This window comes from Actinoplanes sp. KI2 (genome assembly GCF_025630775.1).
GTDB lineage: Bacteria > Actinomycetota > Actinomycetes > Mycobacteriales > Micromonosporaceae > Actinoplanes.
In genome coordinates, this window is the sequence record NZ_JAOSZE010000003.1 from 169,561 (window position 1) to 224,111 (window position 54,551).

58 protein-coding genes (1 of these 58 running past the window's edge) are annotated in these 54,551 nt (G+C 71.3%); 30 read left to right on the top strand and 28 right to left on the bottom strand.

Annotated features, from left to right (window positions below; all coding sequences use genetic code 11):
• The 4 genes from ODJ79_RS04130 to ODJ79_RS04145 all read left to right on the top strand — a co-directional run.
• A protein-coding gene (locus ODJ79_RS04130) for an Ig-like domain-containing protein (protein ID WP_263021953.1) crosses the window boundary here: on the top strand, positions 1-435 show its final stretch. 810 nt of this gene lie to the left of the window's left edge; the window shows 435 of its 1,245 coding nt (coding positions 811-1,245); its start codon lies off the left edge, out of view; its stop codon occupies positions 433-435.
• Between the two features lie 136 nt (positions 436-571).
• Positions 572-1,804: an Ig-like domain-containing protein gene (locus ODJ79_RS04135; protein ID WP_263021954.1), complete on the top strand. Its 1,233-nt coding sequence runs from the start codon at positions 572-574 to the stop codon at positions 1,802-1,804.
• A 178-nt stretch (positions 1,805-1,982) separates the two neighbouring features.
• Positions 1,983-2,276, top strand: a complete 294-nt coding sequence (locus tag ODJ79_RS04140) for a hypothetical protein (RefSeq protein ID WP_263021955.1) — start codon at positions 1,983-1,985, stop codon at positions 2,274-2,276.
• 180 nt (positions 2,277-2,456) lie between these two features.
• Complete coding sequence (locus tag ODJ79_RS04145) at positions 2,457-3,437, top strand: MHYT domain-containing protein (protein ID WP_263021956.1); 981 nt, start codon at positions 2,457-2,459, stop codon at positions 3,435-3,437.
• 15 nt (positions 3,438-3,452) lie between these two features.
• On the opposite strand, the gene ODJ79_RS04150 is transcribed toward ODJ79_RS04145, so the two are convergent.
• From ODJ79_RS04150 to ODJ79_RS04160, 3 genes are read right to left on the bottom strand one after another with little or no spacing between them, the layout of a single operon-like run.
• The gene (locus ODJ79_RS04150) at positions 3,453-3,803 is read right to left on the bottom strand and encodes a PRC-barrel domain-containing protein (RefSeq protein ID WP_263021957.1); all 351 of its coding nucleotides are present in this window, start codon (positions 3,801-3,803) and stop codon (positions 3,453-3,455) included.
• Between the two features lie 41 nt (positions 3,804-3,844).
• Entirely contained in the window at positions 3,845-4,279 is a 435-nt protein-coding gene (locus tag ODJ79_RS04155) for a response regulator (protein WP_263021958.1), read from the bottom strand.
• A gap of 56 nt (positions 4,280-4,335) precedes the next feature.
• Complete coding sequence (locus tag ODJ79_RS04160; RefSeq protein WP_263021959.1) at positions 4,336-4,728, bottom strand: DUF2750 domain-containing protein; 393 nt, start codon at positions 4,726-4,728, stop codon at positions 4,336-4,338.
• Between the two features lie 263 nt (positions 4,729-4,991).
• Between ODJ79_RS04160 and ODJ79_RS04165 the strand changes: the two genes are divergently transcribed.
• Positions 4,992-5,909 carry a hypothetical protein gene (locus ODJ79_RS04165; protein ID WP_263021960.1) on the top strand — a complete coding sequence of 306 codons (918 nt, stop codon included), beginning with the start codon at positions 4,992-4,994 and terminating at the stop codon, positions 5,907-5,909.
• A gap of 396 nt (positions 5,910-6,305) precedes the next feature.
• On the opposite strand, the gene ODJ79_RS04170 is transcribed toward ODJ79_RS04165, so the two are convergent.
• The 3 genes from ODJ79_RS04170 to ODJ79_RS04180 are packed head-to-tail and all read right to left on the bottom strand — an operon-like array spanning position 6,306 to position 9,186.
• Entirely contained in the window at positions 6,306-7,436 is a 1,131-nt protein-coding gene (locus ODJ79_RS04170) for a magnesium and cobalt transport protein CorA (RefSeq protein ID WP_263021961.1), read from the bottom strand.
• A gap of 48 nt (positions 7,437-7,484) precedes the next feature.
• Complete coding sequence (locus tag ODJ79_RS04175) at positions 7,485-8,222, bottom strand: ABC transporter permease (RefSeq protein ID WP_263021962.1); 738 nt, start codon at positions 8,220-8,222, stop codon at positions 7,485-7,487.
• 1 nt (position 8,223) lies between these two features.
• Positions 8,224-9,186: an ABC transporter ATP-binding protein gene (locus tag ODJ79_RS04180; protein WP_263022098.1), complete on the bottom strand. Its 963-nt coding sequence runs from the start codon at positions 9,184-9,186 to the stop codon at positions 8,224-8,226.
• A gap of 68 nt (positions 9,187-9,254) precedes the next feature.
• Here ODJ79_RS04180 and ODJ79_RS04185 point away from each other — a divergent pair, with 68 nt between their 5' ends.
• The 5 genes from ODJ79_RS04185 to ODJ79_RS04205 all read left to right on the top strand — a co-directional run bounded on the left by ODJ79_RS04185 (position 9,255) and on the right by ODJ79_RS04205 (position 13,701).
• Positions 9,255-10,607, top strand: a complete 1,353-nt coding sequence (locus ODJ79_RS04185; protein WP_263021963.1) for a helix-turn-helix transcriptional regulator — start codon at positions 9,255-9,257, stop codon at positions 10,605-10,607.
• Between the two features lie 352 nt (positions 10,608-10,959).
• Positions 10,960-11,532, top strand: a complete 573-nt coding sequence (locus ODJ79_RS04190) for an NADAR family protein (protein ID WP_263021964.1) — start codon at positions 10,960-10,962, stop codon at positions 11,530-11,532.
• A complete protein-coding gene (locus ODJ79_RS04195; RefSeq protein WP_263021965.1) occupies positions 11,529-12,371 on the top strand; it encodes an LLM class flavin-dependent oxidoreductase in 843 nt (280 codons plus the stop codon). Before ODJ79_RS04190 ends, ODJ79_RS04195 begins: the two co-directional genes overlap by 4 nt.
• A gap of 19 nt (positions 12,372-12,390) precedes the next feature.
• Positions 12,391-12,909, top strand: coding sequence for an NUDIX hydrolase (locus ODJ79_RS04200; protein ID WP_263021966.1), 519 nt, complete (start codon positions 12,391-12,393; stop codon positions 12,907-12,909).
• A 36-nt stretch (positions 12,910-12,945) separates the two neighbouring features.
• Complete coding sequence (locus tag ODJ79_RS04205; protein WP_263021967.1) at positions 12,946-13,701, top strand: SGNH/GDSL hydrolase family protein; 756 nt, start codon at positions 12,946-12,948, stop codon at positions 13,699-13,701.
• A gap of 223 nt (positions 13,702-13,924) precedes the next feature.
• On the opposite strand, the gene ODJ79_RS04210 is transcribed toward ODJ79_RS04205, so the two are convergent.
• Positions 13,925-14,464, bottom strand: coding sequence for a GNAT family N-acetyltransferase (locus tag ODJ79_RS04210; protein ID WP_263021968.1), 540 nt, complete (start codon positions 14,462-14,464; stop codon positions 13,925-13,927).
• Between the two features lie 25 nt (positions 14,465-14,489).
• Between ODJ79_RS04210 and ODJ79_RS04215 the strand changes: the two genes are divergently transcribed.
• The gene (locus tag ODJ79_RS04215) at positions 14,490-16,022 is read left to right on the top strand and encodes a beta-N-acetylhexosaminidase (protein ID WP_263021969.1); all 1,533 of its coding nucleotides are present in this window, start codon (positions 14,490-14,492) and stop codon (positions 16,020-16,022) included.
• On the opposite strand, the gene ODJ79_RS04220 is transcribed toward ODJ79_RS04215, so the two are convergent.
• Positions 16,017-17,231, bottom strand: coding sequence for a cytochrome P450 (locus ODJ79_RS04220; protein ID WP_263021970.1), 1,215 nt, complete (start codon positions 17,229-17,231; stop codon positions 16,017-16,019). The two genes, ODJ79_RS04215 and ODJ79_RS04220, sit on opposite strands and share 6 nt — an antisense overlap.
• 148 nt (positions 17,232-17,379) lie before the next feature.
• Here ODJ79_RS04220 and ODJ79_RS04225 point away from each other — a divergent pair, with 148 nt between their 5' ends.
• Positions 17,380-19,311, top strand: a complete 1,932-nt coding sequence (locus tag ODJ79_RS04225; RefSeq protein WP_263021971.1) for a peptidase — start codon at positions 17,380-17,382, stop codon at positions 19,309-19,311.
• 274 nt (positions 19,312-19,585) lie between these two features.
• Complete coding sequence (locus tag ODJ79_RS04230; protein ID WP_263021972.1) at positions 19,586-20,086, top strand: hypothetical protein; 501 nt, start codon at positions 19,586-19,588, stop codon at positions 20,084-20,086.
• 63 nt (positions 20,087-20,149) lie between these two features.
• Here the strand turns inward: ODJ79_RS04230 and ODJ79_RS04235 are convergent, their stop codons facing one another.
• From ODJ79_RS04235 to ODJ79_RS04245, 3 genes are all read right to left on the bottom strand, one after another.
• The gene (locus ODJ79_RS04235) at positions 20,150-21,148 is read right to left on the bottom strand and encodes a helix-turn-helix transcriptional regulator (RefSeq protein ID WP_263021973.1); all 999 of its coding nucleotides are present in this window, start codon (positions 21,146-21,148) and stop codon (positions 20,150-20,152) included.
• 70 nt (positions 21,149-21,218) lie between these two features.
• Positions 21,219-22,193 (bottom strand): hypothetical protein, encoded by a 975-nt coding sequence (locus ODJ79_RS04240; protein ID WP_263021974.1) that lies wholly within the window; start codon positions 22,191-22,193, stop codon positions 21,219-21,221.
• Between the two features lie 14 nt (positions 22,194-22,207).
• The gene (locus ODJ79_RS04245) at positions 22,208-22,843 is read right to left on the bottom strand and encodes a hypothetical protein (RefSeq protein ID WP_263021975.1); all 636 of its coding nucleotides are present in this window, start codon (positions 22,841-22,843) and stop codon (positions 22,208-22,210) included.
• A 331-nt stretch (positions 22,844-23,174) separates the two neighbouring features.
• Between ODJ79_RS04245 and ODJ79_RS04250 the strand changes: the two genes are divergently transcribed.
• The 4 genes from ODJ79_RS04250 to ODJ79_RS04265 are packed head-to-tail and all read left to right on the top strand — an operon-like array spanning position 23,175 to position 27,141.
• On the top strand, positions 23,175-25,751 hold the full coding sequence (locus ODJ79_RS04250) for a nitrate- and nitrite sensing domain-containing protein (protein ID WP_263021976.1): 2,577 nt from the start codon (positions 23,175-23,177) through the stop codon (positions 25,749-25,751).
• Positions 25,748-26,170 carry a roadblock/LC7 domain-containing protein gene (locus ODJ79_RS04255; protein ID WP_263021977.1) on the top strand — a complete coding sequence of 141 codons (423 nt, stop codon included), beginning with the start codon at positions 25,748-25,750 and terminating at the stop codon, positions 26,168-26,170. The genes ODJ79_RS04250 and ODJ79_RS04255 overlap by 4 nt, the downstream gene beginning before the upstream one ends.
• Positions 26,160-26,561: a DUF742 domain-containing protein gene (locus ODJ79_RS04260; protein ID WP_411267256.1), complete on the top strand. Its 402-nt coding sequence runs from the start codon at positions 26,160-26,162 to the stop codon at positions 26,559-26,561. Before ODJ79_RS04255 ends, ODJ79_RS04260 begins: the two co-directional genes overlap by 11 nt.
• Complete coding sequence (locus ODJ79_RS04265) at positions 26,542-27,141, top strand: GTP-binding protein (RefSeq protein ID WP_263021978.1); 600 nt, start codon at positions 26,542-26,544, stop codon at positions 27,139-27,141. The genes ODJ79_RS04260 and ODJ79_RS04265 overlap by 20 nt, the downstream gene beginning before the upstream one ends.
• Before the next feature lie 84 nt (positions 27,142-27,225).
• On the opposite strand, the gene ODJ79_RS04270 is transcribed toward ODJ79_RS04265, so the two are convergent.
• Positions 27,226-27,486, bottom strand: a complete 261-nt coding sequence (locus ODJ79_RS04270; RefSeq protein WP_263021979.1) for a hypothetical protein — start codon at positions 27,484-27,486, stop codon at positions 27,226-27,228.
• A 16-nt stretch (positions 27,487-27,502) separates the two neighbouring features.
• On the opposite strand from ODJ79_RS04270, the gene ODJ79_RS04275 reads away from it, so the two are divergent.
• The 4 genes from ODJ79_RS04275 (at position 27,503) to ODJ79_RS04290 (ending at position 31,734) form a co-directional block, all read left to right on the top strand.
• On the top strand, positions 27,503-28,060 hold the full coding sequence (locus tag ODJ79_RS04275) for a hypothetical protein (protein ID WP_263021980.1): 558 nt from the start codon (positions 27,503-27,505) through the stop codon (positions 28,058-28,060).
• A 55-nt stretch (positions 28,061-28,115) separates the two neighbouring features.
• Positions 28,116-29,168 carry a lactonase family protein gene (locus ODJ79_RS04280; RefSeq protein WP_263021981.1) on the top strand — a complete coding sequence of 351 codons (1,053 nt, stop codon included), beginning with the start codon at positions 28,116-28,118 and terminating at the stop codon, positions 29,166-29,168.
• Positions 29,169-29,407: 239 nt separating this feature from the next.
• The gene (locus ODJ79_RS04285; RefSeq protein WP_263021982.1) at positions 29,408-31,102 is read left to right on the top strand and encodes a substrate-binding and VWA domain-containing protein; all 1,695 of its coding nucleotides are present in this window, start codon (positions 29,408-29,410) and stop codon (positions 31,100-31,102) included.
• A gap of 158 nt (positions 31,103-31,260) precedes the next feature.
• Positions 31,261-31,734, top strand: coding sequence for a MarR family winged helix-turn-helix transcriptional regulator (locus ODJ79_RS04290; RefSeq protein WP_263021983.1), 474 nt, complete (start codon positions 31,261-31,263; stop codon positions 31,732-31,734).
• A 270-nt stretch (positions 31,735-32,004) separates the two neighbouring features.
• Here the strand turns inward: ODJ79_RS04290 and ODJ79_RS04295 are convergent, their stop codons facing one another.
• Positions 32,005-33,120 (bottom strand): ROK family protein, encoded by a 1,116-nt coding sequence (locus tag ODJ79_RS04295; RefSeq protein ID WP_263021984.1) that lies wholly within the window; start codon positions 33,118-33,120, stop codon positions 32,005-32,007.
• A 74-nt stretch (positions 33,121-33,194) separates the two neighbouring features.
• On the opposite strand from ODJ79_RS04295, the gene xylA reads away from it, so the two are divergent.
• From xylA to ODJ79_RS04310, 3 genes are read left to right on the top strand one after another with little or no spacing between them, the layout of a single operon-like run.
• Positions 33,195-34,382 (top strand): xylose isomerase, encoded by a 1,188-nt coding sequence (gene xylA, locus ODJ79_RS04300; RefSeq protein ID WP_263021985.1) that lies wholly within the window; start codon positions 33,195-33,197, stop codon positions 34,380-34,382.
• A gap of 4 nt (positions 34,383-34,386) precedes the next feature.
• Positions 34,387-35,787: a xylulokinase gene (gene xylB, locus ODJ79_RS04305; RefSeq protein ID WP_263021986.1), complete on the top strand. Its 1,401-nt coding sequence runs from the start codon at positions 34,387-34,389 to the stop codon at positions 35,785-35,787.
• Between the two features lie 9 nt (positions 35,788-35,796).
• Complete coding sequence (locus ODJ79_RS04310; protein WP_263021987.1) at positions 35,797-37,314, top strand: MFS transporter; 1,518 nt, start codon at positions 35,797-35,799, stop codon at positions 37,312-37,314.
• Here ODJ79_RS04310 and ODJ79_RS04315 read toward each other — a convergent pair.
• The 7 genes from ODJ79_RS04315 to ODJ79_RS04345 form a co-directional block, all read right to left on the bottom strand.
• Complete coding sequence (locus tag ODJ79_RS04315) at positions 37,243-38,862, bottom strand: glycoside hydrolase family 13 protein (RefSeq protein ID WP_263021988.1); 1,620 nt, start codon at positions 38,860-38,862, stop codon at positions 37,243-37,245. The genes ODJ79_RS04310 and ODJ79_RS04315 overlap by 72 nt on opposite strands.
• 35 nt (positions 38,863-38,897) lie before the next feature.
• Entirely contained in the window at positions 38,898-39,620 is a 723-nt protein-coding gene (locus ODJ79_RS04320) for an HD domain-containing protein (RefSeq protein WP_263021989.1), read from the bottom strand.
• A 16-nt stretch (positions 39,621-39,636) separates the two neighbouring features.
• Complete coding sequence (locus ODJ79_RS04325; protein ID WP_263021990.1) at positions 39,637-40,518, bottom strand: MHYT domain-containing protein; 882 nt, start codon at positions 40,516-40,518, stop codon at positions 39,637-39,639.
• Positions 40,519-40,634: 116 nt separating this feature from the next.
• Positions 40,635-40,778: a GPGG-motif small membrane protein gene (locus tag ODJ79_RS04330; protein WP_179855124.1), complete on the bottom strand. Its 144-nt coding sequence runs from the start codon at positions 40,776-40,778 to the stop codon at positions 40,635-40,637.
• 39 nt (positions 40,779-40,817) lie between these two features.
• Entirely contained in the window at positions 40,818-41,561 is a 744-nt protein-coding gene (locus ODJ79_RS04335) for a metallophosphoesterase (protein WP_263021991.1), read from the bottom strand.
• Positions 41,558-41,809, bottom strand: coding sequence for a hypothetical protein (locus tag ODJ79_RS04340; protein WP_263021992.1), 252 nt, complete (start codon positions 41,807-41,809; stop codon positions 41,558-41,560). The genes ODJ79_RS04335 and ODJ79_RS04340 overlap by 4 nt, the downstream gene beginning before the upstream one ends.
• A gap of 1 nt (position 41,810) precedes the next feature.
• The gene (locus ODJ79_RS04345; protein ID WP_263021993.1) at positions 41,811-42,392 is read right to left on the bottom strand and encodes a nucleotidyltransferase; all 582 of its coding nucleotides are present in this window, start codon (positions 42,390-42,392) and stop codon (positions 41,811-41,813) included.
• Positions 42,393-42,552: 160 nt separating this feature from the next.
• Between ODJ79_RS04345 and ODJ79_RS04350 the strand changes: the two genes are divergently transcribed.
• On the top strand, positions 42,553-43,263 hold the full coding sequence (locus ODJ79_RS04350; RefSeq protein WP_263021994.1) for a dTMP kinase: 711 nt from the start codon (positions 42,553-42,555) through the stop codon (positions 43,261-43,263).
• A gap of 104 nt (positions 43,264-43,367) precedes the next feature.
• Here ODJ79_RS04350 and ODJ79_RS04355 read toward each other — a convergent pair whose 3' ends face one another.
• Positions 43,368-44,060, bottom strand: coding sequence for an SDR family NAD(P)-dependent oxidoreductase (locus ODJ79_RS04355; protein WP_263021995.1), 693 nt, complete (start codon positions 44,058-44,060; stop codon positions 43,368-43,370).
• Positions 44,061-44,630: 570 nt separating this feature from the next.
• Between ODJ79_RS04355 and ODJ79_RS04360 the strand changes: the two genes are divergently transcribed.
• Positions 44,631-45,635 carry an RNA polymerase sigma factor RpoD/SigA gene (locus ODJ79_RS04360; protein WP_263021996.1) on the top strand — a complete coding sequence of 335 codons (1,005 nt, stop codon included), beginning with the start codon at positions 44,631-44,633 and terminating at the stop codon, positions 45,633-45,635.
• An 85-nt stretch (positions 45,636-45,720) separates the two neighbouring features.
• Here the strand turns inward: ODJ79_RS04360 and ODJ79_RS04365 are convergent, their stop codons facing one another.
• The 3 genes from ODJ79_RS04365 to ODJ79_RS04375 all read right to left on the bottom strand — a co-directional run bounded on the left by ODJ79_RS04365 (position 45,721) and on the right by ODJ79_RS04375 (position 47,806).
• Entirely contained in the window at positions 45,721-46,647 is a 927-nt protein-coding gene (locus ODJ79_RS04365) for a C40 family peptidase (protein ID WP_263021997.1), read from the bottom strand.
• Between the two features lie 414 nt (positions 46,648-47,061).
• Entirely contained in the window at positions 47,062-47,379 is a 318-nt protein-coding gene (locus tag ODJ79_RS04370; RefSeq protein ID WP_263021998.1) for a DUF3817 domain-containing protein, read from the bottom strand.
• A gap of 10 nt (positions 47,380-47,389) precedes the next feature.
• Entirely contained in the window at positions 47,390-47,806 is a 417-nt protein-coding gene (locus ODJ79_RS04375) for a hypothetical protein (RefSeq protein WP_263021999.1), read from the bottom strand.
• 64 nt (positions 47,807-47,870) lie between these two features.
• Here ODJ79_RS04375 and ODJ79_RS04380 point away from each other — a divergent pair, with 64 nt between their 5' ends.
• Both ODJ79_RS04380 and ODJ79_RS04385 read left to right on the top strand, forming a co-directional pair.
• The gene (locus tag ODJ79_RS04380) at positions 47,871-48,119 is read left to right on the top strand and encodes a DUF6158 family protein (protein ID WP_263022000.1); all 249 of its coding nucleotides are present in this window, start codon (positions 47,871-47,873) and stop codon (positions 48,117-48,119) included.
• 339 nt (positions 48,120-48,458) lie between these two features.
• A complete protein-coding gene (locus ODJ79_RS04385) occupies positions 48,459-49,235 on the top strand; it encodes a GAF and ANTAR domain-containing protein (protein ID WP_263022001.1) in 777 nt (258 codons plus the stop codon).
• A gap of 92 nt (positions 49,236-49,327) precedes the next feature.
• On the opposite strand, the gene ODJ79_RS04390 is transcribed toward ODJ79_RS04385, so the two are convergent.
• The 4 genes from ODJ79_RS04390 to ODJ79_RS04405 all read right to left on the bottom strand — a co-directional run bounded on the left by ODJ79_RS04390 (position 49,328) and on the right by ODJ79_RS04405 (position 52,991).
• Positions 49,328-51,076 (bottom strand): MDR family MFS transporter, encoded by a 1,749-nt coding sequence (locus ODJ79_RS04390; RefSeq protein WP_263022002.1) that lies wholly within the window; start codon positions 51,074-51,076, stop codon positions 49,328-49,330.
• Positions 51,073-51,564, bottom strand: a complete 492-nt coding sequence (locus tag ODJ79_RS04395; RefSeq protein ID WP_263022003.1) for a MarR family winged helix-turn-helix transcriptional regulator — start codon at positions 51,562-51,564, stop codon at positions 51,073-51,075. Before ODJ79_RS04395 ends, ODJ79_RS04390 begins: the two co-directional genes overlap by 4 nt.
• 95 nt (positions 51,565-51,659) lie before the next feature.
• Entirely contained in the window at positions 51,660-52,256 is a 597-nt protein-coding gene (locus ODJ79_RS04400) for a class I SAM-dependent methyltransferase (RefSeq protein WP_263022004.1), read from the bottom strand.
• 240 nt (positions 52,257-52,496) lie between these two features.
• Positions 52,497-52,991: a hypothetical protein gene (locus ODJ79_RS04405; RefSeq protein WP_263022005.1), complete on the bottom strand. Its 495-nt coding sequence runs from the start codon at positions 52,989-52,991 to the stop codon at positions 52,497-52,499.
• Between the two features lie 220 nt (positions 52,992-53,211).
• Between ODJ79_RS04405 and ODJ79_RS04410 the strand changes: the two genes are divergently transcribed.
• Positions 53,212-53,868: a response regulator gene (locus ODJ79_RS04410; RefSeq protein ID WP_263022006.1), complete on the top strand. Its 657-nt coding sequence runs from the start codon at positions 53,212-53,214 to the stop codon at positions 53,866-53,868.
• A gap of 217 nt (positions 53,869-54,085) precedes the next feature.
• Positions 54,086-54,322, top strand: a complete 237-nt coding sequence (locus ODJ79_RS04415; RefSeq protein ID WP_263022007.1) for a hypothetical protein — start codon at positions 54,086-54,088, stop codon at positions 54,320-54,322.
• Positions 54,323-54,551 lie beyond the last annotated feature (229 nt).

Below are 54,551 nucleotides of genomic sequence, written 5' to 3' on the forward strand. Positions count from 1 at the left end.
GTCGTGCAGGACGGCAAGGTGGTCAAGACGATGCCGGTCAGCCTCGGCCGGCCGAGCAAGCCCTCGGTGAGCGGCACCATGGTGATCATGGACAAGCAGGCCGAGACCGTCTTCGACACCACCGACACCGCGGGCTCGGCCGGCTACAAGGTCAATATTCAGTACGCGCAGCGCCTGACCTGGAGCGGCCAGTTCGTTCACTCGGCGCCCTGGTCGGTCGGCGCCCAGGGGCACCGGAACGTCTCGCACGGCTGCGTCAACGTCTCCCCGTCCAACGCGGTGTGGCTGTTCAACAAGTCGTTGATCGGCGACCCGGTGGTGGTCAAGAACACCGGCACCAAGCTCGCCTACGGCGACGGCTGGACCCCGTGGAATGTGACCTGGGACGAGTTCGTCAAGGGCAGTGCCCTTCCGGTGCCGACCTCCCTGAAGTGATACCTCCCTAAACAGGCGACTTTGTCGCTATGACCTGGGTGACTTTGCGCTCGCGGCACGAATCCGGGATTGGGTGACCCGGCTTTCGCCCGGCAAGATGGGGCGGCCAGGGATCGAGCGACGCCGTGGGGGGATCATGAACAGCAGTCGAGTTGGGCGCCCGTGGCGCTCCGCCGCGACCGCGCTGATCGCAGGCGTCGTCCTGCTCGGCTCGGGCTGCGGCCGCGGCGACAAGTCGCCCACCTGGCAGGGCGGTAGCGACCGGCAGACCGCCGACGGCAGCAGCGGCACCGCGGCGCCGTCCCCGTCGCCGACCCTCAGCACCGTGGCGGTCGTCTCGCCGGCGGCCAATGCGACCGGCGTGGTGGCCGTCACCGAGGTGAAGTACACCAGCGACGACCCGGAGAACATCTCGGTCACCGTGACGGATGCCGGTGGCGGCGAGGTCAGCGGCACCCTCGACAAGGACAAGCAGACCTGGCGCCCCGACAAGGCCCTCGCCTACGGCGCCAAATACACGGTGACCGTCAACGGCACGGCGGCCGAGGGCAAGGGCGGCTCGGCCACCAGCACGTTCACGACCATGGCCAAGCCCTCGAAGATCATTCGGGTGACCAGCTTCCTCGCCGACAACCAGACCGTGGGCGTGGGCATGCCGCTGATCATCAAGTTCAGCCGCGCGATCCCGGTGAGCTTCCGGGACGACGTCGAGCGCCGGCTGACGGTGACCGCCACCCCGGCGCAGGAGGGCTCCTGGGGCTGGATCAGCCCGACCGAGGTGCACTACCGGCCGAAGGTGTTCTGGCAGGGGAACTCGAAGGTCTTCTACAAGGCGCAGCTGGGCGGCGTCCCGCTCGGCAACGGCTATTACGGCAAGAGCGACCTCACCGTCGACCTGAAGATCGGCCGGTCGTTCGTCATGACGGTCTCCAACAAGGCCAAGCAGATGACCGTCAAGCAGGACGGCAAGGTCATCAAGACGATCCCGGTGAGCCTCGGCAAGCCGAGCACCCCGTCGTCGAGCGGCACGATGATCGTGATGGAGAAGGCGAAGCACACCGTCTTCGACACCACCGACACCGACCCGGTGAACGGCTACAAGACCCCGATCGACTTCGCCCAGCGGATCACCTGGAGCGGCCAGTTCATTCACGCCGCGCCCTGGTCCGAGGGCAAGCAGGGGCACGTCAACGTCTCGCACGGCTGCGTCAACGTCTCGGAGAAGATGGGCGCCTGGCTGTTCGGCCGGACGATGATGGGCGACCCGATCACGGTCAGCGGCACCGAGCAGAAGCTGAAGCAGGGCAACGGCTGGACGGACTTCAACGTGAGCTATGCCGAGTGGAAGAAGCTCAGCTACCTCAAATAGCGCCTAATCTGGGCAAATGAGACTCGCGGTCGGGCTGGCCTGCCTCCTGCTCGCCGGTTGTGGTGGCGGAGGCGGCACCGGCCGGCCGGCCGCGTCGCCACCGGCCCCGGCAGTCTCCGCGTCTGCCCCGGGCCGGTCCGCGCCGGCGCCCGAAACGCCGGGCGAGTCGCTACCGAGCGTGATCGAGGCCAGCGCCGACGACGTACCGGGATCGATTGCCTGTGCCCGGCTCGCCGCGGCGATCGAGGGCGGCTCCTTCATGGTCCCGGGAGTGACCGGCGGGATCGCCGCCGCGGCCGCGACCGCCGACGCCCCGCTCGCCGACGCCGCTCGCCGGCTCGACGACGCTTATCGCGCAGCGCTGGCGGCGAGGAATAAACCAGATGAACCGGACAAGGTTGCGGCGGTTGCTGCGGCCGCTTCGGATATGTCCGGCGTTTGCGCGGCGAGCGGCCTCGAAACCGTCGGATGAATTCAGTGAAAGGCATCGATGCCGTGGATGACCTGCGGGTTTGCCGCCAAGGTGCGCTTCGCGCGTTGTTTCGACATCTGTAGCCGGACCGTCACCCGACCTGCGTAACAGTCCTTCCCAAGTTCGCGATCAAGCAGGCAGTATGCAGCGCGGACCAGGGGCGGAAGAGGGAGAGCGGCGATGGCGCAGATCCATCACTTCGACCACGGGTGGATCACTCCCACGGTCAGTTACCTACTGTCCGTGCTGGGATCGCTGCTCGGCCTCACGCTGGCGGCCCGGTTCCGGTCGGCCCGCTCGAACGGCGAGCGCATCTGGTGGACCATCCTCGCGTCGGTCGCCATCGGCGGCACCGCGATCTGGAGCATGCACTTCGTCGCGATGATGGGCTTCAGCGTCTCCGGCACGCCGATCCGGTACGACGTCGGCCTCACCGCGGCCAGCGCCATCCTGGCCGTCGTTGCGGTCGCCCTCGGCCTGGTGATAGCCCTGTTCGGCCAGAAGGCGCAGAACTTCCGGATCCTGGCCGGCGGCGTCATCTCCGGACTCGGTGTCGCCGCGATGCACTACACCGGCATGGCGGCGCTGCACCTGAACGGGGAGATCTCCTACTCGGCGACCCGGGTCGGCCTGTCGATCGGCATCGCCGTGGTCGCCGCCTCGGTGGCGCTCTGGCTGGCCGTCACGGTGCACAAACCGCTCGCCATCTTCGTCTCGGCGCTCGTCATGGGGATCGCGGTCAACGCCATGCACTTCACCGGCATGTCCGCCATCTCGGTCACCGAGCACGCGCCCGGCGAGCTCAGCGGCGCCAGCTCGACCAGCATGATCGTTCCGATCGGCGCCACGGTCGTGTTCGGCATCCTCGGCCTCGCGTACGCCTTGATGGCCGCGCCCACCGAGGAAGACCGCGAAGCGGCCGCCTACCTCGCCGCCCGCCGCGAGGCTACCGGCGCTACCCCCGCTACCGGCGTTGCCCGCGCTACTGGCGCTCCCGGCGCTCCCGGCGCTGTCCGCGCGACTGGCGCTGCCGGCGCCGCCGGTGCGACCCGCGCCTTTCCGCTGCCGAACGCGATCTCGGCCGCCGAGCCCGAGCGGCCGAAGCGCGGCGCGTCCGCCCTCGGCGGCGGTGCCTGGACCTACCGCGACCGCTCCCGCTGACTCGTCGAGCAAGCGTTACCGGGGCTGCATCAACCAGTCCCAGGCCTTCTTGAGCCCGTGCCGCAGGCCGTCGTCGTCCGCGAGCCGAGCCGGCGGGTCCGCGCTGGGCTCCGGCAGCTCCGCCGCCGGCGCGGCCACGATGACCCCGTGCTGGTAGAGCCCGTCCACCAGGCTCGCCCGAGCGAACCGGTGCCCCATCGCGGTCTTGAGCAGCAGCCCGTGGAAGACGTCCGCGCCCTCGTCGGCCAGCACGTGCTCGACCTCGCCGACCCGGTCGCCGGCCCGGTCGAAGACCGGCGTGCCGTCCGCGAGCACGAGGTACGACACCGGCGCGCCGAGGTCCTGGGGTTGTTCCTTGTCCGTCATGTCCCGCAGGTACCCCCGGAGGCCCGCCGGTACACGAAAAGTCAGTCCCGGGCGCCCGGCAGGCTCGCGACCTCACGGTAGAACCGGTCGATCTGCCGTACGGTCGCCTCGAAGTCGTCGAGGCCGAACGGCTTGGTCACGTACGCGTTGGCCCGCTGCTGATAGCTCGCCGCGATGTCCGGCGCCGCGCCGGAGGTGGTCAGGATGACTACCGGGATCGCCTTGAGCTGCTCGTCCGTCTTGATCGCGGCGAGTGTCTCGCGCCCGTCCATCCGTGGCATGTTGAGGTCGAGCAGGATCAGGTCGGGGCGGCTCGCCTCGGTGTAGCTGCCCTCGCCCCGCAGGTAGTTGAGCGCTTCGCGACCGTCGGTGACCCGTTCGACCCGGGTGGGCGTCTCGGCGGCGGCCAACGCCTCCTCGATCATGAGGGCGTCCGCGTCGTCGTCATCGACGACCAGGATCTGCAGGCTCCGCACGAAGGCCCCCTAGGAATTTGCGGTGCCGCAAGCATAGGGGGCGGCGCCGGACCTAACTACTGCTGGCCGGTAGGTATTCGCGTGTCCTCGGCGACGTCGGGTTCCAGCTCGGCGAACCAGCGCAACACCTGCCCGGGCGTCAGGTCGTAGCCGGTCGCCTTCGCCCCGGCCCAGTTCACCCCGACCAGCAGATCGTCCTGCTCGAGCCGGGTCAGCCAGGTGGACAGCCACTCCTCGACCGGGATCGGCACCACCTCGAACCCGCCGTACGCCGGGACGTGCTGGACGATCAACTGGGCGCGGGTGGGCTTGGACCAGAAGGGGACCGCGCGCCGTCCGTCGTCGCCGGCCGGCGCCGGGAATCCCGCCGGGTCCCGGATCGCGAAGACCTGACCCTGCTGGGTCACCTCCCGGCGGAACGCCGCCCTGTGTGCACCGCTGAGTGACATGCCGACTCCCTTCTGGCGTACGCCTCATCGTGGCCGATCGCCGTCGTCCGGACGCCCGTTTGCGCTGCCCGGGCCGCCTCGCCAGGTGTCGGCCGGCATCGTCTTTTCGGCCGAACGCCATCTAACCATTTTGTACGGAGATGGTAAGGAAAGTCCAAAACGCGCCTGAAAAGACGGCGCGGTTAGCGTATTGCACCTAGTGTCCGTTTCGCCCGCCGCGGCATCCGCACGGCCGGGCGTTCGAACACCCACCGGAGGAATGGATGAACAACAGTCGGCGTATCGGCGCGGTCATGGCCTTCGCCACCGCGGCCGTCGGCCTGGGCGCGGTGACCGCCATCGCTCCCGCAAGCGCCGTGACCCGCGGTCCGCAGCCGGTCTCCACCTGGCTGGGCGCGGTGCGCGCACACAGCGACAACTGGGTCAACATCAACTGGCGTACCGACCGGCGCGTCTGCGACGTCCAGGTCCGGGTGACCAGCCGCCACGTCCAGGTCGACTATGCCGGCCGGGCACCCTTCGCCACCTTCTCGCACGGCAGCACGCTCAGCCCGGGGCACACCGACGTCACGCCGGTCAAGTTGACCGCGCACCTCGCCCGGGCCGGTGTCGCCCACCTTCGTACCGAGATCTCGTTCAACAACTGCACGCGGCGGGGTCACGCGGAGAGCCGGGTCTTCACCCTGTCTCTCCCCGTCCTGCGCAAGTTGACGCCGCCGGTGCACGGCCAGCCGGGCCACCCGACCCGGCCCGGTCAGCCCGTCCGGCCGGGTCAGCCCGTCCGGCCGGGTCAGCCCGTCCGGCCGGGTCAGCCCGTCCGGCCGGGTCAGTCCAGCCAGCCGGGTAAGCCCGCGCACGCGGCGGGCCAGCCGGTTCACCCCGCCGCGGCTGCCAGTGGCGCGCCGAAGGACCTGGAGAGGGCGCACAAGCCCAAGACGCACAAGCCCGCCACGCACAAGCCGGTCGCGCACAAGCCGGCCGCGCACAAGCCGGTCGTCCAGAAGCCGCTGGTCCAGAAGCCGCTGGTCCAGAAGCCGCTGGTCCAGAAGCCGCTGGTCCAGAAGCCGCTCGTGCACAAGCCGATCGCGCACAAGATCCGCAGCGCCCACAAGCTCCACAAGACGCATCTGGCGCACAAGGCTCACCACCTGCACAAGACCGGCACGCCCGTAAAGCCCTGAAATCCGGCCGGCGGCGCACGTCGGCCCGACGGCTGCGCGACATGTCGGGGATTTCAGCTGAAACAGCACACTTAGCAGCAGAAACTTTTAGTCTCTGAGGAGATCTCGCCAGTACACGGCGACCCCGTCGCCGAACATATAAAAGGGAATGCGCCCGGCCGGCTGGGGGGCAGTACCGGCCGGGCGCAGGTCCTCTTCGCGGCCGACGAGACGCGCGGTGCGACACGCGTCGTCGACGGATCCAAGGTAGTAACTTGTCGTCACAGCGGGCTACGGCAGACCGGTCGAGCAGGCGACGGCTGTCCGGAGTGGACGCGGGATCGGCCGGGGGCTCACCTCGTACGATCGGGTGATCTTTGTTGCTGGTGGGGAAGTTTGTGCGCCGGCGCGGAGCGGTCACAACCAACCTGAGCGCTTGAACCGCCAGTACAGGCCCCCGCAGAGCACCCCCATCAGCGCCAGCACCGCGCCGAACCCGTAGTTCCAGTCCAGCTCCGGCATGTGGCTGAAATTCATGCCGTAGATCCCGGCGATGACCGTGGGCACCGCCGCGATCGCCGCCCACGCCGCGATCATCCGCATGTCGTTGTTCTGGCTCATCGAGACCTGGGCGAGACGGGCCTGCAGGATCGAGTTGAGCAGGTCGTCGAAGCCGGCCACCCGGTCGACCGCCCGGGCGAGCCGGCCGCGTACATCAACGAAGTAGGGCTGGAGGCCGGCCGGCAGGTCCGGATGGTCGATCAGGCGGCCGAGCGGCTCGGACAGCGGCAGCACCGCCCGCTTGAACTCCACCATCTCGCGCTTGAGCTGGTAAAAGTGGGCGATCTCGGGGGACGGGTGCACCGAGAAGGTCTCCTCCTCGAGCCGTTCGAGGTCGCGCTCGACCGCCTCGGCGACCGTCAGGTACTCGTCGACCATCCGGTTGGCGATCGCGTACGCCACCGCCCACGGCCCCTGTCGCAGCACCGCCGGTCGTTTCTCCAGGTCCTGCCGCACCGGCCAGAGCGCACCGGCCGCGCCGTGCCGCACGCTGAGCACGAACCAGCGACCGATCAGCACGGTCACGTCGCCGGTGTCGACGACCTCGGTGGTGGCGGTCAGCTGGTCGTGCTCGACGTACTTGGCGGTGCGCAGGACCAGCCGGGTCATCTCGCCGTACGTGTCCAGCGCCGGCCGGTGCCCCGCCTCCACCGCCTGCTCGACGACGAGCTCGTGCAGGTCGAAAGCCTCGGCGATGGAGCGCATCGTGGCCCGGTCCGGTTCGTGCAGACCCAGCCAGACGTACGTGCCCCGCCGCCGCCGGGCCGCGCGCGCCGCCTCGGTGTAGTGCACCGTGCCCGGCCGCCGGACGCCGGCCGCGTAGAGCGCGCAGTCGACGACGGCGTCCGGGTTGTGCCGGCGCTGCTGCGGGACGGCCGGCGCGGAGCGTGGGGCGATGCCCTCGATGAGCCGCCCGATCGCCCGCGGCAGACGCTCCGTGACCGGCACCGTCCCGCGCCTGCGTCTGCGTGTGAGCAACCCGAACATCCGTCGACCCCTGTCTGCATCCGACCGCTGCCGGACCGACCGTATCGGTCACGCGGAGCGTCGCATCGCACGCACGCCGACCAGCAGGCCCAGGGCTCCCACGATGACGGCGGCAAGCAAGCCCTTGATCGTGCTCGACGCCCACACGTCGCCGGTGAACAGCGCCCGCTCGGCCGCCACGACGTACCGCAGCGGATTCCAGGCGCTGAGTGCGCGCAGCCAACCAGGCCCGTTGTCGAGCGGCAACAGCACCCCGGCCAGCAGCAGGAGCGGGAACAGCACGGTCTGCTGCACCGTCCAGAACAGCCATTCCTGGTGCTTGGAGGCGAGCGCGAGGGTGTACGAGAGCGCGCCGATGCCCACGCAGAACCCGGCCAGGACGACCAGCCCGAGCAGCGCGCCCCCGACGTCGAGCCGATACCCGAACGGCAGGCAGACGACCACGATCAGGACGGCCTGCGCGACCATCGGCACGATCTCCTTGAGCGCGCGCCCGATCAGCAGGGCCGGCCGGCGCAGGGGAGTGACCAGCATCCGCTCGTGCGAGCCGGTCTGCATCTCGAAGAGCAGGTTGGAGCCGGTCATCGACGCCGCGAACAGGCACGACATGACCACGATGCCGGGCACGAACCAGCGCAGCGAGTCGACGCCGGGCAGCAGCGGCGCGAACAGCGCCAGGAACACCAGCGGCTGCACCATCGAGATCACGAGCGTGAACGGCTGGCGCAGGGTCGGCCGCAGCTCGCGGCTGAAGACGGTCATGGTGTCGTTGATCATCGTGGTCATCTCACGCCTCCACGAGCTGCTCGGCGGGCGCGCTGTCCCGGCCGCCCTCGCGCAGGCTTCGGCCGGTGAGCTGCAGAAATACGTCGTCGAGCGTCGGCCGCGTGACCTCCACCGAAGCCGCCGGCACACCGGCGGAACGCAGATCCTCGAGCATCCCGGGCGCCTGCCGCGGCCCACCCTCCGTGCGGATCTTCAATTCCTTGCCGTACGCGACCCCGCGCCCCGAAAGCACGATGGCTGCCTTTTCCGCCTCCACCACCGTGTCGAAGCCGAACCGGATCGTGTCCCCGACGTGCTCGGCCTTGAGCCGGGCCGGCGTGTCGTCCGCGATGACCCGCCCATGGTCGACCACGATCACCCGCTCGGCCATCGAGTCGGCCTCGTCCAGATAATGCGTGGTCAGCACGATCGTGGTGCCGTGCTCGGCGCGCAGCCGCAGGATGTGTTCCTGGAGGTTGGCCCGGTTCTGCGGGTCGAGCCCGGTGGACGGCTCGTCGAGAAACAGCAGGTCCGGCGAGTGGATCAGGCCCATCGCGATGTCGAGCCGCCGCCGCTGCCCGCCGGAGAGCGTCGCCACCGTCCGGTCGGCCACCTCGCCCAGGTCGAGCGAGTCGATCAGCTCCGCGGCCCGCCGCCGGGCATCACCGACCTTCATCCCGTACGCCCGGCCCTGGCTGATCAGTTCGTCGCGCCCACGCTGGCTGTGCCCGGCGCCGTTGCCCTGCCCGATGTACCCGATCCGCAGCCGCACCTCGCGCTGCCGCCGCACCACGTCGAAGCCGGCCACGCTCGCGGTACCGGAGGTGGGCGGGATCAGCGTGGTCAGCATCCGCAGCGTCGTCGACTTGCCGGCCCCGTTCGGCCCGAGCAGCGCCACGAGCTCGCCCTGCGCCACCGTGAGATCGATGCCGTCGACGGCCCGCACGTCCTTGAAGTGTTTGGTCAGTCCTCGTGTCTCGATCATCGCCATGCCTTCAACGCTAGAGTTCATTGCGGACAGTTTCTGGCCTCAATGCGGCGGAGTCTGATGTCATGGCGAACACGAGTGCCCGGATGCTGCGGCTGCTGTCGTTGCTGCAGACCCACCGCTACTGGCCCGGCGGCGAGTTGGCCGACCGCCTGGAGGTCAGCCCCCGAACCCTCCGCCGCGACGTGGACCGCCTGCGCGACCTCGGCTACCCGGTAGACGCCACCCGAGGAGCCGCCGGCGGCTACCAACTCCAGGCCGGCGCCGCCGTACCCCCACTTCTCCTCGACGACGACGAGGCGGTGGCGATCGCGGTAGGCCTACGCACGGCGGCGGCCGGCGCGGTCGCCGGCTTCGAGGAGACGTCGGTGCGAGCGCTGGCCAAAGTCATCCAGCTGCTACCACCCCGCCTACGCAAGCGAATAGACGCCCTACGAGCCGTCACCACCCCCGGCGTCCTGGGCGGCGGCCCGACCCTCGACGCCTCCGCCCTGACCACAGTCGCCCTGGCCTGCCGCGGAGAGGAACGCCTCCGCTTCACCTACGCCCCCCGCGACTCGCGCGACCCCGCCCGCGACCTGCGCGACCCCGCCCGCGACCTGCGCGACCCCGCCCGCGACCCGCGCGACCCCGCCCGCAACGGCGCCGCAGTTCGCGACGGCGGGGCGGTCAGCGATGGCGCCGCAGTCCGCGGCGGCGCCGCAGCCAGCGACGGCGCCCCAGTCCGCGACGGCGCGCCTGGGCACGCCGCCGCACCCCGCGACGGCGGGGCGGCCCGTGCCGGCGTCGCAGTCCGCGACGGTGGGGCGGCCCGCGACAGTGCGGCAGTCCGCAAAGGTGCCGCAGTCCGCGAAGGCGCGCCCGGGCACGCCGCCGCACCCCGCGACGCGCGCCCCGACGGCGGCGCCGCCCTCACCGCCCGGCACGTCGAGCCGCATCGGCTCGTGCCGCTCGGCCGGCGCTGGTATCTCATCGCCTGGGACCTGGACCGCGCCGACTGGCGCAGCTTCCGCGTGGACCGCTTGACCGACCCCGCCCCGACCGGCGCCCGCTTCCGCCCACGCGACATCCCCGGCGGCGACCCGGTCGCCTGGCTTCGCTCCCGCATAGCGGCCATCCCCAACCGCCACGACATCTCGGTAACGCTCCAGGCCCCGCCCGCCCAGGTGAAAGCGATCGTCGGCCACTGGGGCACGGTCGAGCCCCTCCCCGCCACCCCAGCCGCGCCTCCCGACCCGGCCGCACCCGCCGACCCGGCGCGAGCTCAGGCCTGCCGTCTCCGGATGAACGTCGACGACCTCTCCTGGCCGGTCATGGTCCTCGGCGTGATGGGCGTCCCCTTCACGATCGAGTCCCCACCGGAGCTCCGCGACCGCGTCCGTGCGACCGCGGAGGCGCTGCTGCGCGGCACCGCCTGACCCCGGAGACGCTGTTGCGCCGTTGCGCCACCCCTGGCCGCCGAGCCGCTGTTGCGGCGCCCGCGACCACGGAAGCGCTGCCGCGCGGCGCCCCCTTGCTGCGGAGCCGCTGTTGCGCCTTTGCGACGCCCGCGACCGCGGAGGCGCCGCCACGCTGCCGCCTGACCGCACCGTCAAGGCGGCATCAACGAGGGTGTGTGGGTCGGCGCCCCCGTGGCGCCGACTCACACGAAGAAGCTATCGACGGCCTACGACAATTTTCGCCGCCGCCTAAGCCGCTGCTTATATAAGATTCGCTGAATTTCCACAGCCGGCCGAAACGAGGCTGCGGGCCCGTCGGCGCCACCGCAGAATGGACGCCGTGAACCCGCCCCCGAGCTCGACAGACGACCTCCTGGCCGACGCCGACCCCGGCCGCCACAAGTTCCTGCTGTTCTGGGGGCACCGGCCGCAGCGCGACGGCAGCATCGGTGCCGGCTGCCTCAGTCAATGGTGGCCGGCGGAGTTCACCGTGGACGGTGCCCTCTTCCGCTCGGCCGAGCACTACATGATGTGGCGCAAGGCCGTGCTCTTCGGTGATCAGGTCTCGGCCGAGCGCATCGTCCACGCCGGACACCCGCGCGACGCCAAAGTTCTGGGCCGTGGCGTGGCCAACTTCGACGAGGCGACCTGGGTGGACAACCGCTTCGAGATTGTCACCGACGCGTGCCGCCACAAGTTCGGCCAAAATCGCGCCCTCCGCGACTGGCTCGTCGGCACCGGCGAACGCGTCCTGGTCGAGGCGAGCCCGACCGACCGTGTCTGGGGCATCGGACTGGCCGCCACCGACGAGCGTGCCACCGACCCGGCCCGCTGGCGCGGCCTCAACCTGCTCGGCTTCGCCCTCATGCAGGCCCGCCACGAGTGGCAGAGTGAGGGCTCATGACGATCATTGGCGCCATCTCGCTGCCGCAGAATCCGCCGGAAAGCTTGCGGGCCATCGCCCGCGCCGCCGACGAGGCCGGGCTCGAGGAGCTCTGGCTCTGGGAGGACTGCTTCCTCAACGGTGGCATCTCGGCCGCCGCCGCTGCTCTGGCCTGGACCGACAACCTGAAGGTGGGCATCGGCATCATGCCGGTCCCGTTCCGGAACGTCGCGATCACCGCCATGGAGATCGCCACGCTGGACCGCTTCTCCGGGGGCCGTGCGCTGCCGGGCATCGGGCACGGCGTACAGGAATGGATGGGTCAGGTCGGGAATCGCGCGGCGTCGCCGCTCACTCTCCTCCGGGAGTACGCGACCGCCCTGCGCGCCCTGCTCCGCGGTGAAGAGGTCACCACCAAGGGGCGCTACGTGAACCTCGACGCGGTCAAGCTGGACTGGCCGCCCGCGCAGGTGCCGCCCCTGTACGTCGGCTCGACCGGTCCGAAGACGCTGGCCCTCGGCGGCGAGGTGGGCGACGGCACGATCCTGACCGGCGGCACCTCCCCGGCCGGCGTTGCCCGCGCCCTGGGCCACATTGCTGCCAAGGCCCCCCACGAGATGGTGGTCTTCGTCCCGGCCGCGTTCGGACCGGGCGCCGCCGAGCGCTTGCGAGAGCAGCAGCAGCGGTACGGCGTCGACGTCCCCGGCGTTTCCGGCACGACCGAGGAGATGGCCGCCGGCCTGCGGGAATTCGTCGCCGCCGGCGCCACCAAGCTGATTTTGCAGCCCACCCCGGACGATCCCGACCCGGTCGGGTTCGTCCGTCAGGTCGCCGAGGAGGTCCGTCCGTTGTTCGATTGATCGGGCTACCTTGTCCGATATGCCGATATCCCCCTACCTCCGAAGCATCCGCGCCGACCTCGGGCCGCGCTGCCTGCTGCTGCCCGGAGTCACCGCCGTGGTCTTTGACGACGACGAGCGCCTGCTGCTCGCCCAGCGAGCCGACACCGGCGAGTGGTCGCTGGTCGCCGGCATGATGGACCCGGGCGAGCAGCCGGCCGAGACGGTGGTCCGCGAGGTCTACGAGGAGACCGCCGTGCACGTCGTCGCCGAGCGGCTGACCAGCGTCTTCACCCAGCCGCCGCACACCTACCCGAACGGTGACGAGTGCGAGTTCGTGGACCTCTGCTTCCGCTGCCGGGCAGTCGGTGGCGAGGCCCGGGTCAACGACGACGAGTCGCTGAGCGTCGGCTGGTTCACCCTGGACGCTCTCCCGCCGATCGGCGAGCAGACCCGCCGCCGGATCGAGCTGGCCGTGCAGCCCGGCGCGTCGGCCTGGTTCGCGCGACCGGGCGATCTGAGTCACGACCGGACCTTCCCGAACGCGACCGTTCGGTAACCTCGGCCCCCGGGAACCCGAGCGGGAGGACATGAAGTGACGCGGTACGTGGCGATCGGGGACAGCTTCACCGAGGGCCTCGGCGACACGTTGCCGGACGGCACGCAGCGTGGCTGGGCCGATCTCGTGGCCGCCGGCTTGGCCGTGGGCGAGAAGCAGACCATCCAGTACGCCAATCTCGCCATCCGCGGCCGCCTGCTCGAGCCGATCGTCACCGAGCAGCTCGACGCGGCCCTCGCCCTCGACCCGAAGCCCACGCTGCTTTCCCTGAACGGCGGCGGCAACGACATGATGCGCCCGGGCGGTGACATGTCGCGCCTGGTCACGCTCACCGAGATGGCGCTGCGGCGGTGCGCCGACGCCGGCGTGCCGGTGTTGCTGCTCAGCGGCGCCGACCCGTCCGAGCGCCTCCCGTTCGGCAGCATGATGCGCCGCCGCGGGGAGATGCTCACCGAGGCGATGCGGCCGTTCGCCGACCGCTTCGACCTGACCTTCGTCGACGTCTTCCACGACCAGGAGATCCGCCGCGGTGCGTACTGGTCGGCCGACCGCCTGCACCTCAACGCGGCCGGCCACCGCCGGGTCGCCAGCCTGGCGCTGACCGCGCTCGGCCACTCCACCGAGGCGCACGTGATCGACCCGGGCCCGGAGGAGCCGCGCCGGGTGCTGGCCGAGGTCCGCTACTACCGCGAGCACGTCCTGCCCTGGGTCAACCGCCGCCTGCGTGGCCACTCCTCCGGCGACGAGCGCACCGGCAAATACCTCGACTGGGTCTCGATCGGCGCGGCCTGATCACCGCCGCGCAAGAGGCGCCTCGCTGACCCGGCGCCGCGCAAGATCCGCCTCGCTTACCCGCCGCCGTGCCAGCGACGCCGCCGTGCCAGCGACGCCCCCGTGCAAGCGACGCCCCCGTGCAAGCGACGCCCCCGTGCAAGCGACGCCGCCATGTAAGAGGGCCCGCGCTGACCCGCCGCGCCGTAGGAGTCGCCGCGTAAGAGGCACCGACCCGCGAAGCTCAGGCGGAAACGAGCGCCCGCATCCGCACGTGGTCGTCATGCCAGACGTCGCCGACCAGGAAGCGCTTGACCCCGACCACCTCGAACCCCTGCTTGGCGTAGAACCGCCCGGCCCGCTCGTTCTGCTGGTTGACACCCAGCCAGCAGTGCGCGGCCCCGGTCGCCATCGCCTCGGACAGCGTGGCCGCCATCAGCGTGGCCGCCACCCCCGACCCGTGCCGGTGCGGCGCCAGGTAGAACTTGCTCAGCTCTATGCTCGTCGCCGCGTCGACCACCTTCGCCACGTCCGGGTCGGCGATCGGCCCGCGAACCAGCATCGAGTATCCGACCGGCACGCCGTCCTCCGCGGCGATCAGGATGATCCGCTCCGGGTCGGACAGGTACCGCCGGAAGCTCTCCGCGGACAGGTGCCGGGCGATGAATGCATCGATGTCGGACTGCCGGGTTCCGGCCGGGGTGGCCAGCCCGAAGGTGCGAGCCGCCAGGTCATGCAGCAGGTCGAGATCGGCAAGATCGGCGCGACGGGTCGTGATCGACATGGAAAGACAGTTTAAGGTTTCTCGGGTGCAGGCACTCACCAGGCAACTCGGCGATGTGATCCCCCTACCGGTCTCGGTGCGGCCCGATCCGGCCGCCAATTTCCGCATCTCCTCCGATCTGTCCGTGAGCGCCGCCCCGGAGGCCGCGGACCTCGCCGAGCAGCTGGCCGAGCTGCTGCGGCGCGTCACGGGCCGCCCGGTCTCCCGGACGAGCGGCGAGGACGCCGGTTCATTCCGCATCCTCCTCGACGGGTACGACAAAAACCTCGACCAAAACCCCGACCAAAACCCCGACCAGAACCTCGACGCGTACGACCGAAGCGGCAAACCCGCCGAGGCGTACGCGATCGAAATCAACCCGGAGAGCGTGACCCTGCGCGCCGGCAGCAACCAAGGTCTCTTCGCGGCGTTGCAAACGCTGCGGCAGCTGCTCCCGGAGGAGCCGGCGGACGAGATCGTCCTGCCCGGCGGCCGGATCGAGGACGAGCCGAGGTTCGCCTACCGCGGCACGATGCTCGATCTTGCCCGGCACTTCTTCGGGCCGGCCGACATCCGCTCGTTCATCGACTCGATCGCCCAGCTGAAGATCAACCATCTGCACCTGCATCTGACCGACGACCAGGGCTGGCGTCTGGAGATCCCCGGCTGGCCGCGGCTGACCGAGGTCGGCGGCGGCCCGGGCACCGGCGTGGACGGCGCCGGGCCGGGCTTCCTGACCATGCAGGAGTACGCCGATCTGGTCGCCTACGCGGCGGCCCGATACGTCACGATCGTCCCCGAGATCGACATGCCCGGCCACGTGAACATCGTCCAGGTCGCCTACCCCGAGCTCACCGCCGACGGGCGGCCGGTCCCGCCGCGCACCGACGCCGAGGTCGGCTACAGCTCGCTGGTCGCCGGCAAGGAGGAGACTTACGCGTTCGTCGAGGACGTCATCCGCGCGGTCAGCGACCTCACCCCCGGCCCCTACCTGCACATCGGCGGCGACGAGGCGTTCTCCACCCCGCCCGAGGACTACCGCACGTTCCTGCGCCGGGTCCTGCCGCTGGCCGGCAAGTACGGCAAGCGGGCGATCGGCTGGCACGAGATCGCCGCGGCCGACCTGCCGCCGACCGCGATCCCGCAGTACTGGCGGATCGAGCCGGCCGACGGCGGCGTGGCGCAGGCGGCCGCCGCCGGGCACCAGGTGATCATGTCCCCGGCCGACCGCACCTACCTGGACATGAAGTACGACCGGGACAGCCCGCTCGGCCTCGACTGGGCCGGCCTGCTCGGCGTCGAGCGCGCCTACGACTGGGACCCGGCCGACCGGCTTCCCGGCGTCGGCGAGGAGTCCCTGCTCGGCGTCGAGGCCCCGCTCTGGTCGGAGACCCTGCGCTCGCTCGCCGACGTGCAGTTCATGGCCTTTCCCCGGCTGGCCGCGATCGCCGAGGTCGGCTGGACCCCGCGGGCCGACCGCGAGTGGCGCTCGTTCCGGGCGCGGCTGGCCGCCCTCGGGCCGCGCTGGACGGCCCAGGGCATCAACTTCCACCGATCACCGGAGATCGACTGGCTATGAGCGCGCCAGCACGATCCGCGGGCCGCCGGCGACCCGGGCCGGGATGCGGGTCAGGTCGATGGTCAGGTTCTGCGGCGGCAGGTAGTACGGGAGCCGGGCCAGCCGCTGCGCCAGCGTGCCGAGCACCGCGACGGTGATCTGCTCGCCGGGGCAGCGATGGCCGGTCCGCGGGTCGCCGCCGCCCTGCGGGATCAGCTCGAACTCGCCGACCGCCCGGTGCAGGAAGCGCTCCGGGCGGAACGCGTACGGCTCCGGCCAGACCCGCGGGTCGTGGTGCTGGCCGTAGACGTCGAGCAGGATCGTCGTGCCGTGCCGGATGTCGATGCGCTGGAACCGCAGGTCACGCGCCGCGCGCCCGCCGAGGAACGGCGTGAACGGGTAGAACCGGCGCACCTCGTGCGCGAACGCCGTGGCGTACTCGTCCGATTCCGCGACCTTCGCCCGGATCTGCGGCCAGAGCTCCATGGCGTGCGCCGCGAACGCGACCAGCCACGTCACCGCCGTCGTGGGCCGGAGAATGTTGATCAGCTCGACCGCCGCCGTGCGCGCGTCGAGCGGGCGCCCGTCCACCCGGTGGTGCGCGATCGCGGACAGTGCGCTCGGGGCCGGGTCCTGCCGGCGTACCTCCTCGATCAGTCGGGCCAGGTTGTGCTCCTGGCGCCGGCGCGCCAGCCGCGCCCACACATGGCGCGGGCCGAGGGTCGCGAACCCATCGATCATGGCGAGGAGATCCCAGGCCAGGTCGATCCGGTCACTCTGCTCTTCCGGTACGCCGCACCACTGGGCCACCGTGTCCGTGATGACCAGGGCGGTCTCGTCGAAGAGCGAGATCTCGCCGGCGTCCCGCCACCGGTCGGCCGCCTCGTCGAACGCCATCCCCGTCATCTTGGCCAGGGTGTCCACGCCGTCGCCCATCAGCAGCGCCACGAACAGCGCCTTGCGCAGGTCGTGCGCCCGGCCGTCGAGCGTGTGCACCGCGCCCCGGCCGAACAGCGTGTCCAGCACCGGCCCGGGGATGGCGTCGTGCCGCTCGACGTTGCCGGTCTCGTAGAAGAACCGGGCCGCGGTGGGACCGCCGATCGCGACCGCCGGCCGGCCCAGCAACCGCATCGGCACCGGCCCGCCGCGCCCGCGCCGGCGCAGATCGGGCAGCCAGGCGTACCCCTTGATGGCGAGGGCGAGGGACTGTTCGCGCCGAGGCATGGCCATCCGTATTCCCTCCCGTGACTGCGCGATACAGCGCAACAAGACTTCCTTAATTCTTCCCGCCACCGGACCCGGCGTCTGGGTTTTCTGTCGGCGCCCCGCTCTAGGCTGTTCCCCTGTCCAGTTCCCCTTCGGGCCGGAGGTTCCCCGGGTGCGCGACGGCAAGCGCGCGGCGTTCTCGGCCGCCACATTCGCCGGCTTCCTGCTGATCGCCTGGTTGCAGGTGGTCGTGGCGCTGCTGATCGTGGCCGCGGTGTTGATGGCGCTGCCCGGCTCGGCCGCCATCCGGGTCGCGTTCCCGCTGGTGATCGCCACCGCGGGCCTGCTCTGGTGGGCCACCGTCCGGGCGCTGCGCCCGCGCCGCCCGGCCCCGGCCGGCGTGCCGGTGACCCGGGCGGATGCACCGGCGCTGTGGCAGCTGCTCGAGGCCGCCGCGGCGGCGGCCGGGGTGCGCGCGCCCGACGGGCTGACCGTGGTGGCCGGCGCGACCGTCGCGCTGACCGAGCGGGTACGGCTGACCGGGCTCCTCGGCGGCCGCCGCGAGCTGTTCCTCGGCCTGCCACTGCTGCTGGCCTGGGACGAGCCCCGGCTGCGGGCCGCGGTGGCGCACGAGCTCGCGCACGGGACGCCGCGGCTGGGCCGGTTCGCCCCGATGGCGTACCGGGGGCGGGTCGCCCTGGCCCGCATCGTGCCGCGCATTCCCCGGCGCAGCCCGGCCGGCCCCGTCCTCCGGGCCTATGCGGCGTGGTATCGCCGCCGGGACGCGCTCTTCGCGGCCGAGCAGGAGCTGGCCGCCGACCGCGTCGCCGCCGAGTTCACCGGCGGGCGTCCCGCCGCCGAGGCGCTGCGCGACGGCCCCGCGCTCGAGGGGCTGCAGCAGCTGTTCCACGCCGAGTACCTCAGCCCCGGCTGGCAGGCCGGCCACGTGCCGGACGACGTCTTCGGCGGCTTCCTGCGGGTGCTGGCCGCCCGCGCCGGCGAGATGGAGGTGCTGCGCGCCCGCGCCGGCGAGATGGAGGTGCTGCGCGCCCGCGAGCCCGAGCCGCCGGGGGAGTGGGATCCGCATCCCCCGCTCGGCGACCGGATCGCCGCGCTGGTCGCGGTCACTGACGAGGGGCCCGAGCCGGCCGAGCGGCCGGCCGCCGGCGACCTGGTGCCCGACCTGCCGGGCCTCGGCCGCGCTCTGCAGGCGGTGGCGTTCCCGCCCGCCGGGCGCACGGTGCTGCCCTGGGAGGAGTTCTTCGACGCGGCCCGGATCGCCGAGATGGAGCGGGAGGCCGACGCCTCGCTGCGGGCGATCTCCCGAGTGGCCGGCTCCCCGGTCACCGGCCCGGCCGACGTGCTCGACCTGGCCGCCGACGGCCGGCTTGGCAAGATCGCCGAGACGCTCTTCGACTCCCGGCCGCCCGACGAGACGGCGGGCCGCGTCGTCGAGCTGATCGCCCTCCTGCTGGCGCTGGCCGCGCTGCACGGCGGGGTGGCCCGCTGGCGGCACAGCTGGACGGGTACGGCCGAGCTGGTCGCGATCGACGGCAGTCACCTCGACGTGGTCGGCCCGGCCGAGCTGGCCGCCGACCCGGCCACGGTCGGCGAGGCCCGCGAGCGCCTCGCCGCGCTCGGCATCGACCTCGCCGCGGCCGTTCCGTCCGCCGCCGGGCGGCCGCCGGCGCGGGTGCCGGTGATCGGCGGCGTGGTCAACGTGCTGGTCGACGGCGTGCGGACGGACCTGCTGGTGGTCGAGACCGGCCTGGTGCTGGTGCCCGGGCTGCCGCGGTCCCGGGCCGGCGAGGCGAAACGCCGGCTGAACCGGCTGGCCACCGACGGCATCCTCGCCGACGGCCGGGCCGCCCGGCCGGGAGACGATCAGGCGCCGGGGATGCCGGACGCGGCGGGAGAAAGCCGTTTTGTCCCGTTCGCCGACGTGGCCGGTGCGTCGGCGAGCCGCAACGGTCGCCGCTCGTGGGAGATGAGCCTTCGCGACGGCGGGCGGCTCAGCGTGCGCACCGCCCTCGACTCCGACGAGCTGCCCGGCGGCTGGACGGCTCTCGACGACGCCGTGTCGTTCCTCACCAGCACCCGCTGACCCCCGTTCCGCCGGAGGATCGTGCGGAGCGCCGTCCGGTCACAATTCGGGCACTATCCCAGACTGCGCGCAAACCGGCATTCGCCGCCGTGAACCCCCTGAGCTGCGCATCCGTGACCTCAAATAGGTCCGTCTCATCCACGACGAATGAGTTACGGGCTGATCACCTGCAGTCACAATAGCCTCAGTGGTTATTCGCTCGGCGTTTCCGGAAATGAGTAGTGCAGTTCCGGGACGGCGTCGGATGATCAGGCATGACACGGGGGAGGTCACCATGGATCGGGGACCCGCGGCGCTTTTCGGGGCGATCGTCGCGGTAGGACTGGGGCCGGCGATGTGGCTGGGGGTTCGCCTCGGTGCGGTCGACACCGCGCCGGTGCCTCCGCCGGCCGTAGGCGAGCACACGGCCGGCCCGGAGCAACTGGTCGGCGGCTCGGGCGCCGGCGACAGCCCGCTCGGCGAGGCGACGAACAAGGCCAGGCCGCACACCACGGTGCTGCGGCTGAGCACCTCGCCGTCGGCGAGGGAACACACCAGGACCGCGGCGCCGAAGCCGTCGCACACCACGACATCGCCGACCGTCTCGGCCTCGCCGTCCGGCAGCGGCGGGCCGACCAGCCCGCCGACCGAGTCCACCGGCGGACCGACGACGCCGCCGACCGGGCCGACCACACCGCCGACCGATGCGCCCGACCCGCCGCCGACGACCACGCCGGGCCTCGACGTGTCGGCCAACCCGGCCGGCGGCATCGTGGCCGACGGCCCGATCGCCTGACGGATCACGGGTTCCGGCGAGCGCATCGGCGGTCAAGGATCACGGAAACCGCCGGTCAAGGGATTACGGGGCTTTGGCGAGCGCCTCGGCGGTCAGGTACGTCGCGGCCAGCCCGCGGGCCGTTCCGGTGAAGCGCTCGCGCAGCTCGGCCGGCGCCAGCACCTCGGCCTCGTCGCCGAGCTTGAGCAGTTCGATGTGGCCCTGCTTGATCGACTCGATGGGGACGGTGGTGATCAGCCAACCGTCCTCGTCGGGCGGTCCGGCCAGTTCCCGGGCGGTGCGCGACATCTCCGGCGGGAAGACGAACGCCATCATCCGCAACGCCGACTCGGTCATCCGCACCGTCGCGGTCGAGGTGTAGACGCTCTGCTCGTACCGGTCGGCCCACTCCTGCCAGAAGCCCGCGAGATCGAAGCCGGCCGGCCGCTCGGCCGGCGCGTCCAGCACCTCGGCCTCGAGAATGTTCGACACCCGGTAGGCCGTGACCCGGTCGCGGGCGGTCGCCACCAAATACCACCGGCCGGCCTTCAGCACCACGCCGAGCGGGTGCAGGGTGCGGGTCACCTCGCGCGGCGCCTTCCACCGCCGGTACCGGACCGCCAGCAGGCGGCCGCTCCACACCGCGTCGGCCACCGTGGACAGATGCGGCGTCGGCTCGGCACCGCGGAACCACCCGGGCGCGTCGAGATGGAACCTTTCCCGTACGCGATCGGCCCGGTCGGCCAGCTCACCCGGCAGCGACGCGCGCAGCTTGAGCTCCGCGGCGGCCAGCACCGAGCCGAGCCCGAGCTCGGCGGCCGGCCCCGGCATGCCGGCCAGGAACAGCGTGCCCGCCTCGTCGCCGGTCATCCCGGTCAGCCGGGTGCGGTAGCCGTCGAGCAGCTGATAGCCGCCGGCGGGCCCGCGGTCGGCGTAGATCGGCACCCCGGCCGAGCCGAGCGACTCCACGTCCCGGTACACCGTGCGGACCGACACCTCGAGCTCGTCGGCGAGCTCGCGCGCGGTCATCCGCCCCCGCGTCTGCAGCAGCAGGAGGAGCGAGACGAGACGTCCGGCGCGCATGTCCGCACGGTAGCCGCCGGGTACGACACAAGGGGAGCCATTCCGGCTCCCCTTCCGCGGTGCGTGTCGATCAGAGGGCGGACAGGCGGTTCAGCAGGTCGCGGTAGCTGCGCAGCTGAACGCGCAGCTGCTCGGTGTCGTCCGAGACGCCGCCCAGTGCGTCCTTCTGCGCCTGCAGCGCGCTGGTCAGCTTGTCCACCGCCTCGCCGACGAGGGCGGCGGCGTCGGCGGTCGCCTCCTTGGGGCTGTCCACGAAGCGCAGCTGGATCTCGCGGAACCGCTCGGCGAACGAGTCGCCGTCGCTGAAGAGCCGGTCGAGAGGCGCGGCGGACACACTGCCCGGCGTCGCCGAAGCAGCGGCCGGAGCGGCCACCGTGTCGGCGGGCTCGGCCGGTGCCTCCGCCACATCCCGGCGCAGCGCGGGGTCGGACTCGGGCTCGTCGGACTCATCGGACCCGGCCGCGAGCGGCTCGCCGGTGGCCGGCTCGACCGCCTGCGGGCTGTCGAAGGTGCCCTCGTCCTTGATCGCCTGGTCCTCGGCGGGCTCGTCGGTCACGTCCCGGCGAAGCGCCGGCTCGGAGTCCGTGTCCGTGTCGTCCGCCCCGTCGTCCGTCTCCACGGTGCCGTCCGGGTGGTAGGTCGTCACGGTTCCCGTCTCGTCGCGGCGGGCGGCCGGTTCGTCGGCGTCGTCCCGCGGCTCCTGCTCGGCGAGTTCGTCGTCCGGACTGCCGGTCTCGTCGGATCGCGAGGTGTCGGATCGCGTGGTGTCGGAGAGCGAGGCGTCGTCGGACCGTGCGGTGTCGTCGGACCGCACGGTGTCGTCGGACCGCACGGTGTCGTCGGACCGTGCGGTGTCGTCGGACCGCACGGTGTCTTCGGATCGCGCGGTGTCTTCGGATCGCTCGGTATCGGTCGGCGTATCGCTCCACGGCGAGCCGGCCCGCTGCTGCGGCACCGCGATCGGATCGGAGGTGACCACATCGCCGTGGTCGCCGCCGTACGGCTCGTCGGAGTTCTCTTTGGCGTCGTTGGAGAAGAACTTCATGGTCGATGACTCCCTCAGCGGCTGGTGTCGGTGGCGGCGTCGGTGTCGGTCGCCCTGCGGGGAGCGGGCGCCGGCTCATCGTCAGGATCGGATGTAGTAGTACCAGGAGTCGTCGATACCGGGTCGGTCCCCAGCAGATCGGCGAACAATGCCCGATAGTGCACGAGTGCCAGCCGCAGGTCCTCGGTGCCGGCCGTGCCGGCCGAGTTGCGCTCGCTGATCGCGTGCGCCTCGCGGTAGTGCTCGAGGGTGTTCGCGTGCTCGACGGAGAGATCGGCCAGCCGGTCGTCGTACTCGGCTGTGGGGTAGCCGCGCTCCGTGATCAGCCGGGTGACCAGCTCGTCGGCCGTGCCGACGGCCTCGGTCGGGTTGTCCACGAATTGGATCTGTACCTCTTCCCAGGCGGCGCGGTACCGCTGCTGGGACTCCGGGCTGAGCTCCTTGAGCTCGAGCTCCGCGTGCCGCTTCTCGCGCTCGCGCAGCTCCTTCTCGGCCTCCGTGCGGCTGCCGGTGTCGGCCACCACGCGGTCGTACTCGGGCCCGAAGGTGCTCTGCAGCTTCTTGCGGCGTCCGGCCTGCACGCCGTACACGATCGCGGCGATGATCACCAGGACGACGATGATCAGGACGATGGTGAGTGTGGGGGACATCGGTCTCCTCCTTCTTCAGTCCCGGTATTCCCACTCACCCTGGGTCGTCAATCCCCTTTGGCGAGAACGTCCACGAGACCCGACCACGCCACCCGGCCGTGGAGATCGACGGCTCTGTCGCATGGCCGACTTTGGGAGCGCGCTCTCCGGCGTGCCAATCTCCATGGGCAATTAGGACAGACCGGTCATATATTGTCCGCTTGGGTGGTAGCTCAGGCTGAATGTTTTACGTATTCTCCGGAAGGCGCACGCGGACGGTGACGGCCTGCAACGAGGTCGGTGATCCGGGGGCGACGTGTGGCCGGAAGCTGTCAACCTCGGGCGGAGCCTGATGAGAACCCGCAACTGGTCGATCCGTTCGAAGATCATCACGATGATCACCGTGCCGCTCACGGCGCTGCTGGCGGTGTGGCTGTTCGCGACCGCGCTGACCGCCGACCCGGCACTCACGCTGCTGTCCGCGCGCACGCTGGCCACCGATGTGGCCACCCCCGGCGAGGTCGTGATCACCGAGCTCCAGCGCGAGCGCCGCCTGTCGGTGCAGTACCTCTCCGACACCAGCGCCTCGGCCGCCATGCTCGCCGCACAGCGCAGCGCGACCGATCGCGCCGTCCAGGACTTTCGTGCGGTCGCCCGCGGCGGCGACGCGTGGCGCGCGGCCACTCCCGCCCTGCGCGAGCGGATCAACCAGTTCTACACCGAGCTCAACCTGCTGCCGGAGCAGCGCGAGCACATCGCCGGCCGCCAACTCGACCCGATCGGCGCGCAGAATCTGTTCAACGGCATGGTGGCGGCCGGGTTCGACATGTTCCTCGCCACCGCGACCTTCCCGGACGACGAGATCGACCGGCAGATTCGCGCCCTGACCACCCTCGGTCACGGCCAGGAATACCTGAGCCGGGTCGACTCGCTGCTGGCCGGCGCCACGGTCAGCGGCAAGTTCTCCGAGCCGATCCGCGCCGCCCTCGTGCAGGACATCGGCATCGCCCGGTTCCTGCTCACCCAGGGCGTCAACGACCTGCCCGAGTCCAGTCGCGTCGGCTATCAGAAGCTCACCGTCGGTCCAGCGTTCGCGCAGCTCAGCAACATGATGGACCGGCTGATCACGCAGAGCCGGGCGGGCCAGATCTCGCCGGTCGGCGCGGACAGCTGGCGGCTGCCGTACGGGCAGACCGCCGACGAGTTGCGCGACTTCGAGGACGGCGCGATTCAGGGGCTGACCGAGCGCGCCTCCTCGCTGGCGATGGCCATCCTGCTCCGCCTCGCGCTGGCCGCGGTTCTCGGCCTGATCGCGTTCGGCGTCTCGGTGGCCATCTCGATCCGGGTCGGCCGGTCGATGGTCGGCCGGCTGCGCGGCCTGCGCGGTGAGGCGCTCGAGATGGCCACCGAGCGGCTGCCCAACGTGGTCCGTCGCCTGCAGCGCGGCGAGAACGTCGACGTCGAGGTCGAGACGCCACCGCTGGAGTACGGCCGGGACGAGATCGGCCAGCTCGGCCACGCCTTCAACGACGTACAGCGGACGGCCGTGCAGTCAGCGGTGGAGGAGGCCAACGTCCGGCGCGGGCTCAACGAGGTGTTCCTCAACATCGCCCGGCGCAGCCAGACGCTGCTGCACCGCCAGCTCGCCCTGCTCGACCGGATGGAGCGCCGGGAGACCGAGCCGCAGGAGCTGGAGGATCTCTACCGGGTCGACCACCTGGCCACCCGGATGCGGCGCCACGCCGAGGACCTGGTGATCCTGGCCGGCGCCGCGCCCGGCCGAGGCTGGCGCAACCCGGTGCCGGTGATCGATGTGATCCGCGGCGCGATCAGCGAGGTCGAGGACTACAAGCGGATCGACATCCGCGCCATCGAGTCGTCGGCGATCCTCGGCCGTGCGGTCGGCGACATCATCCACCTGCTCGCCGAGCTGTTCGAGAACGCGACCTCGTTCTCCCCGCCGCAGACCAAGGTGCAGGTCTCCGGTCAGGTGCTGCCGAACGGGTACGCGATCGAGATCGAGGACCGTGGCCTCGGCATGACCCGCGAGGCGATCGACGAGGCCAACCGTCGCCTGGTCGAGCCGCCCGAGTTCGACCCCACGGACAGCGCCCGCCTCGGGTTGTTCGTGGTCGCCCAGCTGGCGAGCCGGCACGGCATCCGGGTGGCGCTGCGCCCGTCCGCGTACGCCGGCATCACGGCGGTCGTGCTCGTCCCCGGCGATCTCGTGGTCGGCGCTCCCGAGCAGGTGGCGCTGCCCGGCGGCAGCGGGGACCGTCCGCTGGTCGGCTCGGGGACCGCCGACCGCAGCTCGCTGGCCGCGCTGCAGTGGCAGGGCGCCGGGAAGCTGGAAGAAATCTTGATCGCCGGGCGGCCGGTGACGCTCGCCGGGCTCGCGACCGTTCCCGAGCTCGAGGCACCACCCGAGCCGAGGGCCGACCCGGCGCCGTCCTCGGTGGCCGGCGGGCTCAACGCGGACGGTCTGGTGCAGCGGCGTCGCGTGCGCAAGGAGAAGCCGGCGCCGGCGGTGGCGGACACCACTGAGGACGGTCTGCCCAAGCGGGTGCGCCAGGCCAGCCTCGCGCCACAACTGCGCCGCCCGGCCGGAACTCTGCCGGACGAGCCGACCGTCCCGCTACGCTCCCCGGAGCAGATGCGCAGCATCATGAGCGCGTTGCAGCACGGCACGACCCGCGGGCGCATCGACGCGTCCCGGCTCGAGATCCCGAGACAACGGGCATCTGAAGATCACCCGAAGCCGGAGGAAAACGGCAACGGGGCAGCACCAGGCGGTGCGTCCTTTGCGGATGCGGCTACCGTCAGTTTTCCGGCGATCGTGAACCTGGCGCTCGCCGACAACGCCATGAAGGAGGGGGCCGCCACCCCCGAGCAGGATGATGTGACCAGGCCGGAAAAGGACACAGAGTGACCCAGACGACCAAGCAGAGCGCGAACCTCACCTGGCTGCTCGACGATCTCGTCGAGCGGGTTCCCGCCGCACAGCAGGCGGTGGTGCTGTCGGCCGACGGGCTGATGATGGGCGCCTCAGCCGGACTCAAGCGCGAGGACGCCGATCATCTGTCGGCGATGGCGGCCGGATTCCAGAGCCTGGCGAAGGGGGCGAGCCGGCACTTCCGGGCCGGCCCGGTGCGGCAGACGGTGGTCGAGATGGAATCGGCCTTCCTCTTCGTCACCGCCGCCGGGCAGGGCGCGTGCCTGGCGGTGCTCGCCTCCAGCGACGCGGACCTCGGCCTCATCGCGTACGAGATGGCCATGCTCGTCACCCGCGTGGGCCAGAACATGAGCGCACCGGAACGCGCCGCGGTCGTGCCCTCCGATGCCGGCTGACCCGATGCGCCCCGCGCACAACCGGCTCGCCAACGACTGGCTGGACCGGGATGCGGGCCCGGTGGTCCGGCCCTACGCGATGACCCAGGGCCGGGTCGCGCCCACCGGCGGCGAGATCGACATGATGGCGTTCGTCCTGGCGACCCCGGCCGAGTCCGAGCCGGCCGGCCGTATGCAGCCGGAACACCATGCGATCGTGGCCGCCGCGGGGGAGCCGATCCCCGTGGTCGAGCTGGCCTCCACCCTCGACCTGTCGGTCGGCGTCGTCCGGGTTTTGCTCGGTGATCTACGCTCGGCAGGGCTCATTTCGATGTACGAACCCCCGGCGGCATCCCGGCCGCATGATGTCGACGTTCTCAAGGCGGTTGTCAATGGACTCCGTGCGCTCTGACCGCAACGGTGCGTCGTCGCGCATCCCGGTAGCGCTCAAGATTTTGATTGCGGGTGGCTTCGGCGCCGGCAAGACCACGATGGTCGGCTCGGTGAGCGAGATCCGTCCGCTGCAGACCGAGGAGATTCTCACCGGGGTCGAGGGCGCCGACGACATCGGCGGCGTGGAGAGCAAGACCACCACGACCGTGACGATGGACTTCGGCCGGATCACCATCACCGAGGACCTGCAGCTCTACCTGTTCGGCACGCCGGGGCAGGACCGCTTCTGGTTTCTCTGGGACGAGCTCTCCCAGGGCGCGCTCGGCGCCGTGGTGCTCGCCGACACCCGCCGCCTGGCCGACTGCTTTCCCTCGATCGACTACTTCGAGCAGCGCGGCACCCCGTTCGTGGTGGCGGTCAACTGCTTCGAGGCCGAGCAGCGCTTCGCCGCCGACGCGGTGGGCCGGGCGCTCGACCTCGACCCGGGGGTTCCGGTCGTGCTGTTCGACGCCCGCGAGCCGCTCGGCGCGCGAAATGTCCTGATCGAGTTGGTCGAGTACGTAGCCCGTCGTCAGCTGGCCGCGGCCGGCTCCCGCTGAGGCCGGCTCGGCTGGGCACGGTCCTGCCGATCACGCGGGAGCGAGGCGAGGACAGACCCTAGCGACCTGCGCCCGGCCGTCGCCTCACCGCGGCGGCCAGGCCGGGTGCGGCCCGGGCGGGATGCAGATCAGCTGGGCGGCGAGGCGCTTGACCGTGCGCTCGTCCGCCAGCCCCCGCGACACCAGCTCCTCGGGCCGGGTGAACGGGCCGTTCGCCGCCCGGTCGGCGACGATCACGAGGGCACTGGCCACCGGGAGTTTGGTGGCAACGGCGATCTGATACGCGTCGAGATGGTTGAGGTCGACCAGCCCGCCGTCGTCGATCGCGCGCAGCGGGAGGTGCACCCTCTGCGACCGGCTGGTGCTCGGCCTGGCCGGACACGACTGGACGGTGCTCCCCTGGATGGTGGCGCCGGCGACCGGGGTCCTCCCCGGCCCGGGCCATGTCCGGTGCCTCGACGACCTCGGCTGCGCGGGCAGCTGGGCGGCGGGCGTCGAGGCGTACCACTGCCGGCGCTGGCCGCTCTGGCTGGCCGGTGTCGACGCCGGCATCCGCTGGCGGCTGCACGGCAGCCGCTCCGCGCGGCGCTTTCACCTCTGGCGCTCCGACGGCCGCTTGAGTTCCTTCCCGTACGCGATCCTGACCGCCGCCGCCGGGACGCCGCGCCTCTCCACCGACCTGGCGGAGATCGGCACCGCGCACGCGGCGACCCTGCTGGCCGCGATGGGCACCGATGCGGAGGGCGTGGCGGTGCCGCTCACTTCGGTGATCACCGCCCTGGACCTGGCTGACCGCTACCCGCACCTGTCCGGCACGGTCACCCGCAGCGCCCCCGGCCTGGTCACCGCCCGGCACGCGCTGTCGCCGTCCCCGTCCTGCCGCCGAGCCGCCCTCCACCTGATGCGCACCCCCTGGTGACGGAGGGTCGCCCGGCAAACCCGCGTCGGGGCCGCGGATGTGGTGGGATCTGAGCATGGCTGCGAACGCTGAGTACATCTACGTCGGTGGCTACACGGGTGACAAGGGCGGTACGGCCGAGGGCATCGCCCTGCTGCGCCGCGATCCCACCTCGGGCGCGTTGACGCGCCTGGGCGTCGCCGCTCGTACCCCCTCTCCCTCCTTCCTCGCTCAGCACCCCACCCTGCCGGTTCTGTACGCGGTCAACGAGCTCGAGTCCGACGGCACGATCAGCGCCTTCACCGTCGCCGACGACGGCGAGCTGACCCCGCTGTCGATCCAGCCGACCGGCGGCTCCGACCCGGCCCACCTCTCGGTCACCGCGGACGGCCGGTTCCTGCTGGTCGCCAACTACTCGAGCGGCTCGGTGGCGGTGCACCCGCTCGACCCGGAGGGCGCGCAGGGGGAGCGGTCCGACCTGCTCGACCTGGCCGGCAGCGGGCCGGACGCGGAGCGCCAGGAGGGACCGCACGCGCACATGGTGCTGCCCGACCGGGACTGCGTGCTGATCGCCGACCTCGGCGCCGACCGGGTGTGGCGGGCGCGGCTCGACCCGGTGAGCGGCCGGCTCGACATGCTGGCGCCGGCGGTCGTCGCGAAGCCCGGCACCGGCCCGCGGCACCTGCGCATCGCCCCGCACGACACGATGGTGCTGGTCGGCGAGCTGGCCGCGAACCTCTCCTGGTACCACCCCGCCGCGGACGGCTCGCTCGAGCTGGCCGGCGAGGTGCCGTCGAGCACCCAGGACGGGCCGACCTACCCGTCCGAGATCGTCATGGGCCCGGACGGTCGCTTCGTCTACGTGGCGAACCGCGGGCCGAATACGGTGTCCGCCTTTTCCTGGGACGGTGAACGGGCCACCCCGATTGCCGAGATCTCTACTGCCGGTGACTGGCCCCGCCACATGATTCTCCTGGGAAATCACCTCTACGTAGCCAACGAAAGATCACACAGCGTAACAACGTTTCGGATCGATCCCGACTCCGGCGTGCCCGAGCCGCAGGGTGAGCCAATCGCCCAGGCCAGCCCCACATGCCTGCTGCGCTGGACATCGATGGCGGTCAGGTGATGCGCGAGATGGGACTAATCCGAATTGTCCGGAAAGTTGCCAAAAGCGTCGACTGGCCCAGCACGGTCCGAAACGGCGCCACCACGGTACGTAGTATTGCTCTGAAGAAAACCTAAACCGAGTAACTTTCCGCCGAACGTATATGGCATTCGGGTTCTGTGATGCGCACTATAGAGCGCGTGTCAGGCCGCCATCGTCGAAACTTTAACTTCCGAGGAGCGGGCGTCGTTGGGGCAGCGATGGCGATTGTCGTCGTCCTTGCCGGGTCCTATCTGGGCTATCAGCGACTGTCCGACTCCGGGTGCACCGGTTCGGTCCGGTTGACCGTCGCCGCCACGACGGAGATCGCTACTGCCGTCGAGCAGACGGCCCAGAGCTGGATCCAGAACGGCGCGAACGTCAACGGAACCTGTATAGCGGTGACCGTCAACCCGATTCAGCCGGCGATCATGGCCGCCGCGGTGGCCGGGGAGCACCGGGTCACCCTGAACGGGGTCGGTACCGCGCCCGAGTCGGTGAAGGTCCCCGACGTCTGGATCCCCGACTCCTCCACCTGGCTGCTGCGTCTCAAGCAGGAGGCGCCCGGCTTCGTGCCGACCGACGGCAAGCCGGTCGCGCAGAGCCCGATCGTGGTCGCCATGCCGCAGCCGGTCGCCGAGCAACTCGGCTGGCCGAACAAGAGGCTCGGCTGGAAGGACCTGCTCACCCAGCTGACCACCAGCACCCAGCTGCGCACCGGCGTCGTCGACCCGAACCGCGACGCCGCCGGCCTGTCCGGCCTGCTCGCGCTGGGCCAGGCGGCCGGCGCCGGCCCGCAGGCGCAGGCCGTGAAGGTCGGCGCGCTCAAGGCGCTGGCCCAGAGCTCGTCCGCGCTCCGCGAGGACCTGCTGCAGAAGTTCCCGCACGACCCCAACGACATCGCGACCGCCCTGAGCGCCGCGCCGTTGTCCGAGCAGGACGTGATCAGCTACGACGCGGAGCGGCCGCCGGTCCCGCTGGCGGCGCTCTACCTCGACCCGAGCCCGCTGCCGCTGGACTACCCGTACGCGATCATGCCGGAGGTCGACCTGCAGAAGTCGGCCGCGGCGACCGCGCTGCACCAGCAGCTGAACAGCGCGGCCTTCAAGAACGCGCTCGCCTCGGCCGGCCTGCGTGCCCCGGACGGCAGCGTCGGCTCCGGCTTCGCCGCCCCGACCAGCGCCCCCGAGGCGTCCCCGGCGATCAGTTCCGACGGCAAGTCGAGCGGCGGCTCGGCCGCGGCCGGCCAGCCCGGCGCCGCCGCGCTCAGCCAGGCGCTGGGCTCCTGGTCCGCGATCACGCTGCCCGGCCGGGCGCTGGCCGTCTTCGACGTCTCCGGCTCGATGCTGAAGCCGGTGCCGACCGCGGGCGGCGCCACCCGGGCCGCGGTGACCCAAGCGGCGGCCTCCGGTGGTCTGGCTCTCTTCGACGACAAGTGGGCCGTCGGCGTGTGGCTGTTCTCCACCGACATGAACGGCACCAAGCCGTACCGGGAGATCGTGCCGATCAGCCCGCTCTCGTCGCAGCGTTCCAAGATCCAAGCGTCGATCAGCCAGATCGTGCCGAAGCGGAACGGCAACACCGGTCTCTACGACACCCTGCTCGCCGCGTACCAGAACGTGCAGAACTCGTGGCAGCCCGGCAAGGTCAACTCGGTGCTCCTGTTCACCGACGGGGTGAACGAGAACGACGAGGGCATCACGCAGGACACTCTGATCGCCAGGCTCAAGCAGCTCAACGATCCGAAGCGCCCGGTACGCGTGGTCATCATCGGCATCGGTCCCGAGGTCAACCGCAAGGAGCTCGAGACCATCGTGAAGCCCACCGCGGCCGGCGGCGTGTTCATCGCGCCGGACCCCGCGAAGATCGGTGAGATCTTCCTGGAGGCGATCGCCACCCGCACCGGGGCGAACTGACCGCAAACCACGATTTCGTACGCAGCGAGGGCCGTCACCAACCGCGGTGACGGCCCTCGCTGCCTACGCGGCGCTCGGCGCCGTCACCGGCGCGCCGAAGAGCCGTCCGGTCAGGTTTGCCGACCGGCCGCGCGCCGCAGGGTAGTCTCTGCTCCACCATGGCGCTTCTCGAAGGGGCCGACCCGATGCACGCCGCGGCGATCGACGACGCTGCGCAATCCCTACTGTTCGCCTGGGACCAGGCCCGCGAGCAGGTGACCCCGCGACTGTCCTGGCCGCAGCTGAACGCCCTGCTCGCCGTCGAGCGCGCCGAGGGCGTCAACCTGGGCCGCCTCGCCGCCGAGCTCGGCATGCTGCTCTCCTCGGCGAGCCGGTTGTGCGACCGCCTGGTCGCCAACGGCATGGTCGAGCGCGTCCCCGGCCGGGCCGACCGCCGCGAGATCGCGCTCTACCTGACGCCGTCCTCCCGAGCGCTGCTGGCCGAGCTGCGCCGCATCCGCCGGCTGGCCCTCGCCGCGACGCTGGAGAAGATGTCGGCGCCCGGCCGTGCCGCGCTGCTGCGCGGCCTCAGCGAGTTCGCGGCCGCCGCCGTCGACGAGGCACCCAGCGGCGCCGCGGCCCGCTCGGCCTAGGGCGCGCGACCGCCGGGGGCAAGCGGCGGCGCAAGCGGCAGCCGGGGCAAGCGGCAGCGCAAGCGGCGGCCAGGGCAAGCGGCGGCGCAAGCGGCGGCCGGGGCAAGCGGCGGCCGGGGCAAGCGGCAGCGCAAGCGGCGGCCGGGGTAAGCGGCGGCCAGCGCAAGCGGCGGCCGGGGCAAGCGGCGACCGGGGCAAGCGGCGGCGCAAGCGGCGACCGGTCGCGCCGCGGGTCGCTTGGCCTTGGCCTCGCGCCCGGGGCGGCTAGAGCTAGCGGCTCAGCCAGGCCGCCGGGTCGTCGCGCACCGAGCGGATGACGGCGTCGGCGGCACCGCGCATCGCGGCGTCCGCGCCCAGGGCCGCCGCCCGCAGCGTGACCGGCGCGAGCCCCGCGGTCAGCACCCGGCGACCGAGCTCGGCCTCGATCCCGTCGCGCAGCCGGGGAAGCTCCGGCGCGTAGGCGCCGCCCAGCACGATCACCCCGATGTCGAGCAGGTTGACCACCGCGGCCAGCGCGATCCCGAGCGCCGACGCGGCCAGGTCGGCGTCGGCGGCGACCGCCTCCTGCCCGGCGTACTGCTCGAGGCAGCCGTTCGCTCCGCACCGGCAGGGCCGCCCGTCGGGGTGCACCGTGACGTGCCCGATCTCGCCGCTCCAGCCCCGCCCGCCACGGTAGAGCTCACCGTCCAGCACGATCCCGGCGCCGATGCCGATCTCGCCGGACACGTAGAGGAAGGTCTGCTCGTCGCCGGCGCGGAGCTCGCCGAGCGCCGCGAGGTTGGCCTCGTTGTCGACGATCAGCGGCAGGCCGGCCAGGCCGGGCAGCAGCGCCGGCACGTCCACGTCCTGCCAGCCGAGGTTGGGCGCCACCCGCACCAGCCCGCCCGCGGCGACTAGGCCCGGCACCGCCAGTGCCGCACCGGCCAGGGTCAGCCCCTCGGCCGCGGCGGCGGCACGGGCCTGATCCGCCAGCGTGTCGAGGGCGGCCAGGGCCGCGGCGGGGGAGACGGGCCGCTGGTCGCCGTGCGAGACGATCCGGTGCCGCACCGCACCGGTGAGATCCATGACGCAGGCCGCGAGATAGTCGACGTTGATCTCCAGCCCGAGCCCGGCCGGCCCGTCCGCGTTCAGGGCGAGCCCGGCGGCGGGCCGGCCGGCCCCGGTGCGTGGCGCCGGGTCGTGCTCGGTCAGCAGCCCGCCCGCGATCAGGTCGTCCACGAGCGCGGACACGGTGGCCCGGGTCAGCCCGGTCGCCGCCGCGATCGCCGCCCTGGATGGGCGATCTGCGCTGTTTGCCGCGGTTTGCAGCACGAGCGCGAGATTATGGGCCCGCACGCTCGACTGCCGCACGGGTGCCTGGGCGGCGGTCATGATCCGGGTCGGCATGCCCTTGACATTGCCACACCGTCTCCAAATAATTCAACCAATAAACAAATCAGATCTGTTACGCGGAGGTCACCATGCCGGTCCAACCCACACGCGAAGACAAGTTCTCCTTCGGCCTCTGGACCGTCGGGTGGCAGGCCCGCGACCCGTTCGGCGACGCGACCCGGGCCGCGCTCGACCCGATCGAGGCCGTGCACAAGCTCGCCGAGGTCGGCGCCTACGGCATCACGTTCCACGACGACGACCTGGTGCCCTTCGGTGCCGACGCGCACACGCGGGACGGCATCATCGCCAACTTCAAGAAGGCACTCGACGAGACCGGCCTGATCGTCCCGATGGTCACCACCAACCTGTTCACCCACCCGGTGTTCAAGGACGGCGGCTTCACCAGCAACGACCGATCCGTCCGGCGCTACGCGCTGCGCAAGGTGATGCGCCAGATGGACCTCGGCGCCGAGCTGGGCGCACAGACCCTCGTGCTCTGGGGCGGCCGCGAGGGCGCCGAGTACGACGTGGCCAAGGACATCCGGGCCGCCCTCGACCGCTACGCCGAGGCCCTCAACCTGCTCGCGCAGTACTCCGAGGATCGCGGCTACGGCCTGCGCTTCGCCATCGAGCCCAAGCCCAACGAGCCCCGCGGCGACATCCTGCTGCCGACCGCCGGCCACGCCATCGCGTTCGTGAACGACCTGGAGCGCCCCGAGCTGTTCGGCATCAACCCCGAGGTCGGCCACGAGCAGATGTCGAACCTCAACTTCGCCCAGGGCATCGCCCAGGCGCTGTGGCACAAGAAGCTGTTCCACATCGACCTGAACGGTCAGCACGGCCCCAAGTTCGACCAGGACCTGGTCTTCGGCCACGGCGACCTGCTCAACGCGTTCGCCCTGGTCGACCTGCTGGAGTTCGGCGGACCGCAGGGCGCACCGGCCTACGACGGCCCGCGCCACTTCGACTACAAGCCGTCCCGCACCGAGGACTACGACGGCGTCTGGGAGTCGGCGCGCGCCAACATCCGGATGTACCTGCTGCTCAAGGAGCGGGCGCAGGCGTTCCGGGCCGACCCGGCCGTGCAGGAGGCGCTGGCCGCCAGCGGCGTGGCCGAGCTCAACACCCCGACCCTCCAGGCGGGCGAGACCTACCAGGACCTCCTGGCCGACCGCAGCGCGTTCGAGGACTTCAACCCGGACGCGGCCGGCGAGCGGGGCTACGGTTTCGTCAAGCTGCACCAGCTGGCGATCGACCACGTGTTGAAGGCGAACTGACGACATGACTCTGGTAGCCGGGATCGACAGCTCCACCCAGTCGTGCAAGGTGGTCATCCGCGACGCGGAGACCGGCAAGCTGGTCCGCCAGGGCCGGGCGAGTCATCCGGACGGCACCGAGGTGCATCCGGACGCCTGGTGGGCCGCGCTGCGGGAGGCGATCGACCAGGCCGGCGGCCTGGACGACGTGGCCGCGGCCTCGGTCGCGGGCCAGCAGCACGGGATGGTGGTGCTGGACGAGAACGGCGAGGTGGTCCGTCCGGCGCTGCTGTGGAACGACACCCGCAGCGCCGGCGCGGCCGCCGATCTCATCGCCGAGTTCGGCGGCGGGGACAAGTGGGCCGACGCGGTCGGCATCGTCCCGGTGGCCAGCTTCACGCTGACCAAGCTGCGCTGGCTGGCCCGCAACGAGCCGGCCAACGCCGCCCGGGTGGCCGCCGTCTGCCTCCCGCACGACTGGCTGACCTGGAAGCTCTCCGGGTCGACCGACATCACCACGATCAAGACCGACCGCAGCGACGCCAGCGGCACGCTGTACTGGTCGGCCAAGACCAACCAGTACCGCCCCGACCTGCTGGAGCTGGGTTTCGGGCGCCTGATAAAAACACCTGACGTGCTCGGCCCGATCGGCGTCGCCGGACACCTGCCCAACGGCGCCCCGCTCGGTCCGGGCGCCGGGGACAACGCGGCGGCCGCCTTCGGCACCGGCGCCGGCCCCGGCGACGTGGTCGTCTCGATCGGCACGTCGGGCACCGTCTTCGTGAGCTCGGACGTCTCGCCCGACGACCCGAGCGGCACGGTGGCCGGGTTCGCCGACGTCACCGGCCGGTTCCTGCCGATCGTGGTGACGCTCAACGCCGCCCGCGTGCTCGACGCGGCCGGCCGGCTGCTGGGCGTCGACCACGAGCAGCTGTCCCGGCTCGCCCTGCAAGCCCCGGCCGGCGCCGACGGCCTGGTCCTGGTGCCGTACCTGGAGGGCGAGCGCACCCCGAACCGGCCGGACGCCACCGGCGCGATCCACGGCCTCACCCTCCAGACCTCCGACCCGGCGCACCTGGCCCGGGCGGCGGTCGAGGGCATGCTCTGCGCGCTCGCCGACGGGCTGGACGCGCTGGTCCGGCACGGCGCCACCGCCAACCGCATCGTGCTGGTCGGCGGGGGCGCGCGCAGCGAGGCGGTCCGCCGCATCGCGCCCGAGCTGTTCGGCCTGCCGGTGCTCGTCCCGCCGCCGGGGGAGTACGTCGCGGACGGGGCCGCACGCCAGGCCGCGTGGGTCGCCGCGGGCGCCGCGGAGCCGCCGGTCTGGTCGGCCGAGGCCCCCGAGACGTACGAGGCGGAGCCCGTCTCGCTGATTCGAGAGCAGTACAAAGCCGCACAGGACGCAGTAATCGACCGTCCCCGCTAACCTTGCCGCGTGAGAAAGGGCGGCACCGCGCACCGCGTCTACAGCGTCGTGGTCTTCGTGATCCTGGCATCGCTGGACAACGTGGCGATCGGCCTGGTGCCGCCCCTCTACGGCAGCATCGGCGACACCTTCGGCGTCGGCGAGGGCCACATCGCGCTGGCCACCACGATCATGTTCCTGATCAGCGCGGTGGCGGCGATCGGTTTCGCGTACGCCGGCGACCGCACCGACCGCAAGCCGGTGCTGATCATCGGCACCACAATCTGGGTGGCCGGCACCGCCTGGTCCGGTCTCTCCGGCGGCTACGGCTCCTTCCTGCTCGCCCAGGTGCTCGCCGCGATCGGCCTGGGCGCCGTGGCCTCGGTCAGCTTCGCCGTGGTCAGCGACCTGATCTCGCCGAAACGCCGCGGCCTGGTGATGAGCTTCTGGGGCCTGTCCCAGGGCGTCGGCACGCTGGCCGGCACCCTGCTCGGCGGCCTGCTCGGGCACGACGACTGGCGCAAGCCGTTCCTGGTCGCCTCGGCGGCCGGCGTGATCGCCACGGTCGCCTACGTGTTCACCTACAACGTGCCGCGCGGCGAGAGCCAGCCCGAGCTGGCCGGCGTCGAGTACGACGAGCGGATCCACCCCGACGACCTGCCGGTCATCCTCGGCCGGCGCACCAACATCTGGCTGATCTTCCAGGGCTTCACCGCGCAGATCGCGCTCGGCTCGCTCGTCTGGCTGCCGATCCTGTTCCGGGCCCGGGCCGAGGACCAGGGCTACTCGTCGAGCACCGCGGTGCTGGTCGGCAGCGTCTTCGCCACGCTGTTCCAGCTGGGCGGCGCGCTGAGCATCCTGGGCGGGCTGGCCGGGGACCGGCTGCAGCGGCGCACCCCGCGCGGGCGGGCCCTCGTCGCGTCGATCGGCGTGCTGGCCGCCGTACCCTTCTACGTGGTTTTGTTCTTCGTCCCGATGACCATTGACGTGCCCGACGGCGCGAGCTCGGGACGGGTGGTGCGTGCCGTGCTCACCGACGTCTTCACCCAGCCCACGGTCGGCTTCTGCCTGATCACGGCGGTCTTCGCGCTGATGCTCACCTCGGCCAACTCGCCGAACTGGTTCGCCCTGATCGCCGACGTGAACCCGCCCGAGCACCGCGGCACCGTCTACAGCATGGGCAACCTGGTCAACGGCTTCGGCCGGGCCGGCGGCAACGCGATGGTCGGGGTGGCCTTCCGCGGGCTGGCCGGTGGGTTCCCGCCGCCGCTCAACTACGCCGTCGGGCTGGCCGGCTTCCAGCTCTTCTGGATCCCGACCGGGGTCATGTTCTGGCTGGCCAGCAGGACGGTGGCGAAGGACATGGCCAACACCCACGCGACCCTGCTGGCCGCCGCCTCGGAAGCGGAGGGTCGCCCGGACGGTGTGTCCGAGGGCCGCCCCGGCGGTTTGCCAGAGGGTCGCCCGGACGGTGGGTCAGAGGGCCGCCCAGACGGTGACATCGGCGGGGACCCGGCCGTCGGCGTCGAGGGGCTCGCTCGCGAGTAGCACCGTCGCGCCGACCGGCAGCGCCACCGGCTCGGCCCCGAAGTTCGTCAGCACCCACACGTCCCCGTTCCGGAAGGCCAGCGCCTCCTCCGGCGTCTGCTGCCAGGCGATCGTGCCGGCGCCCAGGCCGAACTCCCGGCGGATGGCCAGCGCGGCCCGGTAGAGCTCCCAGGTCGAGCCGGGCACCCCCTGCTGGCGGTCCAGGGCGTACTCGGCCCAGACGGCCGGCTGCGGCAGCCAGCTGCGATCCGACGGACCGAAGCCGTACGACGGGGCGTCCGCCTCCCACGGGATCGGCACCCGGCACCCGTCCCGGCCCACCACGGTGTGCCCCGACCGCGGCCGTGCCGGGTCTTGGCGGTGCTCGTGCGGCAGCGTGGTGTGCTCCGGCAGCCCCAGCTCCTCGCCCTGGTATAGGTACGCCGAACCGGGCAGCGCCAGCATCTGCAGGGTGGCCGCGCGCGCCCGGCGCAGGCCCAGTCCCACGTCCGGCTGCGGGTCGTCCGGGCCGATACCGTGCAGCCGGGTCTGCTCGATCGGGTAGCCGAGCCGGGTCGCGTGCCGGATGACGTCGTGGTTGGACAGCACCCAGGTGGTCGGCGCACCCACCTCGTCGTTGGCCTCGAGCGACGTGTTGATCACCGCGCGCAGGTCGGCGGCCCGCCACGGCGCGCTCAGGTACATGAAGTTGAAGGCCTGGTGCATCTCGTCCGGCCGCACGTACCGGGCGAGCCGCGCGGCCGGCTGCACCCACGCCTCGGCCACCAGGATCCGGCCGTCCGGGTACTCGTCGACGACCCGGCGCCACTCCCGGTAGATCTCGTGCACGCCCTCCTGGTCCCACATCGGCGGTGGCGGCCCAGCCGGCGCGAGCCCGCCCAGGATGGCGGCGGGCACGTCCCACTCCGGGAGGGTGTCCGCCTTGACCAACCCGTGCGCCACGTCCACCCGGAAACCGTCCACGCCACGGTCGAGCCAGAACCGCAGGATGTCGCGGAACTCGTCACGGACCTCGCGGTTGCCCCAGTCGAGGTCGGGCTGGCTGACGTCGAACAGGTGCAGGTACCACTGCCCGTCCGGCACCCGCTGCCAGGCGCTGCCGCCGAACATGCTGGTCCACGAGTTCGGCGGGAGCGCGCCGTCCGGCCCGCGGCCCTCCCGGAAGATGTAGCGATCCCGCTCCGGGCTGCCCGGCGGCGCGGCCAGCGCCTGCCGGAACCACTCGTGCCGGCTGGAGGTGTGGTTCGGCACCAGGTCGACGATGACCTTCAGACCCAGGTTGTGCGCCACCGCGATCAGCTTGTCGGCGTCGCCGAGGTCACCGAACCGGGCGTCCACGCCGCGGTAGTCGGCCACGTCGTAGCCGCCGTCGTGCTGCGGGGAGGGGTAGAAGGGGGAGAGCCACACGGCGTCGACCCCGAGCTCCTTGAGGCGGGGCAGGCGCCCGGTGATGCCGGGCAGGTCACCCATGCCGTCGCCGTCGCTGTCCGCGAACGAGCGGGGGTAGACCTGGTAGATGACGGCATCGCGCCACCAGCGGTAGACCATGCGCCAAATCTAAGGCGTGACCGGCAGGACAGGCCTTAGTCGTCGAGGATGGCGGCGAATCTCTCCTCGGCCAGGTCGAGCTGGTCGAGGATGTGGTCCTTGGCCTCGACCGAGAGTGGCGTGTCCGGCCGTCCGACCAGCTCGCGCAGCTTGGGCACCAGCGGGCGGTACTTGGTCGCCGACGAGTAGGCCTTGTCGGCGGTGGTGTGCACCACGCCGACCCCGTTGTCGGTGAAGTCGGACACCTTGATCACCCGGGCCCAGGGGTCGCGCTCCAGATTGGACGCGACGTGCTCCCGGTACTGCTCGTGCCGGTCGCGGTCGGGGTCGTACTCCGGGTTGGTGACCGAGCGGACCAGCTCGGCCACCCTCGGGTTGAAGCGGCGGGCCAGCTCGGCGATCGCCGCCTCGGTCAGCTCGGAGTGGGTGTGCCCCGCCGGGTCGAGCCCGCCCAGCTCGGCCGGGTGGTCCTCGACCGCGTCGTGCAGCAGCGCGGCGGTGAGCACGTCGACGTCGCGCACCCCGTAGTACTTGACGATCCGGATGGCGACCCGCAGCAGATGGTTGAGGTACGGCTCGCGCACCCGCCGGTCCCCGGCGTGCAGCGTGCCGGCCAGCTCGAGCGCCGCGCGCAGCTGGGCGGTCTCGCCGGGCGGGAAGGCGTCCACCTCGAGCAGGAACCGCTCGCGCAGTCCCTGCTCGCCGTAGACCTCGGTGATCGCGTGCAGGGGCATCGACAGCAGCAGCCGGGTCGCCATGCCGATACCTTAGCGATCAGCTGTTGCCGGTCGATCGCATCGGAACGGGCTGGGGTGACGGCCGGCGCGCGGACCCGTGGGCGAGATTCGCCTGCCGGAGTGACCACGGACTGGCGATGCTCTCGGCGTGCACGCCCCGCTTCGGGGTCGGCGTCCCGTCGGAGAACTCCTCCTCGGTCATCGCCTGCAGCGCGCTCAGCGCCGCGGCCACGATCGTGGCCGCGGCGATCAGCGTGATCGGCACGATCATCGTCAGCGGCCGGATGCCGTGCACGTGGTCGACGCGGTCGACGTCCAGGCGCACCGACATGGCCGCCATGCCGGTGTAATGCATGCCGCACACCGCGATCGCCATGATCGACGCGGCGCCGCTGACCCGGGCCCAGCCGCGTACCGAGATCGCGAACCAGTGCGCGACGGTGGACGCCACCACCGCGATGATCGCCGAGGCGATCACCAGCGACCGGTCGTAGTGCATCGTCCCGGCCACGTGCAGGCCCTCCATGCCGGAGTAGTGCATGGCCAGCACACCGCCGCCGGTCAGCACCCCGGCCGCGAGCACCTTGGGAAAGCTGCGCCGGCCGTGCCCGACGATCAGCAGGCCGAGTCCGACCGCGAGGACCGCGACGAACAGGCTGAGTACGGTCATCACGAGGTCGAAGCGCACCGGGCTGGCCGGCACGTCGAAGCCGAGCATCGCGGCGAAGTGCATCAGCCAGATACCGCCGCCGCCGATGGCGAAGGCGGCGATGCCCAGCCAGCGGTTGCGCCGGCTGCGGGTGCGGGCATCGCGTGCCCGGCCGGTGCAGAGAAGTCCGAAGAACGAGCCGAGGAACGCCAGGAGATAGGCGGCGATCGGGTTGAAGACGCCATACGTAAAGTGATGGATCGCGGTCACTGCGTAACTCTTGTGGCAGTTTGCGCACTTCCATCGCACTGCGTGTGCGCTCTCACCGCAAAGAGAGCCGGGACCGCCGAATCGGCGGTCCCGGTCGAAATCAGACGGGAGACGGGTCAGGTGAAGATGCTGACGCCACCCGGGCCGACCAGCAGGCCCACGATGATCAGCACGATGCCCCAGAGGAGCTGCCGCCGGAACAGCGCGAGGATGCCGGCGACCACCAGAATGACTGCGAGGATCCAGAGGAGAACGTCCATGCAGACCGGATACCCCCGGCCTGCGAATCGGAAACCCGCCTAGGTGGCGATCAACTCGAGCTCGGCTTCCTCGGAAAGCAGCTGGTAGACGTTGTACGCCTGCTTGATGACCGGATGCGCCACGTTGCGCACCGGCACCCCGCCCGGCGTCCGCCCGCGCTCCGAGCCGTGGTGCGCATGCCCGTGCAGGGCCAGCGCGGTCGGCGCCGCGTCGATCGCCCGGCCCAGCTGGTAGCAGCCCAGGAACGCGTAGATCTCCAGCGGCTCGCCGAGCAGCGTGTCCGGCACCGGGGCGTAGTGGGTCAGCGCCACCAGCGCGTCCACCTGCACCGACAGCAGCGCGTCCTGCAGCCGCTCGGCGAGCACCTCGGTGGTGCCGACGAAGTCCTTCATCTCGCGCTCGCCGAAGTTGCTCGCGCAGGCGCCCGCGAAGCCGCCGCCGAAGCCCTTCACCCCGGCGATGCCGAGCCGCCGGCCGTGCAGCTCGAGCACGGTGGCCTCGCCCTCCAGCACGGTGATGCCCGACTCGGTGAGCACGTCGGTCACCCGGGACTGCTGGTCGCTCTGGTGGTCGTGGTTGCCCAGGACGGTCACGACCGGCACGCCCAGGCCGCCGAACTCGGTGGCGAAGCAGCGCGCCTCCTCGACCGTGCCGTGCCGGGTCAGATCTCCGGCCACCAGCAGCACGTCGGCCCGGTCGGGCAGTTCCTCGAGGGCCGGCCGGAACCGGCCCAGGACATCGGAGTCCACGTGGACGTCGCCCACGGCGGCGATCCGGATCATGAAATTTCCTCCACCTCGTTGGGCGCCTGGGCCCGGATGATGCCGATGTCGCAGGCGATCGCCACGTCCGGGAAATGCTCGGAGATCTGCCGGCAGATCTCGTCCCGCCGGGCCGGGCTCTCCACCTCGCCGCCCAGCACCAGCTGTTGTTCTCGGCGGTGCACGGTGATGCCGAGCTCGGCGATCCGGCCCTCGGTGAGCAGGCTCTGGATCTCGGCTTCCAGGTATTCGTCGGCTCGAATGCTCATCTCATTCCCCACCCTCATCTGTCGGTTCCGTCAGGGGGACCACGTCCAGCCGGTCGAGCAGCATCAGAAACGCCTCGGCGTACGGGGAGTCGGCCGTCTCCCGGCGCACGCGCGCCCAATCGATCTGCTCGCGCAGCGAGCGGGCCACCGGGAAGCCGGTGGCGAAGTCACAGTGGTGCTGGCTGTAGCTGAGCAGCTTGTGGACCATCAGCCGGGTCGCCGAGATCACCGGCATGCTGATCGCCTCGACCGCGATGATCTCGGTGTCGCGCAGCGTCTCGTCGGTGACCGGCGTCTCGATCGGCCGGTAGATGAGATCCACCATCCGGTCCTCGTCGTAGACCTTGGCCAGCCAGTCCTCGGGCGGCTGCTCGGTGCGGAAGCCGACGTCGGCGAGCGCCTTGAGGGCCGCGTCCTTGTCCTGCTCGCGCAGCAGGAAGTCCACGTCGTGATCGCTGGAGTGGCCACCGTGCGCGTAGACCGCGAAGCTGCCGCCGAGCGCGAACGGGATGTCGGCCGCCTTCAGCGTGGCGGCCACCCGCTTGAGCGCGGTGGCCAGTCCGGCGTCCACGTGGTGCGGCATGGGCTTCTCCCTGTTCGGCTCCGGTGCCTGCCCTGGACCGGTACCCGGCCCCCGGTGCCTTGAATCAACCGCCAAAATCAACTGCTTGACCCCATTTTGGTACGTGTCGAGCACGGTCGCCGTGAAACTGCCTGGGCAAGCCCGGTTACCGTTGCTGGGCATGACGCGACCACCTCGCACGATCGCGCTCGTCGGCATCGATGGCAGCGGCAAGACGACGCAGGCCCACCGCCTGGCCGACACCCTGGCTCAGGAGGGGCTGGGCGCCGCGTACCGCCGCAACGCCGGCGGCCGCCGCTGGTTCGGTCGCCTGGCCGCCCGCCTGGGCCGCGGCGACGACGCGGAAGACCTGCTGGGGCGGCGGGCGATGCTGTTCGTCGAGTCCGTGCTGCGCTGGCTGGCCATTCTGCGCACGCTGCTGCGTCGCGCCCTGACCGGCGAGATCACCGTGATGGACCGGCACGCCGTCTGCCAGTACGCGAGCCTGCGGGCCCGGACCGGCCGCCCGGCCGCCGAACGCCGCGCCCGCCGGGCCTACCGGCTCTTCCCGCGCCCCGACGTGACCTTCCTGCTGGCCGTCGACCCGAGGATCGCCCACGACCGCGTCGAGGCCCGCGGCTACGACCACGAGACCATCGAGTACCTGTCCGCCGCCGCGGCCGCCTACCGCTCGCTCCCCGAGTACGGCGACTTCGTGGTGATCGACGCGAACGCCGCCCCGGACCAGGTCGCCGCCGAGATTCGCGCCCGGCTGCCGATCCCGGCCCCGGTCACCCCGGCCCGCGCCCGGGTGCGCACGCTGATCCTGGCCGGCGGCCCGCTGCTGGCCGGCGCGACGGCCCTGGGCTATCAGCTGGCCGAGGCACTCTGAGCCCCGCGCTCAGGTGTCCCAGCGGCTGAGCCCAGCGGCTGAGCGCAGCGGCTGAGCCCAGCGGCTGAGCCCAGCGGGTTGAGCCCAGCGGGTGAGCCCAGCGGTCAGGCCTGGCCGTAGACCGGGATGGTCGCGCCTGTCGTCGGTGCGGACGCGTCCGAGGCCAGGAAGACGATGGTCGGGGCGATCTCGGCCGGCTTGACCCACCGGGAGAAGTCGGCATCCGGCATCTCCCGCCGGTTGGTGGGGGTGTCGATGACGCTCGGCACGATCGTGTTGCACCGGACGTTCTGCTTCCGGTACTCGACCGCCACCGCCCCCGCGAAGGCCAGCACCGCCGCCTTCGCGGTGATATAGCCGGCCGCGCCCGGCCATGGCGCCAGCGCCGCCCGGGACGAGACGCAGACGATCCCGCCGCCGCCGGCCGCGACCAGGTGCGGCAGCGCGGCGCGGGTCACCAGATAGGTCGGTCGCAGATTGCGGGCGAGCATCTGCTCGAAATCGGCGACCGGGGTCTCGGCCACCAGCCCGCTCCCCGCGTACGCCCCGGCCAGGTTGATCACTGCGCGCAGCGGCGCCGCGGGATCGCCCGCCGCGACGGCCATCGCGGCAGTGACGTCCGTCTCATCGCCGAGGTCCGCTTCGACACTCACCACGCCCGCGAGGGCGGTGCGGCCCGGCCGAACCGGGGCCACCACCCGCCAGCCGTCGGCCACGAAGGCCGCCACCGTGGCGACGCCCAGCCCGCCCGCTCCGCCCGACACGAAGACCGTCCGTCCGCTGTTCATGGAGATCATGCTGCCCGCTCACCCGCCGAGGGCGGTGTGGTTTTGGTCACGGTCGGCGCTGGACCGCCGGCTATCGGGGAATACCGGCCAAACGAGTCGTCACCTGCCCGGGCGTCACCCGTGCGGGCGAGTGAACTACGGCGCGGCGTGCCGCATTGTGGCAGGTGGTCCGGTTCGGGCCGGTGCCTGACGATCTTTTTGGCGAGGCTTTTGTTTCAGGCCGGTCGCGAAGCTGTCGATCCTGCACGTGAACCCGGGAAGCCGAGCGGCCGTACTGGGTAGTGACGAGCATCCCAAGTTCGGTGGTGATGCCCGTCGCTGCGACGGATGAGGGGCCGATGGTGTCATTGAGACTGACGCGGGTATGCGTTCTGCTGCGTGACCGACGGCGGCTGCTGCGCGTGAATGCCGGCTCGGGCTCAGGGGCCCTCCTCAGGAACATCGCACGCGGCTCTCAGCAATCACCCAGGCATTCGTGACACTTTCGATCCGCCAGCCGGAATCAGTGCGAGCAGCCATTTGTTGTGTAGATGCCAGTAACCGCAATGTACGAACTGCGGGCGTTACGGGGAGGAACTGATGGACACAGGGTTTGCCCGTAGCGGGGTAAGTAGTGAAGGCAATGAGGGGACTGTGGGCAGCGTGGAGAAGAACACCGTGATGCGGACCGACCAGGTCGCCGAGGAGCGCGACCTCGTCGGCGTGTACCTGCACGAGATCTCCCGGACGCCTCTGCTGGACGCAGCGCAGGAGGTCGAGCTCTCCAAGCAGATCGAAGCAGGCCTCTACGCGGAGTTCCTGCTCGACGAGGGCGAGGTGCCGCGCGGTGTGAGCCGTGAGGAGCTCGAGCGGCTGGTCCACGAGGGGCAGCGGGCGAAGGACCTGTTCATCCGGGCCAACCTGCGACTGGTCGTGTCGATCGCCCGGCGTTACGTGCGCTCGGGCATGCCGATGCTCGACCTGATCCAGGAGGGCAACACCGGCCTGGTCCGCGCCGTGGAGAAGTTCGACTACGAGCGTGGCTACAAGTTCTCGACGTACGCGACGTGGTGGGTGCGGCAGGCGATCAGCCGGGCCATCGCCCAGCAGGAGCGCACGGTGCGCCTCCCGGTGCACCTGGTCGAGGACGTCAACCGGATGCGCAACGTCACCCGCCAGCTCGTCCGCGAGCTCGGCGCCGACCCCGAGCCCGAGCAGGTCGCGGCGGCGCTCGGCGTGACCGTGGAGCGCGTCAACGAACTGACCCGCTGGGCCCAGGACACCGTGTCCCTGGACACCCCGGTGGGCGACGACGGCGACACCAACCTCGGCGACCTGGTGGCCGACAGCGACGCGCCGTCGCCGGAGGAGATCGTGCTGACCGCGCTGGAGCGGCAGCGGATCGAGGGCCTGCTCAACCACCTGGACGACCGTTCGGCCGGCATCATGCGGGCGCGGTACGGCCTCGAGGACGGCCGGGAGCACTCGCTGACCGAGGTGGCCTCGCGCTTCTCGCTCAGCCGCGAGCGCATCCGCCAGCTCGAGATCCAGGCGCTCGGCCGGCTGCGTGAGCTGGCCCGGGCCGAGGGCCTGCAGGCCGCCTGACCCACCCGGAAAACTCCCCCCGACCCACAAACGCGAAAGGCCGGTACCCGATCGGGTACCGGCCTTCTCGGCTCTTTGCGCCTGGCTACCGCACGCGGCCGTAGCCGTACGGCGTCATGATGTCGATCGATCTCTTCTTGATCGGCTCGCCCTCGCGGGACGCGTCGATGATCATGCCGCCGCCGACGTACAGGCCGACGTGGCCGAGGCTGCGATAGAACACCAGGTCGCCTGCCTGCAGTTGCGACCGGGAGATGCGCGCCGTGGCGCTGTACTGCGCGGCCGCGTTGTGCGGGAGCGACTTCCCGGCCTTCGCCCAGGCGGCCATGGTGAGACCCGAGCAGTCGTACTTGTCGGGCCCGGAGTCGCCGTATCCGTAGTACGCGGGCTTGTTCGCCTGTTCATAGGCGAAGTCGACGGCGATGCCGGCCTTGCCGGAGATGGCCGGCGCCGGGCCCGCCGCGCCCGCCTGACCGGTCTCGGTCGCGCTGCCATAGAGCTGAACGCGCATGGCCCGCAGCTTCTTGATGTTCGCTTCGATCGTCTTCTTGCGGGCGTCCATCGCCTTGAGCTGCGCCGCCTGCTTGGCCTCCGCCGTCTTCAGCTCGGCCTTGCGCTCGTCGAAGGTCGCCGTGGTGTTGGTGTAGTCGTCGATGTCCCGCTGGTTGGCGCGGCTGATCGCGTCGAGGTAGCTGAGCCGCTCGACCAGTCCACCCGGGTCACTGCCGAGCAGCGCGCTCATCGGCCCGATCCGGCCCTGCATGTAGGCGTTGCTGGCGATGGTGTTGACCTGACCCTGGGCGACCAGGAGCTTCGCCTTGGTGGGGCCGATCGAGGCTTCGAGGGCCTTCTCGTCCGCGGCCGTCTTCTTCAGGTCGATGTTGAGCTTGTTGTACGACTCGGTGATGTCCTCGAGCTGGTTCGACGCGGTGTCGATCTGCTTTTTGAGGTCGCTCGCGGAGGGCGCCGCGGGTGCCGCGGTCGCCATGGTTCCGGTGATCGCGATCGACATCGCCGCGACCAGGAGCGCCCGAAGCCTCGTACGGGGGTGTGGCACCGGTTTGCTGGCCTTTCTTCCGCTCGGCCGCCTACCGGGTCAGCTGACGCCCCACGTTTCCGGTGGAGGCGTGGGCGGGAAGAAGGCCCTACCGCTCGCGCGGATTCACCCCAGGAAACACGGTTGCCCGGCCCGTCGCGACTGCCGGGCACGCCCGGGGGAGAGCGTGCTGGACGCCGCGCCGATTCGGCGGCGTTGGCCGGCGCCACCCGAGGGGTCGTGGCTGCGGACCGAACCAACCGCACCAACTTATCGGCGCGCCAAACAAAATCAAGTTCTCTGCACGGGAATTAAGGAAAAGGCCAGGTATGCGTTATTGATCCCGATAACGCATTGTCATTCGACGAAAACTGCGGGTTATTTCGACCCTCAAACTGGACTTTTCACCAGCTGCGCGGGAACCCACACGGTGGTGACCTTACGCTCGGCCCAGAACGAGAGGAAGGGGATCGTGCCGGCCGCCATCACCAGGATCATCCGCGGGAACGGCCAGTGGGCCCGGCGCGCCAGGTCGAAGGTCAGGGCCAGGTAGACCATGAAGAGGAAGCCGTGGATCGGGCCGACGATCGCGACCACGGTGTCGTCGCCGCCGAGGTACTTGAGCGGCATGCCGACCAGCACCAGCACGAGCAGTACGACGCCGACGATCCACGCGATGATGCGGTAACGGGTGAGTGCTCCCTGCACGGTGCGCTTCCTAATTCTGTTTGGAGTAGCCCGGATAGTCGGCCGGGCGGGCGCCGGGGTGGGCGGCCAGCCAGGCTAGATAGTCGTTGTACGCGGCCAGCTCGGGGTCGTCCGCGGCGGGCGGCGCCTGGATGGCGACCCGGACCGGCCGGCCGACGGTAACAGGCGCGCCTGGGAGCCGCTCCGGCTCGTCGGCCGTGTCCTCCGCCGGTGGCTGCGGCGGGTGGCGGACCAGCTGGACCTCACGCCACCAGAGGAACCCGAAGAACCCCGCGAAGACCGGCCACTCGAAGGTGTAGCCCCAGCTCAGCGTGTTACCCCCGCTGGCCCGGCTGAACTGCCACCAGCCCAGCGCGAGGCAGCCCGCGATCGCGGCGAGCGCGAGGACGTGGCGGACGATCCATGCCGGCGTCCACAGCCCCTTCATGCCCACGAGAGTACCGGCGAGGGTTTGGTGATCCGCGGCACGGGCAAGGGAGTTCCACCAGGTGATGACCAACGGAGGGATCGCGATGACCAACGCCGGCCCCGAGCTCGGGGTGGATCCGGCCACCCTCGGCGACCAGGACCTTTTCCGTGAGCTGGCCAGCCTCTACCGCGCCCGGCTCGCCACCCTGCGGCACGGCCCGGACGCGGCCCTGGACAACCACTTCCGCCGCACGGCCGATCTGGAGACCGAGTACATGGCTCGCTACCCGGGCCGCGAGGTCGACCCGAGCCGCCTCACCCAGGCGTTCTGAGAAGACGCCCCGTGTGGTGTGGCATGGGTCACACTGACTCATGGAATCATGGGCGGCGACCGACGGTTCTGTACAGATGTCGGTGTGTCCAGTGTCCCCGGGCCTCACCACTAATGCCTTCACGGAATACCGTTCGGCTGGAACCGTGTCGTGCCACTCGCCGAGAGGCGACATGCACACCGACATCTCGTACGGCGCCTCCGAGGTCATCTCGGGGGCGCCGACGGGTTTCACGGCCCTTCCGGGTGGGGTACCTCGTGATCCATGACTGCTGTCGAAACCACACGATAGGGGCATCTAGCTTCTGTGCGCGTCGATGGTCATGGCAATATGCCCCGCGTGTCTGCCCCGAATCGCCGGATTTCTGCGCCGAAGCGCGGCCCCGCTCGCCTGCTGAGCCGTCGCGCCCGCGCCCGTGGCGCGCGTGCGACGGTCCTGAGCGGCCCGCACGCGGTCGAACTCGCCGGACTCCTGCACGAGTTGTCGGTGCGGCTACTCGGCGCCGACAGCTTCGCCTCGGCGCTCGATCGCCTGGCGGCCTTCGTGGTCGGCGCGGTGCCGGGCACGGTGCGCTGCTCGGTCGCGCTGATCGGTGAGGGCGAGCCGCTCACCCGCACCGCCGCCGGGCCGTCCGGGGAGGGCGTCGACGAGATCCAGTACGCGTCGAGCACCGGCCCCGGACTTGACGCCGCCCGGTCCCGTTCCCTGGTCACGGTGGCCGACCTGGCGAGCGACGAGCGCTGGCCGCTACTGGCCGAGCCGGCTCGGGCGGCCGGGGTGCGGTCGGTGGTGGCCGTGCCGCTGGACGTGTTGCGCGCCGAGGTGGGTGCGGTCAGCCTCTACCTCCGGACGCCCGGCGGGCTCGGGCCGGACCAGCTGCTGACCGCGATGGCGCTGGTCAACCAGGCCGAGGTGCTGCTCAGCGAGTTGCGCCGGCGGGACGAGTCGGGCACCGACGCCGCCATCGTCGACCGCGCGGTCGGCGTGATCATCGCGCAGCGCGGCTGCGGCGTCCGCGAGGCCTACGACGTGCTCGGCGAGACCGCCCAGCGGCTGGGACTGGACCGGCGGGCCGTTGCCGACCGTCTGATCAAGGCCGCCGCACGCAACGCCTGACCGTCTGACCAAGAGACGGCGAGCCCGGACCGCGTGAACGGCCCGGGCTCGCGGTGCGGTGCTTCCGGCGTACGGGAAACCGAATTTGATCTTTAGCTGGACGTGCCGTCCTTGCCGACCGTGACCGGGGTGTCCGGCTCCTCCGGCTCGTCGCGGAGCGGACCCGCGCCGACCTCGCCGGGGACGCCGTCGCTGTTCTCCGCGGCCAGGATGTCCGCCTCGCGCTGGGCCTGGGCCGAGCGGTGGGCGAGCGGGATCTCCGGCAGGAAGAAGACCACGATCAAGCCGACGATCATGACGGCCAGGGCGATCACGAAGACCACCTGGATGCCTTCCGAGAAGCCGACCTTGAACGGGTGGGCGATCGCGTCGGCGAGCCGGTTGATCCAGGAGGTGTCGCTCAGGTCGCCGTTGCCGGTCGCCGCCTGCAGCGCCTTGGCCTGCTCGGGATGGCTGCGCAGGGCCTGCTGGTACTCGGTGGTCGACGCGGCCGAGGTGTACGCCCCCTTGATCTTATCGGGGAGCACGTTGAAGAGCACGGAGAGGAAGACCGCCGTGCCGAGCGTGCCGCCCATCGACCGGAAGAACGTGACCGAGCTGGTCGCGACGCCGATCTCCCGGGGGTTCACCGCGTTCTGCACCGCGGTGATCATCGGCTGCATGTTGCCGCCCAGGCCGAGGCCCATCACCACCATGATCAGCATGGTCTTCCAGAGGGCGGTGTCCGCGTCGATCCGGGTGAACAGGAAGAGCGCCACGACCATCAGACTGCTGCCGATGATCGGGAAGATCCGGTACCGGCCGGTGCGGGCGATCAGCTGACCCGCGGTGATCGAGCCGGCCATGATGCCGACCACGAACGGGATCATCTGGAGGCCGGCGATGGTGGCCGAGGAGCCCTTCACGATCTGCAGGTACAGCGGGACGGTCATCAGGCCGCCGAACATCGCCATGCCGAGGATCGCGCTGGAGGCCGCGCCGACGCTGACCGTGCGGTTGTTGAACAGCCGCAGCGGCAGCAGCGCCTCGTCCTTGTAGGCGCGCTCGGCGATGATGAACGCGATCAGGCCGACCGCGCCGATGACGTAGCAGAGGATCGCCCAGCCGGAGTCCCAGCCCCAGTCGCGGCCCTGCTCGGCCACGGTCAGCAGCGGCACCAGGCCGACGATCAGGGCGATCGCGCCGGGCCAGTCGATCCGGTGGTCGACCCGGTGGTGCGGCAGGTGCAGCACCTTGGCGACCACGGCCATGGCGGCGATGCCGATCGGCACGTTCAGGTAGAAGACCCAGCGCCAGCCGTCCACCCACAGGATCGTGTCGGCGCCCGCGAAGAAGCCACCCAGGATCGGGCCGAGCACGCTCGCGGTGCCGAAGACGGCGAGGAAGAAGCCCTGGTAGCGGGCCCGCTCGCGGGGCGGCACGATGTCGCCGATGATGGCCAGCGCCAGCGACATCAGACCGCCGGCGCCGATGCCCTGGATGGCGCGGAAGGCGGCCAGCTCGTACATGTTCTGGGACAGGCCGCAGAGCATCGAGCCGGTGATGAAGATGCCGATCGCGAACAGGAAGTAGGGCCGCCGGCCGTAGATGTCGGACAGCTTGCCGTAGAGCGGCGTGCTGATCGTCGACGTGATGAGGAACGCCGTGGTGGCCCAGGCCTGCAGGTTGAAGCCGTTCAGGTCGTCGGCGATGGTCCGGGTCGCGGTCGCCATGATCGTCTGGTCGAGCGCGGCCAGGAACATGCCCATCATCAGGCCGCCCAGCACCGTGAGGATCTGGCGATGGGTGAAGTCCGCCGAGCCGGCCTTGTCCGGCGGCGCGGCGGCGGAGGGGTTGCTCACGCGTGCTCCCGTTGTGGTGGCGCGGCCGGCTCGCTACGCAAACGCGCCTCGACCGCGGTGTTGAATTCGATGAAGAGCTCGACGAACGCCTCGACGCGCTCGGCCGGCCAGCTGCCCAGCACCTCGGCGAGGAACGCCTCGCGGGCGTCGTGCAACTTCCGGCAGGCGGCCAGGCCGTCCTCGGTGATCGCCAGGCGAGCGGCGCGCCCGTCCTCCGGGTCGGCCTCGCGCCGGACCAGCCCCGCCTTCACCAGCTGGGCGGCCTGGCGGCTGACGGTGGACGGGTCGGCCTGTTTCGCCTCGGCGAGGTCGGTGACCCGCATCGGGCCGAGGAACCGCAGCGGGAACAGCAGCATCAAGGCGGAGAACTCCGCACCCAGGTCCCCGCTGTTGAGCATGCCCTTTGCGCGCGCGCCGAGCCGGAAGAACCGCATGATCTCGTCGGCGAGGCGCGCCTCGGGCCGGGTGTTTTCGGCCGCTTCGTTCACTTCATGCCGCCTAGGCCGAGCTTGAATGATGCATGCAGCCTACAACTTGTTGTATGGCCAAAGCATTCACCCGACCGCGCTACGGAAGGTGACGCCTATCGCATCCGCCAAACGGTGGTCGTCAGCTCGTCGGCCTCCTCCAGCGCGGCGGCGACCGGCACCGTGTACTCCGCCAGGGGCTCGAACAGCCGCTCCGGGAAGAAGCCCCGCCCGGGGTCGCCGACCAGGACCTGTTTCTGTCTCTGCCGCCACCGCCGTAGCTGCCGGTCGATCTGCTCGGCGACCGTCGGGCTGTAGAAGACGTCGCCGGCGAGAATCACGTCGGGGTCGGTCTCGCCGTCGCTCAGCGTGACGTGGTTGGCGGCCGCGTTGCGGTGCGCGGCGGCGACCGCTTCCGGATCGACGTCCGTGACGGTCACCGCGGCGGCGCCGGCCAGGGCGGCGGCGATCGCGGCGACGCCGGAGCCGGTGGCGAGATCCGCGACGTGCCGGCCGCGGACCGTCTCGGGGTGGTCCAGCACGTACCGCGCCAGGGCCTGGCCGCCGGCCCAGACGAAAGCCCAGAACGGCGGCGGCCGGTCGCTGCGGTACTCGTTGCCGGTCAGGTCGAAGAGGCCGACCGGGCGATCCACCAGATGCAGGGAGATCTCGGGCGCGAGCGGCACGGGGAGCAGCGTGGTCGGGAACGGCACCCGGCGATTCTGCGTCACCGGGCGGCCTGCGCGCGCCAATTCGCCCGCGGCCCGGGCGTCAATTCGCTTGCGGCGCCGCGCGCTGGGTGGCCGCTCAGCCGGCGGCGGCGCGCTCTGGGTGGCCGCTCAGCCGGCGGCGCTGCGCTCTGGGTGGCCGCTCAGCCGGCGGCGCTGCGCTCTGGGTGGCCGCTCAGCCGGCGGCGGCGCGCTCTGGGTGGCCGCTCAGCCGGCGGCGCTGCGCTAGTTGGCCGCGACCTCGGCGGCCGGCGGCCAGGCCATCAGCAGCTTCGCGCGGTACTCGCTGCGGGACTCGGCGGCCCACGGCTCGTCCTCGTCCGCCAGCAGGGGGTGGGTAGCGAGGAACGCGGCGGCGGTGAGCGGCTTGACCGCGCGGTCGGCGGGGCGGTTCGCGGCGGCGGCGATCAGCTCGTCGAACCGAGCCACGTCGATCCGGACCCGCTCGGGGTCGAGCCGCAGGCGGCCGCGGTGCGCGAGAATTACCGATTCGCGCGGATTGACGCCCGGTTCCAGATGTGCCCGAAGAACCGACAAGTCGGCCTCGACGGACTTCTTGCCCGTGCCCAGCAGCTCGGCCAACTCCGAGATGGACACCTCGCCACGCAGCGCGAGCAACGCGAGCAGGTGGCGAGGCCGGTCGCCGCCGAAGTCGGCGCCCGAAAGGCGAACGCCCCGGGTACGCACCTCGACGCGACCGAAGAGCTGGATGTCGAACATGAATAGAAACTCTGCGTCTGGCAAAGTTGACCGGCAAGGCCCAATGCTAGGGGGCACCTCAACCGAAAGACTGGTGATCGCGACCGCTTGGGCGCATCCTTCTGCCGGGCGTACTGACGGAAGGGATCCGGCCGACGCCGCGGCAGCCTGTTGGTAGGGCAAAGTTCAGTGCTGGTACTCCTTAGACTTCCCGAGGTCCGTTCGGTTTGAAAGGTGGCGCATGAACAACGGCGTAGCGATCAGCGTCCTCGTCGTCGACGGCCACCAGACGTTCGCCGAGTTGCTCGGACATGCGCTGGCAGGCCAGCCCGACCTCGAGTACGTGGGACACGCACGCACCGGCGCGGAGGCGCTTCAGCTGGCCGCACAGCTGGTTCCGGACGTGATCCTCCTCGATCCCGATCTGTCCGATGCGGACGGCATTGCGATCGCCGAGCTGATTCGCGTTCGCCAGCCGGACACTCGTGTGGTGATCCTCACCGCCAGTGATGAGGGCGCGCTCGTCGGGCGGGCCACCGCGGCCGGCGCAGCCGGTTTCCTCTCCAAGAACGGTGCGCTCGGTGACGTGCTCAACGCGTTGCGCACCGCGCACGGCGGCGGCATGACCGTCTCCACCGACATCCTGGCCCGGCTGCTGCGCAGCACCTCTCCGGCGGTCGCGCCGCGTAGCAGCGGCCTCACCGTGCGGGAGGATGAGGTGTTGCACCTGATGGCGGCCGGGTTGGACGCTCGCGCCATCGCCCGGCGGCTCGGCATCAGCCTGCACACCTGCCGCGGCTATGTGAAGGCTGTACTGGCGAAACTCGGCGCGCACAGCCAGTTGGAGGCGGTCGCGATCGCCACCCGGCGGGGCCTGATCCGACCCGGCCGGCAGTAACGCTAAGTAGTTCTGGCCAGCACTCATCCGGAAGAAGTTCGAATACGTACCTCTGTTCGGGGTAGCCGGGTTGCCGGCGATTGCGACAGGGGAGAACCATGGACCGGGTAGCTGATGACGCCGCCGCGTCCGAAGTGGCCGCAGCCGACTCGCGTGGGGACACTCTTTACCGCCGCCCGGTCGCTCGCCCGCCGGCCGCCGCTACCACCGGTGGTTCATGGTCCACGGAGGGTACTGGGCTTCCGCCGGTGTTCTCCAAGGCCGAGCCGCCTCCGCCTCCGCCGTCGCGCTCACCGGAGCCGCCGGAGTACGGGCCAGCGACACCAAGTGGGACAAGCCGGGCATCGTACGGCTTTTCCGCGGGGCCGATCTCTCCGGTCCGGCACGGGCCGACCTCCGCGCCGCCCGCACCGGCGGCGTCCGGCGCGAGCTGGCCGCCGCCTCCTCGTCTTGATCCCGACACGACGGACCAGGCTTCCGGCGCGCTACGAGGGCCCTCCGGCGCGCTGCGGGCGCCCTCGGGTGAGCAGCGGGTCGCCCAGCGTTCGCCGGCCGCGCCGTCCGGCGCGCTACGGGCGTCGTCGGGTGAGCATCGTGTCGCCGACCGCTCGCCGGCCTCGTCGGTGCGTTCGCCGTCGGGTGAGCGTCGCGGTGGCGATCGGTCGCCGGGCTCCTCGGTGCGT

Excerpts from the sequence above, each read along its gene's own strand:
- ODJ79_RS04135 (WP_263021954.1), top strand. The coding sequence starts at position 572 with ATGAACAGCAGTCGAGTTGGGCGCCCGTGGCGCTCCGCCGCGACCGCG.
- ODJ79_RS04145 (WP_263021956.1), top strand. The coding sequence starts at position 2,457 with ATGGCGCAGATCCATCACTTCGACCACGGGTGGATCACTCCCACGGTC.
- ODJ79_RS04150 (WP_263021957.1), bottom strand. The coding sequence starts at position 3,803 with ATGACGGACAAGGAACAACCCCAGGACCTCGGCGCGCCGGTGTCGTAC.
- ODJ79_RS04160 (WP_263021959.1), bottom strand. The coding sequence starts at position 4,728 with ATGTCACTCAGCGGTGCACACAGGGCGGCGTTCCGCCGGGAGGTGACC.
- ODJ79_RS04165 (WP_263021960.1), top strand. The coding sequence starts at position 4,992 with ATGAACAACAGTCGGCGTATCGGCGCGGTCATGGCCTTCGCCACCGCG.
- ODJ79_RS04170 (WP_263021961.1), bottom strand. The coding sequence starts at position 7,436 with ATGTTCGGGTTGCTCACACGCAGACGCAGGCGCGGGACGGTGCCGGTC.
- ODJ79_RS04175 (WP_263021962.1), bottom strand. The coding sequence starts at position 8,222 with ATGACCACGATGATCAACGACACCATGACCGTCTTCAGCCGCGAGCTG.
- ODJ79_RS04180 (WP_263022098.1), bottom strand. The coding sequence starts at position 9,186 with ATGATCGAGACACGAGGACTGACCAAACACTTCAAGGACGTGCGGGCC.
- ODJ79_RS04185 (WP_263021963.1), top strand. The coding sequence starts at position 9,255 with ATGGCGAACACGAGTGCCCGGATGCTGCGGCTGCTGTCGTTGCTGCAG.
- ODJ79_RS04190 (WP_263021964.1), top strand. The coding sequence starts at position 10,960 with ATGGACGCCGTGAACCCGCCCCCGAGCTCGACAGACGACCTCCTGGCC.
- ODJ79_RS04195 (WP_263021965.1), top strand. The coding sequence starts at position 11,529 with ATGACGATCATTGGCGCCATCTCGCTGCCGCAGAATCCGCCGGAAAGC.
- ODJ79_RS04200 (WP_263021966.1), top strand. The coding sequence starts at position 12,391 with ATGCCGATATCCCCCTACCTCCGAAGCATCCGCGCCGACCTCGGGCCG.
- ODJ79_RS04210 (WP_263021968.1), bottom strand. The coding sequence starts at position 14,464 with ATGTCGATCACGACCCGTCGCGCCGATCTTGCCGATCTCGACCTGCTG.
- ODJ79_RS04220 (WP_263021970.1), bottom strand. The coding sequence starts at position 17,231 with ATGGCCATGCCTCGGCGCGAACAGTCCCTCGCCCTCGCCATCAAGGGG.
- ODJ79_RS04230 (WP_263021972.1), top strand. The coding sequence starts at position 19,586 with ATGGATCGGGGACCCGCGGCGCTTTTCGGGGCGATCGTCGCGGTAGGA.
- ODJ79_RS04235 (WP_263021973.1), bottom strand. The coding sequence starts at position 21,148 with ATGCGCGCCGGACGTCTCGTCTCGCTCCTCCTGCTGCTGCAGACGCGG.
- ODJ79_RS04240 (WP_263021974.1), bottom strand. The coding sequence starts at position 22,193 with ATGAAGTTCTTCTCCAACGACGCCAAAGAGAACTCCGACGAGCCGTAC.
- ODJ79_RS04245 (WP_263021975.1), bottom strand. The coding sequence starts at position 22,843 with ATGTCCCCCACACTCACCATCGTCCTGATCATCGTCGTCCTGGTGATC.
- ODJ79_RS04250 (WP_263021976.1), top strand. The coding sequence starts at position 23,175 with ATGAGAACCCGCAACTGGTCGATCCGTTCGAAGATCATCACGATGATC.
- ODJ79_RS04260 (WP_411267256.1), top strand. The coding sequence starts at position 26,160 with ATGCCGGCTGACCCGATGCGCCCCGCGCACAACCGGCTCGCCAACGAC.
- ODJ79_RS04265 (WP_263021978.1), top strand. The coding sequence starts at position 26,542 with ATGGACTCCGTGCGCTCTGACCGCAACGGTGCGTCGTCGCGCATCCCG.
- ODJ79_RS04280 (WP_263021981.1), top strand. The coding sequence starts at position 28,116 with ATGGCTGCGAACGCTGAGTACATCTACGTCGGTGGCTACACGGGTGAC.
- ODJ79_RS04285 (WP_263021982.1), top strand. The coding sequence starts at position 29,408 with ATGGCGATTGTCGTCGTCCTTGCCGGGTCCTATCTGGGCTATCAGCGA.
- ODJ79_RS04290 (WP_263021983.1), top strand. The coding sequence starts at position 31,261 with ATGGCGCTTCTCGAAGGGGCCGACCCGATGCACGCCGCGGCGATCGAC.
- ODJ79_RS04295 (WP_263021984.1), bottom strand. The coding sequence starts at position 33,120 with ATGCCGACCCGGATCATGACCGCCGCCCAGGCACCCGTGCGGCAGTCG.
- xylA (WP_263021985.1), top strand. The coding sequence starts at position 33,195 with ATGCCGGTCCAACCCACACGCGAAGACAAGTTCTCCTTCGGCCTCTGG.
- xylB (WP_263021986.1), top strand. The coding sequence starts at position 34,387 with ATGACTCTGGTAGCCGGGATCGACAGCTCCACCCAGTCGTGCAAGGTG.
- ODJ79_RS04315 (WP_263021988.1), bottom strand. The coding sequence starts at position 38,862 with ATGGTCTACCGCTGGTGGCGCGATGCCGTCATCTACCAGGTCTACCCC.
- ODJ79_RS04320 (WP_263021989.1), bottom strand. The coding sequence starts at position 39,620 with ATGGCGACCCGGCTGCTGCTGTCGATGCCCCTGCACGCGATCACCGAG.
- ODJ79_RS04330 (WP_179855124.1), bottom strand. The coding sequence starts at position 40,778 with ATGGACGTTCTCCTCTGGATCCTCGCAGTCATTCTGGTGGTCGCCGGC.
- ODJ79_RS04335 (WP_263021991.1), bottom strand. The coding sequence starts at position 41,561 with ATGATCCGGATCGCCGCCGTGGGCGACGTCCACGTGGACTCCGATGTC.
- ODJ79_RS04340 (WP_263021992.1), bottom strand. The coding sequence starts at position 41,809 with ATGAGCATTCGAGCCGACGAATACCTGGAAGCCGAGATCCAGAGCCTG.
- ODJ79_RS04345 (WP_263021993.1), bottom strand. The coding sequence starts at position 42,392 with ATGCCGCACCACGTGGACGCCGGACTGGCCACCGCGCTCAAGCGGGTG.
- ODJ79_RS04350 (WP_263021994.1), top strand. The coding sequence starts at position 42,553 with ATGACGCGACCACCTCGCACGATCGCGCTCGTCGGCATCGATGGCAGC.
- ODJ79_RS04355 (WP_263021995.1), bottom strand. The coding sequence starts at position 44,060 with ATGATCTCCATGAACAGCGGACGGACGGTCTTCGTGTCGGGCGGAGCG.
- ODJ79_RS04360 (WP_263021996.1), top strand. The coding sequence starts at position 44,631 with ATGGACACAGGGTTTGCCCGTAGCGGGGTAAGTAGTGAAGGCAATGAG.
- ODJ79_RS04365 (WP_263021997.1), bottom strand. The coding sequence starts at position 46,647 with ATGTCGATCGCGATCACCGGAACCATGGCGACCGCGGCACCCGCGGCG.
- ODJ79_RS04375 (WP_263021999.1), bottom strand. The coding sequence starts at position 47,806 with ATGAAGGGGCTGTGGACGCCGGCATGGATCGTCCGCCACGTCCTCGCG.
- ODJ79_RS04380 (WP_263022000.1), top strand. The coding sequence starts at position 47,871 with ATGACCAACGGAGGGATCGCGATGACCAACGCCGGCCCCGAGCTCGGG.
- ODJ79_RS04405 (WP_263022005.1), bottom strand. The coding sequence starts at position 52,991 with ATGTTCGACATCCAGCTCTTCGGTCGCGTCGAGGTGCGTACCCGGGGC.
- ODJ79_RS04410 (WP_263022006.1), top strand. The coding sequence starts at position 53,212 with ATGAACAACGGCGTAGCGATCAGCGTCCTCGTCGTCGACGGCCACCAG.
- ODJ79_RS04415 (WP_263022007.1), top strand. The coding sequence starts at position 54,086 with ATGGTCCACGGAGGGTACTGGGCTTCCGCCGGTGTTCTCCAAGGCCGA.